At 47.1% G+C, this 51,894-nt stretch carries 44 protein-coding genes; 13 read left to right on the top strand and 31 right to left on the bottom strand.

Annotation, left to right across the window (positions count from 1 at the left end; translation table 11 throughout):
* Positions 1-438: 438 nt before the first annotated feature.
* From ACESLK_RS22410 to ACESLK_RS22395, 4 genes are all read right to left on the bottom strand, one after another.
* Complete coding sequence (locus ACESLK_RS22410) at positions 439-822, bottom strand: hypothetical protein (protein WP_373231940.1); 384 nt, start codon at positions 820-822, stop codon at positions 439-441.
* A gap of 281 nt (positions 823-1,103) precedes the next feature.
* The gene (locus ACESLK_RS22405; protein WP_373231939.1) at positions 1,104-1,529 is read right to left on the bottom strand and encodes a VOC family protein; all 426 of its coding nucleotides are present in this window, start codon (positions 1,527-1,529) and stop codon (positions 1,104-1,106) included.
* 148 nt (positions 1,530-1,677) lie between these two features.
* Complete coding sequence (locus ACESLK_RS22400; RefSeq protein ID WP_373231938.1) at positions 1,678-2,103, bottom strand: SRPBCC family protein; 426 nt, start codon at positions 2,101-2,103, stop codon at positions 1,678-1,680.
* A gap of 76 nt (positions 2,104-2,179) precedes the next feature.
* Complete coding sequence (locus ACESLK_RS22395) at positions 2,180-3,157, bottom strand: sigma-70 family RNA polymerase sigma factor (RefSeq protein ID WP_373231937.1); 978 nt, start codon at positions 3,155-3,157, stop codon at positions 2,180-2,182.
* Between the two features lie 408 nt (positions 3,158-3,565).
* Between ACESLK_RS22395 and ACESLK_RS22390 the strand changes: the two genes are divergently transcribed.
* From ACESLK_RS22390 to ACESLK_RS22370, 5 genes are all read left to right on the top strand, one after another.
* A complete protein-coding gene (locus ACESLK_RS22390; RefSeq protein ID WP_373231936.1) occupies positions 3,566-4,507 on the top strand; it encodes an ABC transporter permease in 942 nt (313 codons plus the stop codon).
* Positions 4,508-4,518: 11 nt separating this feature from the next.
* Positions 4,519-5,397 carry a carbohydrate ABC transporter permease gene (locus ACESLK_RS22385; protein WP_373231935.1) on the top strand — a complete coding sequence of 293 codons (879 nt, stop codon included), beginning with the start codon at positions 4,519-4,521 and terminating at the stop codon, positions 5,395-5,397.
* Positions 5,398-5,484: 87 nt separating this feature from the next.
* Positions 5,485-7,086, top strand: a complete 1,602-nt coding sequence (locus tag ACESLK_RS22380) for an extracellular solute-binding protein (protein ID WP_373231934.1) — start codon at positions 5,485-5,487, stop codon at positions 7,084-7,086.
* A gap of 79 nt (positions 7,087-7,165) precedes the next feature.
* Positions 7,166-8,875 (top strand): cache domain-containing sensor histidine kinase, encoded by a 1,710-nt coding sequence (locus ACESLK_RS22375; protein ID WP_373231933.1) that lies wholly within the window; start codon positions 7,166-7,168, stop codon positions 8,873-8,875.
* Between the two features lie 23 nt (positions 8,876-8,898).
* Entirely contained in the window at positions 8,899-10,503 is a 1,605-nt protein-coding gene (locus ACESLK_RS22370; RefSeq protein ID WP_373231932.1) for a response regulator transcription factor, read from the top strand.
* Here the strand turns inward: ACESLK_RS22370 and nikE are convergent.
* The 7 genes from nikE to ACESLK_RS22335 all read right to left on the bottom strand — a co-directional run bounded on the left by nikE (position 10,487) and on the right by ACESLK_RS22335 (position 16,910).
* The gene (gene nikE / locus ACESLK_RS22365) at positions 10,487-11,320 is read right to left on the bottom strand and encodes a nickel import ATP-binding protein NikE (protein ID WP_373231931.1); all 834 of its coding nucleotides are present in this window, start codon (positions 11,318-11,320) and stop codon (positions 10,487-10,489) included. The genes ACESLK_RS22370 and nikE overlap by 17 nt on opposite strands.
* Positions 11,321-11,333: 13 nt before the next feature.
* The gene (locus tag ACESLK_RS22360; RefSeq protein ID WP_373231930.1) at positions 11,334-12,167 is read right to left on the bottom strand and encodes an ABC transporter ATP-binding protein; all 834 of its coding nucleotides are present in this window, start codon (positions 12,165-12,167) and stop codon (positions 11,334-11,336) included.
* A gap of 15 nt (positions 12,168-12,182) precedes the next feature.
* A complete protein-coding gene (gene nikC, locus ACESLK_RS22355) occupies positions 12,183-13,016 on the bottom strand; it encodes a nickel ABC transporter permease subunit NikC (protein WP_373231929.1) in 834 nt (277 codons plus the stop codon).
* Entirely contained in the window at positions 13,013-13,957 is a 945-nt protein-coding gene (gene nikB, locus ACESLK_RS22350) for a nickel ABC transporter permease subunit NikB (protein ID WP_373231928.1), read from the bottom strand. Before nikB ends, nikC begins: the two co-directional genes overlap by 4 nt.
* A gap of 18 nt (positions 13,958-13,975) precedes the next feature.
* Positions 13,976-15,592: a nickel ABC transporter substrate-binding protein gene (gene nikA, locus ACESLK_RS22345; RefSeq protein ID WP_373231927.1), complete on the bottom strand. Its 1,617-nt coding sequence runs from the start codon at positions 15,590-15,592 to the stop codon at positions 13,976-13,978.
* Positions 15,593-15,710: 118 nt separating this feature from the next.
* Positions 15,711-16,676 (bottom strand): staphylopine family metallophore export MFS transporter CntE, encoded by a 966-nt coding sequence (gene cntE / locus ACESLK_RS22340; protein WP_373231926.1) that lies wholly within the window; start codon positions 16,674-16,676, stop codon positions 15,711-15,713.
* Positions 16,677-16,910, bottom strand: a complete 234-nt coding sequence (locus ACESLK_RS22335; RefSeq protein ID WP_373231925.1) for a hypothetical protein — start codon at positions 16,908-16,910, stop codon at positions 16,677-16,679.
* 188 nt (positions 16,911-17,098) lie between these two features.
* Here ACESLK_RS22335 and ACESLK_RS22330 point away from each other — a divergent pair, with 188 nt between their 5' ends.
* Positions 17,099-17,260, top strand: coding sequence for a hypothetical protein (locus tag ACESLK_RS22330; RefSeq protein ID WP_373231924.1), 162 nt, complete (start codon positions 17,099-17,101; stop codon positions 17,258-17,260).
* Positions 17,261-17,346: 86 nt separating this feature from the next.
* Here ACESLK_RS22330 and ACESLK_RS22325 read toward each other — a convergent pair whose 3' ends face one another.
* Positions 17,347-19,908 (bottom strand): LamG-like jellyroll fold domain-containing protein, encoded by a 2,562-nt coding sequence (locus ACESLK_RS22325; protein ID WP_373231923.1) that lies wholly within the window; start codon positions 19,906-19,908, stop codon positions 17,347-17,349.
* Between the two features lie 698 nt (positions 19,909-20,606).
* Positions 20,607-21,242 (bottom strand): hypothetical protein, encoded by a 636-nt coding sequence (locus ACESLK_RS22320; protein ID WP_373231922.1) that lies wholly within the window; start codon positions 21,240-21,242, stop codon positions 20,607-20,609.
* A 397-nt stretch (positions 21,243-21,639) separates the two neighbouring features.
* Between ACESLK_RS22320 and ACESLK_RS22315 the strand changes: the two genes are divergently transcribed.
* Together ACESLK_RS22315 and ACESLK_RS22310 are read left to right on the top strand one after the other, a co-directional pair.
* Positions 21,640-21,888 carry a diguanylate cyclase domain-containing protein gene (locus tag ACESLK_RS22315; protein WP_373231944.1) on the top strand — a complete coding sequence of 83 codons (249 nt, stop codon included), beginning with the start codon at positions 21,640-21,642 and terminating at the stop codon, positions 21,886-21,888.
* Positions 21,843-22,190, top strand: coding sequence for an EAL domain-containing protein (locus ACESLK_RS22310; protein ID WP_373231921.1), 348 nt, complete (start codon positions 21,843-21,845; stop codon positions 22,188-22,190). The genes ACESLK_RS22315 and ACESLK_RS22310 overlap by 46 nt, the downstream gene beginning before the upstream one ends.
* A 52-nt stretch (positions 22,191-22,242) precedes the next feature.
* Here ACESLK_RS22310 and ACESLK_RS22305 read toward each other — a convergent pair whose 3' ends face one another.
* The 12 genes from ACESLK_RS22305 to ACESLK_RS22250 form a co-directional block, all read right to left on the bottom strand.
* Positions 22,243-22,866 carry a HutD/Ves family protein gene (locus tag ACESLK_RS22305; protein WP_373231920.1) on the bottom strand — a complete coding sequence of 208 codons (624 nt, stop codon included), beginning with the start codon at positions 22,864-22,866 and terminating at the stop codon, positions 22,243-22,245.
* Positions 22,867-22,974: 108 nt separating this feature from the next.
* Positions 22,975-24,288: an amidohydrolase family protein gene (locus ACESLK_RS22300; RefSeq protein WP_373231919.1), complete on the bottom strand. Its 1,314-nt coding sequence runs from the start codon at positions 24,286-24,288 to the stop codon at positions 22,975-22,977.
* Positions 24,289-24,301: 13 nt separating this feature from the next.
* A complete protein-coding gene (locus tag ACESLK_RS22295; RefSeq protein WP_373231918.1) occupies positions 24,302-25,567 on the bottom strand; it encodes a Zn-dependent hydrolase in 1,266 nt (421 codons plus the stop codon).
* Complete coding sequence (gene hutI, locus ACESLK_RS22290) at positions 25,539-26,837, bottom strand: imidazolonepropionase (RefSeq protein WP_373231943.1); 1,299 nt, start codon at positions 26,835-26,837, stop codon at positions 25,539-25,541. Before hutI ends, ACESLK_RS22295 begins: the two co-directional genes overlap by 29 nt.
* Positions 26,838-26,842: 5 nt before the next feature.
* Positions 26,843-28,513, bottom strand: a complete 1,671-nt coding sequence (hutU, locus tag ACESLK_RS22285) for a urocanate hydratase (protein WP_373231942.1) — start codon at positions 28,511-28,513, stop codon at positions 26,843-26,845.
* Between the two features lie 30 nt (positions 28,514-28,543).
* Positions 28,544-30,055, bottom strand: coding sequence for a histidine ammonia-lyase (gene hutH / locus ACESLK_RS22280; RefSeq protein WP_373231941.1), 1,512 nt, complete (start codon positions 30,053-30,055; stop codon positions 28,544-28,546).
* A gap of 5 nt (positions 30,056-30,060) precedes the next feature.
* Complete coding sequence (locus tag ACESLK_RS22275; RefSeq protein ID WP_373231917.1) at positions 30,061-31,053, bottom strand: ABC transporter ATP-binding protein; 993 nt, start codon at positions 31,051-31,053, stop codon at positions 30,061-30,063.
* Positions 31,054-31,078: 25 nt separating this feature from the next.
* Positions 31,079-31,999 (bottom strand): ABC transporter substrate-binding protein, encoded by a 921-nt coding sequence (locus ACESLK_RS22270; RefSeq protein ID WP_373231916.1) that lies wholly within the window; start codon positions 31,997-31,999, stop codon positions 31,079-31,081.
* Between the two features lie 35 nt (positions 32,000-32,034).
* Positions 32,035-32,679: an ABC transporter permease gene (locus tag ACESLK_RS22265; protein ID WP_373231915.1), complete on the bottom strand. Its 645-nt coding sequence runs from the start codon at positions 32,677-32,679 to the stop codon at positions 32,035-32,037.
* Between the two features lie 13 nt (positions 32,680-32,692).
* Complete coding sequence (locus tag ACESLK_RS22260; RefSeq protein ID WP_373231913.1) at positions 32,693-33,307, bottom strand: ABC transporter permease; 615 nt, start codon at positions 33,305-33,307, stop codon at positions 32,693-32,695.
* Positions 33,308-33,414: 107 nt separating this feature from the next.
* A complete protein-coding gene (locus ACESLK_RS22255; RefSeq protein WP_373231912.1) occupies positions 33,415-34,608 on the bottom strand; it encodes a helix-turn-helix domain-containing protein in 1,194 nt (397 codons plus the stop codon).
* A gap of 44 nt (positions 34,609-34,652) precedes the next feature.
* Complete coding sequence (locus ACESLK_RS22250) at positions 34,653-35,975, bottom strand: MFS transporter (protein WP_373231911.1); 1,323 nt, start codon at positions 35,973-35,975, stop codon at positions 34,653-34,655.
* Between the two features lie 501 nt (positions 35,976-36,476).
* Here ACESLK_RS22250 and ACESLK_RS22245 point away from each other — a divergent pair.
* Positions 36,477-37,394, top strand: a complete 918-nt coding sequence (locus tag ACESLK_RS22245) for an aldo/keto reductase (RefSeq protein ID WP_373231910.1) — start codon at positions 36,477-36,479, stop codon at positions 37,392-37,394.
* 395 nt (positions 37,395-37,789) lie between these two features.
* On the opposite strand, the gene ACESLK_RS22240 is transcribed toward ACESLK_RS22245, so the two are convergent.
* The 3 genes from ACESLK_RS22240 to ACESLK_RS22230 are packed head-to-tail and all read right to left on the bottom strand — an operon-like array spanning position 37,790 to position 40,960.
* The gene (locus ACESLK_RS22240; protein ID WP_373231909.1) at positions 37,790-39,520 is read right to left on the bottom strand and encodes a carbohydrate-binding domain-containing protein; all 1,731 of its coding nucleotides are present in this window, start codon (positions 39,518-39,520) and stop codon (positions 37,790-37,792) included.
* Positions 39,521-39,542: 22 nt separating this feature from the next.
* Positions 39,543-40,223, bottom strand: coding sequence for a DUF4956 domain-containing protein (locus tag ACESLK_RS22235; protein ID WP_373231907.1), 681 nt, complete (start codon positions 40,221-40,223; stop codon positions 39,543-39,545).
* A complete protein-coding gene (locus ACESLK_RS22230) occupies positions 40,220-40,960 on the bottom strand; it encodes a polyphosphate polymerase domain-containing protein (RefSeq protein ID WP_373231906.1) in 741 nt (246 codons plus the stop codon). The genes ACESLK_RS22235 and ACESLK_RS22230 overlap by 4 nt, the downstream gene beginning before the upstream one ends.
* A gap of 232 nt (positions 40,961-41,192) precedes the next feature.
* Here ACESLK_RS22230 and ACESLK_RS22225 point away from each other — a divergent pair, with 232 nt between their 5' ends.
* Positions 41,193-41,870: a response regulator transcription factor gene (locus ACESLK_RS22225; RefSeq protein ID WP_373231905.1), complete on the top strand. Its 678-nt coding sequence runs from the start codon at positions 41,193-41,195 to the stop codon at positions 41,868-41,870.
* Positions 41,870-43,135, top strand: coding sequence for a sensor histidine kinase (locus ACESLK_RS22220; protein WP_373231904.1), 1,266 nt, complete (start codon positions 41,870-41,872; stop codon positions 43,133-43,135). The genes ACESLK_RS22225 and ACESLK_RS22220 overlap by 1 nt, the downstream gene beginning before the upstream one ends.
* Here the strand turns inward: ACESLK_RS22220 and ACESLK_RS22215 are convergent.
* The 3 genes from ACESLK_RS22215 to ACESLK_RS22205 form a co-directional block, all read right to left on the bottom strand.
* The gene (locus ACESLK_RS22215; RefSeq protein WP_373231903.1) at positions 43,121-45,283 is read right to left on the bottom strand and encodes an ATP-binding cassette domain-containing protein; all 2,163 of its coding nucleotides are present in this window, start codon (positions 45,281-45,283) and stop codon (positions 43,121-43,123) included. The two genes, ACESLK_RS22220 and ACESLK_RS22215, sit on opposite strands and share 15 nt — an antisense overlap.
* A gap of 195 nt (positions 45,284-45,478) precedes the next feature.
* Positions 45,479-47,671 (bottom strand): S8 family serine peptidase, encoded by a 2,193-nt coding sequence (locus tag ACESLK_RS22210; protein WP_373231902.1) that lies wholly within the window; start codon positions 47,669-47,671, stop codon positions 45,479-45,481.
* A 368-nt stretch (positions 47,672-48,039) separates the two neighbouring features.
* Positions 48,040-49,818 carry a DUF5050 domain-containing protein gene (locus ACESLK_RS22205; protein ID WP_373231901.1) on the bottom strand — a complete coding sequence of 593 codons (1,779 nt, stop codon included), beginning with the start codon at positions 49,816-49,818 and terminating at the stop codon, positions 48,040-48,042.
* Between the two features lie 173 nt (positions 49,819-49,991).
* Here ACESLK_RS22205 and ACESLK_RS22200 point away from each other — a divergent pair, with 173 nt between their 5' ends.
* Together ACESLK_RS22200 and ACESLK_RS22195 are read left to right on the top strand one after the other, a co-directional pair.
* Complete coding sequence (locus ACESLK_RS22200; protein WP_373231900.1) at positions 49,992-50,435, top strand: carboxymuconolactone decarboxylase family protein; 444 nt, start codon at positions 49,992-49,994, stop codon at positions 50,433-50,435.
* Between the two features lie 102 nt (positions 50,436-50,537).
* Positions 50,538-51,458, top strand: coding sequence for a sigma-70 family RNA polymerase sigma factor (locus ACESLK_RS22195; RefSeq protein ID WP_373231899.1), 921 nt, complete (start codon positions 50,538-50,540; stop codon positions 51,456-51,458).
* The last annotated feature ends 436 nt before the right edge of the window (positions 51,459-51,894 follow it).

Here is a 51,894-nt window from a genome sequence, read left to right as displayed (position 1 = left end):
TGTTATCGGGTATATTAGTCATTGAGTAGGGCTCCTTCTTGGTGGTGTCGCAATCCCGAGAATACCCTACTTTTTTGTTACCTGAAAAGGCTCCAAATCTTGGTACACAAACAATTTTACGTCATCTGATTTTTCGCATACATTTACAGAATCCGGGCACAAATCGTATTTTTTGTATGAAATTTCGTATAGAATCGACTGATTCGATGTGTGTGACGCTCATTTTTTATGATTTTCCGCATACATTTTGTGGTCTCCCGCAGATTACCGAAGTTATGAACTGTTAATCGACAGCCTCGAATCTGTACCTAGCGGGTAACCACAGAAGTAGAAAAGCAGCATTAGCAGTTATAAAAGAGGGTGCTGTCCTTGAAGCCATTGGCTTCAAGGACAGCACCCTCACTTCCGATAACATGATTATTCGATTGAACCGAATTTTTATGAGGCCACATCTCTTCGGGTAAACACCAGCCAAGCAGTCAGATTGAAAATGATAAAATGGACGGTAAGCACCATAATGGAGAATGAAAAAGTCATCCCTTCCTGGTACGGACGGCCGCTAAGATGCTGCGACAAATCGATGTTGGCGAACAACATGTATTTGCTCCACGCATAAGGCTGCAAGAGCTCCAGGAAGATGGCACCAGCAAACAAAACAAAGATGGAAAATCCAATAGCCATTGCACTGCTGCGGAATGCAGAGGAAATCATAAAGGCCATCGTAACGAAAATAATCGTGGATACACCGTTGAGCAAATACGTTTGCCAAAGGTTGGCGACCATGTTCCTCTCGACAATATGACCCTCAGCATCAACGTTCACTAGGGGCAAGTCCATAAACCCAAACGTATATAGCAATCCGTATAGTGCTGATTGATATTGTGATACGGTTCAGAGAATTTTGGGGTAAGCAATTAAGTCAAGATTTATCTGCTACTAAAAAAGTAAGCCCGCCAAATTGCAGCGGGCTTGTTATTAAAGTATTTTCATTCATAGGAGTACAGTGCCATATAAGCACCTGCTGGATCTTGGATAACGTTAGGGAACCCCTGTCAATATCAAAAAAGGAGTCGTCACCTCAGAGGGACGACTCCTTATTCATTCTATTCTTGTCCAATCTCCGTATAAATTTGGAACGTCACGCCGAATTTGTCCGTGACATCGCCGAATCCAGGGCTGAATGGTTCTTCTTTAAACGGCATATTGACTTGGCCGTCTTGCCGCAAGGCTTCATAAATTTTTCTGGAATGCTCGACATCATTCGTTGTGATACAAATGGTTACCCGTTTCCCGTTCCCAAGCGGCGAACCGATTGGCGTATCCGACAACATGAGCTCCGTGTCACCGACTTTTAACTTGGCGTGCGCCACATGACGCTTCAATTCGTCAGTGAATGTATTGGGCATGTCTGGCATTTCACCGTAAGTAATCATGGAGAGGATTTCTGCACCGATAACATCTACGTAGAACTGAATGGCTTCCTTCGCGCGTCCCTCTAAAGTGATATAAGGGGTAAGCTTAACCGACATTGATTGTTCCTCCTCGAATTGGGACCGATTTATTTTTGACTCATAGATATAGACGATCCAGCCGCCGTAAATTCATCGGTCTGTCGCAGCATTAGGATTGGCGCGCTATCCGTTTTAAGTAAAAGACGCCCGAGCGGGCGCCTTTGGCTCAGGCTTGTTCCGTATAGCGCTTGAAATTGTCCATAATGGCTTGCCAGCCCGCCTGTTGGAAGTCAACGGGGTGGATGCTTTCGGCGTCGAAAGTTTCCACGACCTTGGTCTCGTTGCCCTGACTCACGAAGATGATTTTGACCTTCCTCCCGTCCTCCATGGTGTACGAAATCTCCTCATGCAGTTTCACCGTGTCGTAAACGCCGCCAAAATCAAACCCCATACTGCCGTCCTTCGCTTCCATCCTGGTAAGGAATTTGCCGCCCACCCGCAGATCATTCTCCGCTTTTGGTGCGTGCCACTCCTCCGAAGCTTGATTCCAATTCATAATGTGAACCGGCTCGGTCCAACATTTCCATACCTTCTCGATTGGGGCTTGAACGATTGCCTCTACGGTTACTTTCGTTGTTTGATTTGTTTCCATGTTGATGGACACCTCTCTCATGATTTTCGTCTTTTTTTTGTTTCTCACTTATTAAGACGAAAGACACATGAGAAATTCATCGGTGTAATCGCGCAGGAAGCCCGAATCGGGAAAATAATTTTGTGTTGATGTAATTTTGGACGTGGTAGATCTGTCCATCTCGTACTTCGATCATGTGGATGCCCCAAGGAATTAAAGTATCATCCTCACCGCTTGGCACGTACTGCGCGAATGCAGGATACCCGCCATTAGCCGTTACCGGCACGAAACGGGACCCCTCACAATGCCAACGCGTAAGCGAGAAGAACTTGGACAGATTCTCCTTGCCGCGTATCCACATAGCGAATGGCGGCATCGACATACGTCCTTCCTCATGGAACAACGCGACCAGTGCGTCGAGATCGAATTGTTCGAAAGCTTCCACATACCGTGCTAACAGCTCCCGGTCCGGTTCAACACCGATCATCGAGAATTCGTCAGAACGAAGCTTCTCACGATCCAGTGTTTCTCTTGCCCTCTGCAGGGCGCTATTCACTGCTGCTGGCGACATGTCTAACGTCTCTGCAATCTGCTTGGAAGGCCATTCAAATACATCCTTCAGAATAAGCACCGCACGTTGACGGGGAGGCAAGGATTGCAGAAGCGTAATGAAACAGATCTGAAGCGTATCCCTGCGGACAATAATATCCTCCGGATTCTCCGAGAAATCCGGGGCTGGCCAGACCCAAGAAGAGTCCGGCAGCATTTCGCGGGGTTCGACGATGGATGCCGCCGGGTCGAAGTGATCAACGGGACGTATGCGGCGTTTGGCTTGTCTTAGCTTATCCAGGCATAGGTTGGATGCGATCCGATAGACCCATGTTCTGAAGGAGGAATCCTGCCTGAATGCTTTCAAACTCCGCCACACACGAATATAAGTTTCTTGAACGGCATCGTCTGCGTCGTCGATGGACCCTAGCATTCTATAACAAAAGGAAGTTAACTCCGGCTTGATGTTCTCGAATAACTGAAGCTCTACTGCAGTCTCATTCATTTTGGCCTCCTGCCTGTGCATCGTCCGAAGATCAATATTTTTTATTTTTGAAATATTAAACTCATCCACTCTATATTTTATATCACCTTCTCTTACTACAACAATATTTGTTACGCTATCTCTCACTAATGGACATCTATTGCTGTGTTTCATTGCCTCAATGCCTGCAATCAAACCTCAACAACAAATTTGGGTATTTAAGAGTGATTTGCACCCCTCCTATCAAGGGCTATAAAATGGCTCCCCGTGATGGGGAGTCATTTTCGTTTGCTATCTAATCGAGCTAGATCTGATTCCGTCCCTGTAACGGGATTTGTTATTCCAAAAAAGTCACAAAACCCATACTTCATGTAATCAGAGCAAAAGACGGCAGCAACCGGGATATGGAATACTTGTTGTACAAACAAATCGGAAGGAGGCTCGCCCTCGATGAAATCAGAGCCGTCAATACAACTCAGAAATAATCGGAATCTATGGACCAGGCTGCTCCGTCAGAAAGAACTTCAGCTGATGGTCCTTCCGGGAATTGCCCTTCTGATTCTATTTAAGATTGTTCCGATATACGGATTGCAGCTTGCCTTCAAGGAACTGTCGGTCACGAGCGGAATATGGCAAAGTCCCTGGGTAGGCCTTCAGCATTTCCGAGATTTCCTCGACTCACCTACGTTCACGAATGTTATGTACAACACGATTATGATCAGCTTCATGAAGATCGTACTGTTGACGCCGCTTCCGATTCTATTTGCCCTGCTGATGAATGAAATTCGATCTGCCCGATTGAAAACGGTGTTTCAGGGCATCTCCTATCTCCCTCATTTTCTTTCCTGGGTCATCGTCGGCGGATTAGTATTAACGATTCTGGGAAAAGACGACGGAACCTTGAACCAATTTTTAATGAGGTCAGGGTTAATAGAGGAACCGGTCTTCTTTATGGGAACAAATGAATATTTCTGGCCGATCCTGCTGATTACGGAAAATTGGAAAGAGATGGGCTGGGGGGCAATCATTTATTTGGCGGCCATTGCGGGGATCGACCCGGAAATCTATGAGGCTTCCAAGATCGATGGAGCAAGCCGATTCAAGCAAATCATCTATATTACTCTGCCTTCCATCATGACGACAATCATCATTCTGTTGATCCTTCGGGTTGGTTACGTGCTTGATGCCGGATTTGACCAAATTCTTGTGCTTCGAAACCCCGTTATTCAAGAGGTATCCAATATTATCGATATCCACGTCCTGGAGACTGGACTGCAAGAAGGAAGATACGGATATGCAACGGCAATTGGACTGTTCAAAAGCGTAATCGGATTCGCGATGGTTTGGGGATGCAATCGGATCGCCCGGAAATTCAATATGGGAATTTGGTAGGAGGGCTTAGGTTGAAAAAGTCATTTGGCGAACGATCGTTTGATGTATTCAATATAACCCTGATGATCTTGCTAAGCCTGACAACGTTATATCCTTTCATCAATACGGCTGCTATATCTTTCAGCGATGGATTGGACGCGCAGCGCGGGGGTATTTTCCTTTGGCCCAGAGTATTTTCCCTAAGCAGCTACGAGGTTGTGTTCAATGATGAGACAATCATTCAAGCTTATATGATAACTCTGGCCAGAACGGGCCTTGGACTAATAGCGACGGTTTTTTGTTCCGGAATATTTGCATACGGATTGTCGAAGAAAAACCTGATTGGACGAAACGGTTATTTGCTCATTTGCGTCTTTTCTATGATCTTCTATGGCGGGTTAATACCGACTTATTTGCTCTATAAGGAGCTTGGGCTCATTAGCCATTTCTTGGTATACATCATCCCCGGAATGATCAACGTCTGGTACATGATCCTTATGAAGACATTCTTCGAGCAATTGCCCAAGGAGCTGGAAGAGTCGGCGATCATTGATGGAAGCGGATACTTCAGCACGTTTTACCGCATTATTATTCCTGTATCGATGCCGATCATAGCGACGATTTGCATATTCGTGGGCGTGGATCAATGGAACTCCTGGTTCGACGCTTATATATTCAACAATAAGCAAAGTCTGCAGCCGATTCAAACCTATCTTTTCAAAATTATCGCTTTATCGCAGACGCCTGAAACGAGTGCGATTCAATCGCAATTAATGAACCGCTTAAAGGTTAACCAAATGACAATAAAGTCCGCGGCGGTCATGATTACCGCAGTTCCGATTTCACTTATCTACCTTATGTTTCAGAAGTACTTTACGAAAGGCCTGATGGTAGGTGCCGTCAAAGGCTAAGAAGCAATATTATTGTTTGTAAATCTTTGGTGATATCAGAGAGATTGCAAACATTAGTATAATAACGATAGGCGAGGTGCTATTATCATGAGTTGGGTCAAAAAAAGTCCAAAGTTTTTAATTATTCTTTCACTCGCAATGGCGGTGTCGGCATGCTCTGGCTCGAATTCAAGTTCGCCAAGCGGGGCGGCAAGCAACTCGTCCGAGAATTCGGCTCCATCTGAGAGCGGGAACGAAGTCGTAACGGTTCAGGCTTCCTGGATGTACGAGTGGTGGAAACCGAAAGAGTGGGGCATTGAGCCGGTAACGAAGAAATTAACGGAGAAAACGGGTGTTCAATTCCAATTTAACGGCATTTCCGGTGACGGGAACGAAAAGGCAAGCGTAATGCTGCTAGCAAAGGATTATCCCGAAGTCATGTGGATGGATAGAGGGCCTATTCTGGACAAGTACATTGCCGCCGGCGCATTATATTCGATCGATGAGCTCGCAGAGAAGTATGGATTCACTGAAATACTGAACAGTTATATCCCTCAGAGCGCGATCAACGCTTTGAAGAAGCCTGACGGCCATCTGTATGGCATACCTAACTGGTTTAATGAGAAGGGTGAATTCGCAGTCGGCGGCGCATTTAACATCCGCAACGACATTTACAGCCAACTCGGCTCTCCCGAGATCAAGACGATTGACGAATTCACGGATTTCTTGAGAAAAGTGAAAGAAAGCAAGCTGACGTATGATGGGAAAGCGATGTACCCCATCGGATTCCAAGGCATTACAGGAAACGTAGAGCGGCTTGCCAATCTATGGGGAAGCCAAAATATGAGCGGCCGTTATTACGATGAAAAAGAAGGTAAAGTGAAGTTCTACCTGAGGAATGAAACGGCGCTAAGCGCATTGAAATGGTTAAATACGTTGTACAAGGAGAAACTGCTCGATCCGGAGAACTTTACTTATAAATCCGAGCAATTCGATGAAGCGGCAGCTAAAGGCAAGTTTGCCATTATATTGGCCAACTTCTGGGATTTGTGGAAAGCAAGCGAGACTCTGAAGTTGTCTAACCCGGACGCCTATTATAAGGCCATTCCTCATCCAGCAGGTACAAGCGGCGTAGAGCCTAACGGAGACGGATACAATACGGCGGGTTGGAACGTTGCCGTCATTACCAAAAATGCGAAAGATCCTGAGAAAATCATGAGATTCTTCAACTATTATTTGAGCCCCGAAGGGCAAATCCTATCCTTCTATGGTATCGAGGGAGAAACGTGGGAGATGGTAGACGGCAATCCGATGCTGAAGCCCGGCGTTTACGATGAAATTAGGAAGGATGCGGAAGGCTACGGCAAGAAAACAGGCGTACGCTACCTGGATTTGAACCAATACCAGAAATACAATTGGGAGCGCGATGTTGAGTCCGAGGATCGCAAAGCGGACCGGGCGATCATCGATTCGGTTAATTTCGACGGCACGCAATTAAGTATATTGACGCTGGACGGCGAATCGAAAGAAGGAATCGCTTATGCGAACATCAATGCAAGCATGGAAAATGAGTTGACGAAAATTATTATGTCCGCTAATGAGAGCGAAGTAGAGTCCAAGTACAACGACCTCATCAAAAGGTTAGAAAAGCAAGGGCTTAATTCGATTGAGGATGCCTGGACGGCCATGTATAAAGAGAAGAATCCGTAAGTTCAACGGTTGAACAACAAATCTGTCCGGATGAATTCACCGGACAGATTTGTTTACATTGACGGCAGGATGTGCAGCGATGAGAAGAAAATATTCCTTGCAAATGAAGATGGTCACCGCTTTCTCGCTCATTATTGCACCTCTTATCGTTTTTTTATATTACATCACGCTGTATTCCATGGATGTCGTTCGGGTTCAGGTTGCGCAGTCCAATCAAAATCTTCTGTTCACCTATACGAAGCAAATGGACCAATCGATCTCCAATATAACAAGTTATCTGTATAAACAAATATTGAATGACACCGATCTTAAAACACTTGGCACATACGAATTCGGAAGCGAGTCCTATGATCTTTCGCAAGTGGCCACAATCAAGAAAATGAATCTGGAGCTGGCAAATCATCCAGTAGCGGGTGCATTATTTGCCTATCACAAGGATTCGGATAAATTTCTTGTCAGCTATCGGGATAGAGCAGTTTTTGAATCCTTAGATCGATTAAAGAAGTACATCGATTTCAATGAGTTCTCCACCCCGTGGATCGTGACCGCGCATGATGCGGATTTCGCGTTAACGAAGATAGTATCCTTTGATTCCAAGGTTTTCATTGGCGCATGGATCCCTCTGCGCAGCTTAACGGAAGTGATTCAGCCATTCCGCTTCGGAATGGAAGGTGACATCTTCCTCGTCTCAAGCGATGGAACGACGCTGACCCCCCACTCGTTGTCCGAAGCTGAATTGACACGATTGCGGCAGGCGCTTCCGGGAAACGTTCAGCCCTACAAAATCGTGGAAGATACCGGCGATGGCGGCGGCCGTCTGACCATGTGGAAGAAGCTCGAGAAAAGCGATCTGCAGCTCGTCATCTCCATCCCGGAGAAAGAGATTCTTCTCCAGCTTCCGTTCTATCAGAAAGCGATCTACATCATTCCGCTCGTGTGTCTCATTATTCTTGGCCTGTTTATCGTCATTATGAGAAAAATGCTGCTCGTGCCGATGAATCATTTGTTATCCGGGATGAGGAAAATGGTTCGCGGCGATCTTCAGGTTCAATTGAAAGAAAACCATTCCAGCGAGTTTTCATTTCTAATCCGGACATTTAATTACATGGTCGAGGAAATACGAGATTTGAAAATTAATATGTATGAGGAGCACATCAAGGTTCAAGAAGCGGAATTCAAGCATTTGCAAGCCCAGATTAACCCGCACTTTTATCTCAATACCTTAAATATTATTTATAATTCTGCCGTTCTTAACGATACGGAAACGGTCAAAACGATTTCTTTGCACTTAGCCGACTATTTTCGATTCCGTATTCGCACCAATCGGGAAGCAGTGAGCTTGCACGAAGAAATCGCATTTGTCGAAGGATATCTGACTATTCAAAAGTTAAGATTCATGGAAATGCTGAGTTATTCCATTGAGATCGATTCCGCGTTAACGGATTTCCTTATTCCGCCACTAACCTTACAGCCTTTTGTCGAGAACTGTATTATTCACGGGTTTAAAGGGGACATCGAACAGCTCCATATCCATATTCAAGCGAAACCGTTAGAGAGCGATCCGATGCACTATTTCGAAATCATCGTGACGGATAATGGGGCGGGCTTCTCTGAAGATCAGTTGGAGTCCTTAAATCAAATCAGCTATTTCACCGACTCAACCCATTCCCATATCGGCTTGTGGAACGTGTACCACCGTTTACAGATGATATTCAGCAACCGCGCATCGATTCATTTTCACAATGAAGAGCCGCAAGGTGCTGCCGTCAGAATGAAAATTCCTTTATAATATCGAACGAAATGGGGATCAGGATGTATACCTTGTTAATCGTAGATGACGAGAGGATTGCCGTGAGAGGATTGAAGCAAGGAGTTGTGTGGTCTGATCTCGCGATTACTGAAATTGTTGAGGCTTACAATGTAAAGCAAGCCAAACTGCACTTTGCCAGTCAACAGATCGATATCATGATATGCGATATTGAAATGCCGGGCAAGAACGGGATCGAGCTGCTGGAGTGGGTCAAGGAGCATTATTCCGATACCGTCACGCTGTTTCTAACCGGACATGCCGACTTTGATTATGTTCAGAAGGCGCTTCAGCTCGGGAGCTTCGATTATATATTAAAACCGGTAAAGCATGATTATATCAAGAAGATTACCGAGCAGGCTTTGATCCAACGGAAGCAAAATGAAGAGAATAAAGTTTCTAGCATGCTGTATAAGCAATATGCGAAACAATGGGAAGAACAAATTCCTCATATAATAGAACGATTCTGGCAGGAGCTGCTTAGCGAGCGTACCCTGCCCAAGCCGCAGCATCTCGCTTCGACTCTGCAGCAGCTGGGTATCCCGCTCACTCCGGATGGCCAGATTCTCCCTATTCTGATCAGCATAGAGATGTGGAAGGAAGAGTTCACAGCCAGGGACGAACAGATTATGGAATACGCGCTTCGCAAAGCCGCATCGGAGCTCATGCTGGCTTCTTGGCCGGGAATAGTCGTTCAAGATCGAAACGGGATCAATTTGGTACTCATCTACTTGAATGCAAATAATCCATTGAAATCAAGCGACGTCAGAGATATCTGCGGTGAGTATATTCGGTATTGCAATCATTATTTCAAGTGCAGCCTTTCTTGTTATATTGGCGAAAGCACGAAGATAGCAGGAATCCCCCAAATGTATAGAGATTTACTTGCAATGGAACGAAACAATGTAACAGCGTCCAATAAAGTCCTATCAGCTGACGAATATTCGATGCCATTCACTGATTTCTCTGCCGAGAGTTACCCGATCATGGACTGGATTATGCAGTTTGAGTTAGGCCGAATAGGGGAATTGCTCGAACAAATAATGGAGCGCTGTGCATATATGGAGCAAAAAGACGGCCTATACAAAGAGGAATTGGAATCCTTGCGTACCAGCGTTCTCTTCCTTCTATTCAGCGTGTTTCATAAGAAGGGCTTGTCTGTCTATGATGCTTTTCCGTCGAAGCAGCTTGTCGACGGATCGGTTACCCTACGCACTCTCACGCAATTTAGGACTTGGATGGATAAAGTGATATCACAAAGTTTCGAGCATTATAAGCAATATGCGAAGGAAGACTCCGAAGTCGTCACAAGAACAAAAATATATATTTCGGAAAATCTTCACCAGGAAATTCCTCGGGAGGACATTGCAGCGAATGTTTTTCTAAATCCATCCTACTTATCGAGACTGTTTAAGAAAGAAACCGGGGTATCTCTATCGGATTATATATTGAAAGAGAAAATGACAGAAGCGAAGCGGCTATTGGCTCAGACCGAGATGCAAATTACTCAAATCGCCGAAGCGTTAGGCTATATGAACCTATCTCACTTTATTACCATGTTCAAGAAGTTCAACGGGACTACTCCGATGAACTTTAGAAAGAAGATTTAGGTTTAGAGCCTATTCTATCGACGGAACGGTTGCGCGGGTGATCCGAAAGCATCGATTCCATTAATGCTTTCACAGAAGGATGTTGTGATGATAACAGCTGAGCAGCATCATCGCAACGTTCAATGACTTCCCCTCTATCCATGACAGCAAGAGCATCGGATATCGAATGAGCAGCCTTAATATCATGGGTTATGAACAAATAGGACAAGCCGAGTGTCAGCTTTAACTCCTCTAACAGGCGCAAGATGTGCGTCTGATTCACCATGTCTAAACTGCTCACCGCTTCATCGAGTACGATCAGCTTCGGATTAAGTGCAATCGCTCTCGCGATATTGATTCTTTGTAATTGTCCTCCGCTGAATTGATGAGGATACTTGCCCCTATCTTCCGGGCTCAGGCCGACTTGCGTAAGCAGCTTCTCAACTTTACGCCGAAGCTCGAACTGAGATAGGCGCTCGTAGTTTCGCAGCGGCTCGCCGATAATTTGCTCCGCCGTCATTCGTGGATTGACTGAAGAGTAGCAATCTTGAAATACGACCTGGAGATCTCGGCGAAGCAGCTTTCGTGTGCTTGCATCCGCATCGTAAAGGTCGTGTCCTTGGAATAGAATCTGGCCTTTCAATGGCTTCTCCAATCCAAGAATAACTTTACCCAACGTGCTCTTCCCCGCGCCGCTCGAGCCGAGAAGACCGAGGCATATGCCTGGCCCGATAGACAAGGAAACATTGGACAGCACCGTCGTTCGACGCTTTGGTCGCCACAACGAGTTGGATGTGGCGTAGGCATGGGTGACATCATTCACTTGGAGCAAACTCATGGGCGCATCCTCCTCATGACACTATTAGCTCCTTGACCTGTTTATCCATCATCAAAGCCGGTCTCGTAGCGAGGAGCTGCTTAGAATAATCATGCTTCGGTTCATCAAACAGCCGGTAGACATCCGAGTGCTCGACAATACGTCCATGCTGTAGGACGGAAACCTCGTTGGCCATCTCCGCTATAACACTCAGATCGTGGGAAATCAACAGAATCGATGTGCCGTATTCCGAACGGATACGGTTCAATTGGCGCAGCACCTGCAGTTGATTCGTCATGTCCAGCGCCGTGGTCGGCTCATCCGCAATAATTAGCGAAGGCCGCAGACTGATCGTAATCGCAATCATGACCCGCTGCAGCATGCCGCCGCTTAGCTGAAACGGATATCGCTTCATTAGCTCGGCCGGTTCGGGTAAATTCACATCTTGCATAGAGGTGATTGCCAGCTCTATCGCTTGTTTTCTGGTGAGAGCGGTATGCGTACGGATCGTTTCGACGAATTGATGGCCGATCGTGAATACAGCAGAGAAAGCGCTCATCGGATTTTGCATAATAAGGGCAATCTCTTTCCCGCGAATGGAGCGCATCTCTTTGTGACAAAGTCCGTTCAGCTCGCGGCCATTCAATCGGATGCTGCCTTCTATTGAAGTTGCTTTCGGATTTAGCAGCTGAAGCAACGACATGGATGTAACGGTCTTGCCGCTTCCGCTCTCGCCGACAAGCCCATGCACGGTACCGGATTTAATCGTGAGATCGACGTCGTGAACGAGGGGTACCATTCCTTGATCCGTCTTCACCTTAACGCACAGACCTTTTACCTGCAGAACATTTCTCAGCGTTTCTATCAATGGTTTCACCCCTTATCAATAACGTCTTTTTACGTTTAATCGGTCGGACAAAGCTTCTCCTAACAAATTAAAGGAAACAACGACAATCAAAATCAACATACCCGGATAAATCATAAGCTCCGGATTGCTGCGTATATACGCTTTCCCGTCGTGAATCATCGCACCCCACTCCGGAGCAGGCGGCTGAATACCGAGTCCCAGGAACGAAAGCGCGGAGATGTCCATAATCGCCCATCCTATCTCCAGTGTTCCCATCACGATAATCGGCGGAAGAACGTTAGGAATGATATGCCGTCTGATGATTTGCCATTGCGAAGACCCGCTGATGCGGGCGGCGGCAATAAAATTCCGCTCTTTCAAGCTAAGCACCATTCCCCGAAACATATGAGCGTAATAAACCCACTGCACCAGCATCAACGCCAGTACAACCTGCATCAATCCGGGCCCTAGAATGCCGACGATTCCGATAATGAGCACTAGATTCGGAAATGCCATGACCCCTTCGCAGAACCGCATTAGTACGGCATCTACTAAGCCGCCTTTTAAGCCGGAGAACGTTCCAACGAGCAGACCGATTCCCAGGGAAGAGACAAAAATCAAAGACGCGAAGCCTAACGATATTCGAGCGCCGTGGAGCAGACGGGACAAGTTGCAGCGTCCCAATTGATCAGTGCCGAGCGGATAGTCCCACGACGGCGGCTGCAGCTTAAGCGCCAAGTTCACTTGTATCGGATCGTGCGGAGAGATCCATGGAGCCAATAATGTAACCAAGAAGAAGAGCGACAAAATGACCGAGCATACCAGCACAGTCTTCTGATTTCGGAGTCCGTTCCGTATACGCAAGATCATGCTTCGGATTTTCCTTTCCACGAGATACGGGGATCCATATACATTTGAAGAAGATCCACGATCAGATTACACACAATGAATAGACCGGCTGTCAGCAATACATAGGCTTGGATGACCGGTATATCCCGATTAAAGATCGCTTCGATAAAATACCGCCCGAATCCCGGCCACGAGAAAACGACCTCCACGATAATCGTTCCCGAGAGAAGTTTGCCCAAATTCATTCCGAGACCGGTAATCATTGGCGATAGGGCGATTTTCAGCACGTGCTTGCCCATGATAACCTTCTCTTTGATGCCCCTAGTTCTGGCATATAACACGTAAGGCTCCTGCATTTGCTCCAGAACGCTCGCGCGAAGCAGACGGGTATAGATGGCGATCAATCCCAAAGCAAGCGTTAAAGACGGCAGGACAAGATGCATCCAACCGCCTCTGCCCTGCACGGGAAACAGATCAAGCTTAACGGAGAAGAAAAAGATTAATAAGTACCCCAGCCAGAATTGCGGAATGGATGCTCCGAAATAAGCGAGCAGCCGGCTTAAATGATCGATTCCCTTGTTTTTGTATAGCGCCGATAAGAAGCCGATCGGTACGCTGATAAGTACAGCTAAACAAATGCTGCTGAAGGCGAGCTGGAGCGTTGCCGGCATCCGGATTGAGACTTCCTGCCAAACCGATTCATTCGAAACATAAGATGTGCCGAAATCGAGCCGGCACATCTTCATAAGGAACTGGGCATATTGAGCGGGCAACGGCTGGTCCAAACCGAATTCATGTCTTTTCTGGGCAAGCAGCTCGTCGGTCGGTTGGATGTGGGCCGCGACCAGATACGCTTCGGCGGGGTCGACCGGCGAGAGCTTGATCAGTAGAAAAGTGAGCAGCGTGGCAAAGAGAAAAAGGGGGATAATGGCTAAAAGCCGTTTCCCGATAAAGCTGCCCATATCGTGCCTCCCTGCAGATTACGGTTGGATGTCGAGACTGGCGAATGGACTATCTTCTCTATTCGCCGGAAATGCAAAGCCGCTTACGTTTTTATTATAAACAGCTGTTTTCTTAATATAAGAAATCGGCATTAATGACGCTTGATCTTGCAGCGTTGACAAGATGGAGCTGTACAGCTCTTGACGCTTATTCTCATCCGTCGAGGCAAGAGCGTCCTTGATTTGCTTAATGAGCTCTTGTTTTTCCGGTAAGTTCGACAGCGCCGCCGAGAAGCCGAAGTCTTCCTCTGCTACAACATGAATGAACGAGTGCGGATCGTATGGCGCGCCGTAGTTGCTCGCGAAGTTCAAATCGAATTGTTTAGCGCGGAACCGTTTAATTTGCTCCGTCAGCTCTAGGCCGTTAATGTTTAATTTGACTCCGATTGCCGCCCATTCGGCTTGCAGCGTTTCCGCCATAGGTTTTAGAATTTGGTCCGATTTCTCGAAGTTCAATTCCAGCTCCAACGGTTTGCCGTCTTTCTCGCGTACCGTCTTTCCGTCCGGCAGCTTCCAGCCGGCTTCATCCAGATAAGCATTCGCTTTCTCCACGTCATAGCCGATTGGCGTGATGCTAATATCGGTATAAGGGAAGTTTGTAGACAAAATATTGTCCGCTTTCTCTTCCAAACCTGAGGTAACGCCATCCACCATCGCCTGTTTGTTAAAGCCGTGCTGCAGTGCCAGACGAACGCGCAAGTCCGATAGCGTTTTGTTTGCCGTATTCATGACCATCAGCCTTGTTCCAACAGGCTCGGAAAGGCTTGTTTCGTATTCGTCGGACGCTTCCAACTGCTTGAAGGCATCCATACTGATGACGCCTTCACCGTAGATCAGGTCCAGCTCGCCTTTCTCAAAAGCGAGGACACGCGTTTCGCCGTCCGGAATGATCTTGATGACAATTTTATCGGCCTTCGGTTGTTCTCCCCAGTAATTCGGATTACGGGTGAACTCCGCGTATTCGTCGGTTTTGTAATCCGTCAGCATCCACGGTCCGGTGCCGACAGGCTCCTTCACGCCATTGCCCGTATCGCCGTCATCCGGGAAACCGGCTTCGCCGAGAAAACGAACCGGACGGACGACGGCCAGCTCCTGAATAGTCGGGTAGTAAGGCTCTTTCAATGTTATTTTGAACGTATACTCGTCCACGGCTTCTGTCTTATCGAGAACACCGATAACGCCAAGCCAGCTGTGATTGTCGGCATGCAACATGATCGCGTCGAAGTTCTTCTTGACGATGGCGGCGTTGAAAGCTGACCCGTCTGAAAATTTGATGTTTTGGCGGAGCTTGAACGTGTATTCTTTGCCGTCCGGCGAAATCGTCCACGATTCCGCCAAATGCGGCTCCAGCTTGCCCCCGTCGTTGTAACTGACTAATGGTTCGTAAATCATGGATTGCGCAATCAATTGCGAAGGATTATATACATGCGGGTTCATCGTCCCAATATCTCTCGGCCATGATAGAGTAATGGTTTTTTCCGTGTTCCCCGCGCCTGCTTCGGAGTTATGTGCTGAATTTTGATTGGAACAACCTATAACAGCAATGGATAGGATAAGCAACATAAGGAATGGTATCTTACTTTTTAATGCAAACATCTAAATATGTATCCCCTCTCGGACAATTAAAGTGATAATGATTATCAATACCATTTGAATGGTACCTCATCGTTTCTGACCTGTCAATAAAAATCGATGGATCGCTTAAAGGAATATTTCACCTTCCGTTTTGCGCTTGTTCCATGGTCATCATCCGGTTCCTATTGCAAATTACGATAACGAGAGCAATGATGCTGAGAATGGCACAGACTTCATATAGTGTCGAATAGGAGAAACGGTCTGCCAAGGCTCCCATCAGAAGCCCGCCAAGAGAGCTGCCAAGATCGTATGCCGAGATGAAAAGACCGATCAACATATGACGAGAGCCCGTTGGCAAAACAAATGTCAAATAGGTCACTAACGTCGGGTACAGCAAGGCGATGGCAATTCCGTTACAAATAGCGGATAGAAAAAGGACGAAGTTTGAAATATGAAGCATAGCCAGGAATAGCGAACCTACGGCGCAGAGCAGAAGCAGCCCTGCAATAAGCGTCGTATTCCAACGCCCGTCAGACGGGATTTTCTTGCGGAAAGTGAAACGGCAGCATACGACAACCGCAGTCTGGATCATAAAGTAAAGCCCGGCGTTGCCTTTACCTTCCGTTTCCAAATAAAGAGGCAGGAAGATCATAACCGAAGCGAAAACGGCGGATGCGAGCAGCATGACTGATGAACAAACCCTCAGAACGGGATTGGTCCATAATTGACTTGTCGACTTCACCATATCCGTGAAAGAGAGCGGAATTCCTTTCGAAGCTGAAGAAGGAAGCGGAACAGAAAGCCCGCATGACCATACGAGAAGTCCAAGGGCAACCATTACAGCACCGAAGATTGGAAACTGGGCATGATCCCACATATACAAAGCCGCCAAAGGGCCAAATAGCTGGGGCAGCATCGTGGATAATGTATAGAGCGTTACCCCCTGCGCCCGGTCTTTCTCTGGAAGTGATTCAACGACCCCCATTTGCATCGCCATCGAGAAAAACGCGGTAACGGCTCCCTGAAGCGCACGAAGCGGTAAATAGCCTTCAACACTCGTTATGGCATATAAGACAAGTACAGCAGCATGGATAATTAGGAGCACTCACATCGTTTGCAGCGCCCCGTATTTGGCGACAGCCTGTCCAGCCCACGGACGAAGCAGCATGCAGGTAAGCATATAAGCTCCCATCATAAACCCTATTTCCGTTTTACCGACGCCATGTGCATCACTTTGTAACGGAATAATGACCGTAAGAATAGAGTTAGCGCAGAAGAAAAAGAAGGCAAGCATATATAAACGGATAAAGGATAGCGATAACGGCCCTTGTATTTTCATAAGTATGATATCTTTCTGTTCATGTGATTTCTCTCAGTTGTGGTTTCAATAGAGGATAATCCATAGAGCATACTGCGGAACAAAGAACCTCAAGATCGTCGGATAGATAAATCTTAATCTCAAAGGGATAAGATAACCCTCAAGAGGAAACCTAACTTGTGTGACTTTATATGGAAGGAGCCCCCCACATGGCCAACAATCGGAATCAAGCAACTAAAGCGGAAGTGCAGAGGTCTTCTGCAAACAAATTACCTATCCCGGGCGAGGACGAAACGGAATTTTCCGCAGAGGAAGCGGCAGAAGTATTTGAGCAAAACCAATCCTTAAATCGTGCTTCTGAAGAGGAATAAGGAATACGATTGGAAATGCTCAAAATGTATTAAACAGAAAAAAATCGTACGGATGCCCGTACGATTTTTTTCGCTTCTATAAGTTGTTACTCGTTTGCCTTTGCTAAATTTGAAATTTCTATGGGTGAAAGCGCTCCTTCGTAAATGCGCAATTCATCGATAAAGCCCTTGTATGGAGTATCCCACCAGTTAACGCCTAAGCTGAAGCTGGCATCGGCAGTCGTAAATATATTGTTGAAGTTCGTTCCTATAAACTTCTCTACACCATTTACATAAACACGAATATTACCGTTATCAACGGAGAAAGCCAAATGAGCCCATTCCCCAGTAGGGATAGTCATACCCGTGATAGCATCATACCATCTAGCACCGGCAGACCAGACCATTGTGTTTTCGCCTACTGGACCTTTCGGAACGAGGCTTACCCAGTTACTACTGGTTCTAGCACCGAAGAAAGTTGTTGTATACATCGTTAACTCCTCAGGCTTTAACCACAGCGACACGGAGTATGTGTTGCTTGAAATCAGCCCGTTCGGCAAGCGTACGCCAGATGCTCCATCGAACGCTGCAGCTTTACCGTTAATACCGTCAGCATAACTAATGGTACCGCCGGTATTATCGATTCGATTACCGGTTAAAGTACCTGTGCCGAAATTGTCCGTACTATCAATCAGGTTATCTTCAAATGCATAGTGTGCCGCTAAACCGGCTCCTTTGTGTGGCAGTACGGTAATTGTAAAGCTTTTTGTTGCAGCTGTTTCACCTTTTGTAATCTTTGCAGTTAGTGTAGCCGTAACAGGGTCGGAACCAGCCTCTGGCCGATTGATTACTCCTGTTTCCGTCACAACGTTGGAATCCGAAGTGAGCCACGTAATCTCCGAATGTCTAGTCCCTTCTGTAGGAAGTGTTAAATTGAAAATAACGTTCGCTGTATCGCCAAGATTCAGATCATTCTTAACATCCGCAACAATTTCCTCATCTGTTTTATCGAGCAGCTTACTTCCCCAGATGGATACACCTTCTCCAGACATCGCTGTGAATGTCATAACATATCGTTTCGATGTTGGGTCCCATAGACGTACGAACACTCCATCATAAGTAACCCCATCCACCGTGATTTCCGCTTGGTTATGGCCCGTTTTTTTCCAGCTGCCATTAACATCGCCTGACAGAGTTAGGTCTTGATTTAAACGAATGAATACAGAGTTTCTGATCGTTGCGGAATTGTCCTTTCCATGGTTTATGAATTTATATTCCCCAACCAAATTAGTCAGGTTCACTTTGCCAAGCGTTTCCCCCGTGTAGCGGTAGGGAGCTGCCACTGGCCAGCTATCTTTATTCATAAACATCTGGTGAACCCGAACCTCGTGCATCTCGCCTGTTTGCGGGAAACGAGTATGGAATACCAAGAACTGCTTGCCTGTCTCAGCATCATAATACACAGAATTATGTCCTGGAGAAACATAGCCGACACCAATTCCTGTTCCAGGGTCCCCCACTTTTCTTTCAAATAAGAAGTTGGCCATAAGTTTGTTACCGAAGGCAGAATTGTCTGTATTGCCTGGCAAAACTGCATTCAGCCCTTGGGCATCTACATAAGGACCATCGGGGCTTGTCGATCTGAATGTTCTCATGTTGTAGCCGCCGTCTGCACCTAACCACGCATAAGTTACATACAAGTAGTAATAGCCCGTATTATTGTCATAGACAATGTAGGGACCTTCTCCGGATTTGGTATATCCGCCGGCAATTTTTGTTCCGAAATATCGATCCACATGCCTGCCGTCAGCAGTCATTCCATCCTCACCCGGATAGATTGCTTCTCCTGTGGTCGCATCGACTTCAAGGAGGAATATCCCGCCGGACCATGAACCATAGCTCATCCACAGTTTCCCATCTGCGTCATAAAACAAATTAGCATCAATGGCATTGGGGAACATACCATTGGCATACGATCCGTTACTATTAAACCAGCGGGAGCTTGGACCGGTTAATGTGCCGTTATCAATGAGCGCTTGTATATTTGTGTTCGTCCATTTCTTATTAATCACGCTATTGTTATCGCGCGCATCATCTTGGGTAAAACCGGAATAAACGACAGTATCTTTATACGTATACGGTCCCTCTATATTTTTAGATACCGCATAACCTATCGCAGAACGTATATAAGTAGAGGATGCGCTGTAATACATCATATAAGCACCGGTTGTTCCATCATCGTTCTTGTAGTTATCATTCCAGAATACATCAGGAGCCCATACGGCATACCCGCCTTTGCTGTCGGAATCATTCTCTCCAGCCCATGCGAAGGATCCTGCCAGATTTTCTGACAAATTTCCATATAAAACATTACCAGGCGTCGTATATCCGTTTGTGAATCTAGTCCAATTCATCAAATCTGTTGACTTGGCGGCTTCAATATGAGAACCGAACACATAATACGTATCACCGTCTTTTATAATCGAAGGGTCGTGAACAGAAACATCTTGAAATATGGGGGCTGCTCCTTGGTAATCAAGTTGAGGTTTATTACTATTATCGGAAGGCTGACTATCTGGATTGTTTTCCATACCCATAACCATATTAGGGATCAGTAACATAAGCATTAGGAATAAAAGTGTAAGTACTCGTATCAAACGTTTGTTCATTTAATGCTCTCCTCTCTTCTTCTAGCTAAGAATATCTTTCATAAACATTCGGATTCTCTTTCACCTCCTGTTTTTAGGGTGTTTAATTCTAATTAAGCGCTTACAAAAACATATTGTTAATATATTTGTTACTACATTAACAATACTATAAACATATCAATTTCTCAATTAACATGTTCTAATAATTTTATCTTTTTTCCACAGTCGAAGAACTTTTAACAGCAACTATGTAAGCACATATCATTCGGTTTCCGTTAATCTATCGAGTGCGACCCTTCCTCCTCACTTCTTTATGACGATATCCCCTTTGCTCAGACCTGATCTGCCCAAACCCTTTATGACGATATCCCCTTTGCTCAGCTGAAGAATAAGTCGACAATTCGGTCGAAGGGATATCGACATTAAGGCCGAATTATCGTGATAACAGCTCATGCAAAACAGATTTTGGAGTTTTCTAATTCGATGCCACCAGCCTGTTTCGGGACATATAGATCATTAGAGCAGCCCCACCCCTCGGACCTTTCCTATATGGCGACAAAAACCTCCGAACCATTATTTAAATGGAGCCGGAGGTTCTTACGCATCCTTCTTCACTCCGTCGCCTTGCGCATTGACGGTTAAATATCCACCATAAAATCGTAAGCTTGTTGATTGAAGCAGCGGCGGACTCATCAGTGCCCCCTGCGATATTCACTCCATCACGTATTTGTGATCCTGCTCCTGTTTTCCAATTCGCTGAATACAGCCATCATCATCGAAGACCAAATCGATAGAATGGCCCCTGCTTCCAATAGTTCTTCTGCTGCCGCAAGCCCATCTCCGCCCGGAATCGTGTCGATTCCAACAGCAACTATTCCCACACCGATGCCGACCAATAAAAAGCTTCGCGACCATCGATAAGAGGATAGCTCACGGTATAAATAAAATGTCACGGCTAATCCGCACAGCGCATAAACCGGCATCAGCAGGTCACCCTCCACCATCCAGGGAAGAAGCTTGATGCCCGTCTGCTCCAGAAATCGCTCGCGGATCTGTTCGTGCAGCATCAACCTTTCATCCAACATCAGGAATGCAAATCCAGCTGACGTTACTAGCCATATCCACAAGCGAAGCCCTTTAACTTCATCGCTGTAAGTAATCGAAGCCAATAACGCAGCCGTGAAAGCGCAAGCAAACAACAGGACGCTTTCCAGCCACCCCATAACCGATTTTTCCGATGATATATGAATCCAATATTCTGGCCAATCAACAGCTATCAGGAGCAACGTGAAGATCACTGTGCCACCCCAAGCCGTAACCATCCATACCCTACTTATCAAGTGCCAACGGGACATTATTAATCAACCTCCAATTCTTCAACCTCCAGATTGACGGTATACTTCTCAATCAATGTAGGTGAGTAAAAAGAGTTCTTTTCTTTATTAATTATTAAAACATAATCATGTTATTTACTGAAATGGACCAAATTGCCCTATTTCGATCGAAACAATTTATCAGGGGGAATAAGAAAAAGAACAATGCTGTGGTGTTTGCGCAGGAGTTTACTGATGGGAAAACCATTTGATTCTATGTCACTCTAAAAATATATTTTATAATTGGGGGGTTTAATTGTTAATGAGTAACAATCTTATGGAAACTTACTAAAAAGGGATCAGCAGCTCGGAAATTAATAAGATCATACACCAAGTTTACAAATTCGATTTAGAATTGTAGGACTTCCTAACAGACGTTATTTCATGGACCGGATTACGCCCGAGCATCGGTATTTGCATCTCTTCCGAATACGATACCGATATTCAGTCGTTAATGAAAAGAGCGGACATGGCCATGTATAATGCCAAAGTAAAGGGAGGAAACGGCTTCCAAATTTATAATCCCGCTATGGAGAAAGGGGTTAACAATTATTTTCAGTCGCACCGGGTCGGCTCGAAAGCGTGGAGGCTCTCGTCCGGTGGAATCATCCGGAGCGAGGGCTCCTGATGCCAGGGGAGTTTATTGGCATCGCGGAAGAGAGCGGTTTTATTATTCTGCTTGGCGAATGGATTCTTAAAGAAGCGTGCCGTCAGAACAAAGCCTGGCAAGATCTGGGCTTACCATCGATTCGAGTTGCGGTTAACGTATCTGTAAAGCAGCTCCAGCAACCCCATTTCGTGAACAAGCTAAGAGAAATTATAGTTGAGACGGGGATCGATCCGGAGCTGCTTGAAATCGAAATGACGGAGAGCACACTCATGAAGGATACCAATCAAATGGTACTTACGGAGGGTGTCTATATCAGCTAAGACGTCTTCGAATAATTATAGATTCTGTAATCCTTCTCATTTCGCATATCATCTAATGAATAGTGATCCGAATCAATAGGACTGGTTCATTTCTATCCGTGTTCGGATTAACATATTGAAAGTGCACGTTAGGCTCATGCCCTTCTTTTTTATAAATAAGCAACTCTCCTTGAGGAAGCAGAACGGGTACATCTTCACTAACTTTTACAAGAATATCACCATCGATCGGGTGAATGCACTCAAAACTCGTGCAATGCTTCCGGTCTACGGCATCTTGTAATCTATCACTGGCGGAATCGAGGAGGGAAATACATTCTATTTCCGCTGTCCAACCTGAAGCAAGCATGACGTTCAAATCGTCACCCCTTCCGTAACAACGCGTTGTCCACCCTCCGTCAAAGCTGTCCTGGTCGAAAGGCCTCAGTATAGCCCGATGCCGGTTTTCGTGCTGTAGAGTAAATTGTCCTCCTGTGGCCATCAGCAATCTCCAGTAGCCGGGTAGCCTTGTAAACTCGGTCTCCTCTACATTTATCACGGCCGTACTGATTCTCCAGCTAAAATTCCGCTTGGCATACTCCGCGCTTTCCGGGAATATGGCCATTTGCGTCGTCGTCCCTCCCAACCATGCTGTCGTTTGAAAGTCCTCTTTACGGATAATTTTGTAATATGCGCTCATTGGAAAAGTCCCCCGTTTCTGTTCATTAAGTAAAACGGTTTCGCCGTCCCTGGGGAAGCGGCTCGATATAGTCAAAAAAGACACCGAAGCGGTGTCTTTCTACGAGCATTACCTCCATTTATCAAAAAGCCGATCGACTTTATCGACAATCGATTTTTGCGATACCGACTGAAGCGTTCCCTCTTCAACAATTGTTTTCCCATTCACCACGACATCCTGAATGGCATTAGGCTGAAGTGAGTAGACAACGTTCGCGAAGAGCTCCTGCTTCGGGGACAAGGAGAGATCGTTCAAATCAAGCGTAACAAAATCTGCTTTATAGCCCTCTTGGATGACGCCCACAGGCAGACGAAGAAGCTCCCCGCCGACCTTCGTGCCCATATCGAAAACTTGCTTGGCATTGATACACGTACCGTCCAGACGGGTCACCTTTTGCAATAAAGAGCACATTCTCATCTCTTCAAAAATACTAATTCGGTTATTGCTGCAGGCGCCGTCCGAACCTAGAGAGATTCGCACGCCCGATTGAAGCAAGTCGGGAATCCGCGTTACGCCGTCCGACAAGAACATATTGCTTGAAGGGCAATAAGCCAATGCGGCCTTCCGCTCACCAAGCAGCCTAATTTCCGAGTCTTCCAACCAGACCAGATGAATCGCGATCATTCTCTCGTCGATCACGCCGAGTTGGTCCAAATAATGAACAGGCCTTAAGCGATACTTTTCCAGCGTCTCTTCTACCTCAAACATTTCCTCGGCGACATGGATGTGGAAAGGAGTATTCAGCTCCTGGGCCAAGCGGTGACCGGCCTTGATCATTTCCGGAGAGGCGGCGTGCGGGCTGTGCGGCGCAGGATGGATGTCAACCATCGGATCGCCTTGGTATTTGATCGCAAGACTTCGCGTTCTTTGCACCGCGTCCTGTACCGTCTCTTGGAAACCGATCGGCGCGCCGTTCCAATCGTACATCGTACGGGCAAGCACGAGGCGAATTCCCAAGTCTTTCGCAGCCTGGATGACGGCCTCGTCGGTATCGTTGCCGCCGTTATGGACGTAGAAGAAGTCGCTCACCGTCGTAACGCCGTATTTCAGCATTTCACCGAATGCGAACAGCGCCCCGGTGTATATGGCGTCTTCATCTAAGAGGGGACTAAATTTATAGAGAGCCTGATCGCGCCATTCTAGAAAAGGCCGATCCACTGCGATTCCTCTGAGCAGGCTTTGAAACGAATGATTGTGGGCGTTAACGGTTCCCGGAACAATCGCTTTCCCGCTCCAGTCCTTCTGTTCAACACCGGCATATTTCGCCTCTAACGCCTTTGCGTCCCCTACCTCTTGAATAACTCCGTTATCCACCAGAATAGCCAAGCCCTTCTGGAATGTTTCTTTATAATAAATGGAATCAGCCTTGTATAGTATTGCCATAGGGTCTCCTCCCTTAACGGTCTATGAGTCGATCAAGCTCCAAGATAGTATGAAGCAGTACGTTCGATACCTTCTCGATGTCATCCATCCGGCTAAACTCTTCCGGGCAATGACTTTTGCCGCCGATGCTTGGAACAAACAACATCCCGCTTCTCGTAATGGACGCCATGTGCGTCGCGTCGTGGCCCGCCATGCTTCCAAGCCTATAAAACGGATATCCAAGCGCTTTGGATTGTTCTTGGCTGACTTGAACGATCACATCGTCCATCGGAGCAGGATCTTGATCGAGCATCACTTTCCGTTTCACTTTTGCAGAACGCTCCCGCTCGATATCGTGTATCCGAGGCTCCCACGACGTAAGGACCTCGCGGATTTCATCCGGGCTTTTCCCGCGAATCTCCACAACAAACGCGGCTTCCTCGGGAATAATATTAGCGGCATTCGGCTTTACGTTAATTCGTCCGACTGTGCCGACTACCTCGCTCGCCGGATGACTTCGACATACGTCCTCTAACGCAAGAATGATTTCGGAGGTTGCCGTCAATGCGTCGTTACGATCTTCCATTAGCGTCGTACCCGCATGATTGGCTTCTCCGCAAACAACAACTTCCTCTCGGTAAATACCCGTAATCGCGGTAACGATGCCGACCGGAATATTACGGTCCAACAACCGTTTGCCTTGTTCGATATGGACTTCGAGAAAAGCGCCGATTTGCTGTGCGCTGCGGACGGCATCCTCCACTCGATCAGGATCTCCTCCCGCATTGCTCAACGCTTCCGCAAGCAGCTGCCCTTCCGGATTCGCCACACCGGCGATATGCTCTCTCTTAAGCTTGCCGGAAATAATTCTGCTGCCAAACGTGGATAATCCGAATGGATTCGGCTCCTCCGCACTGAACGAGACGAGCTCTAACGGATGCCTTGTCTGTATGCCCTGTTCATTGAGCAAGGTCATCACTTCAAGGGCGATCAACACACCCAGCGCACCGTCATACTTTCCTCCATTCGGAACCGTGTCGATGTGCGAACCGAAAGCTATGGCCGGCAACGACGGCTCCGTACCGGGACGCTTACCCCAAATATTAGCAGCCTGATCAACACGGACCTCCAAGATCAGCTCATTAAGCCGGTCTTTCAGCCAATCTCTTGCTTCTAGCTCAGGCGGAGTAAACGTGGTGCGATCCATGCCGCCCTGCTCATTCTGACCGTATTCGGCTAATGCATGAATGCTGGTTTCCAGCCGTGCCGCGTTAATTCGAAGCTTTTTTTCTGTTTGCAATGAATACACCGCCCTCAACCACGATTTTTCCGTTTTTAATGACCGTATCGACAAGATTAACGGCAAAGTGATATTGAAGCGTCTGGTAATTTGGAGCGTGAAACAGAACCAAATCCGCTTTTTTACCGACCTCTATACTTCCGATTTGATCCGCTCTATCAATGGCATGCGCCGCATTGATCGTGGCCGCCGTCAGTACTTCGGCAGGCGTCATTAGCATCGATAAGCAGGCGATATTCATGACGAAAGGCATGGATTGCGTTGGGGAAGACCCCGGATTGCAGTCTGTAGAGAGTGCAATTGCCACTCCCTCCTCAATCATCCTTCTGGCCCGAGCCGGTTTCTCCATAAGGAATAAGGCGGTTGCCGGCAACAGGACTGCAATCGTATGGCTATTGGCCAACGCTTGAATACCGGCATCGGACGTCTGAAGCAAATGCTCGGCGGAAGCGGCGTCAACCTCTACCGCAAGCTCAGCACCGCCGGTTTGAACAATTTCATCGGCATGGATCTTCGCCTTTAATCCGAATGCTTTGCCCGCTTCTAGAATTTTTCTGGACTGCTCCACCGTAAACACGCCTTCCTCGCAAAACACGTCGCAGAACTCTGCCAGCTTTTTTTCCGCTACAAGCGGGATCATCTGCTCTATGATGACATTCACGAAGGCGTCCGGATTACCTTTGTATTCGACGGGAATGGCATGGGCCCCCATAAAGGTGGAAACCACGTCGATCGGATGAATCTCCTGCAGCTTGCGGGACGCTTCAAGCTGTTTGATCTCATCTTGAACCGTTAAGCCGTATCCGCTTTTTGCCTCAACGGTGGTTACGCCGTGCTGCAGGAAACGATCTAACCTTGCGTACCCTTGTTCCACCAGTTGCTCCAATGTGGCTTCCCTGGTGCTCCGGGTGGAGCTCAGTATTCCGCCGCCTTGCTTCAATATATCAATGTACTTGATGCCTTGAAGTCTCATTTCGAACTCTTTCTCACGGCTTCCTGCGTACACCAAATGAGTATGCGGATCGACGAGCCCCGGCGTGACCACTTTACCCGAGGCGTCGATGATACGAACATCACCCTCCACGGACTCTAGAAATGCCGCGGCATCGTCGTCGGAACCGACAAAAGCGATCCGATCGCCAATAAGAACCACACTTCCGTTTTCAATCAGGCCGATTTCGGACATTGCCTTACCCTTTTTGGGCGCATAGCTTGCCCCTTTCATCGTCACGATCTGCGCAGCCGATTTCACATGGGTAATAATTGTCATCGTACTCATTTCTTCAAATCCAAGCTGGGAACTCGAATGCCTTTAGCCTTCGCCGTCTGGATTGCCAGGTCATAGCCGGCGTCAACGTGACGCACGACACCCATTCCCGGATCGGTCGTCAACACGCGTTCAAGCCGTTTGGCTGCATCCTCCGTTCCGTCCGCAACGACAACCATCCCGGCATGAAGGGAGTACCCCATGCCTACGCCTCCGCCATGGTGAACCGATACCCAGCTCGCTCCCGCAGCCGTATTCACCAGCGCATTTAATATCGGCCAGTCCGCCACAGCATCGCTCCCGTCCTTCATCGCTTCCGTCTCCCGATTCGGAGAAGCGACCGAGCCGGCGTCCAGATGATCACGTCCGATGACGATAGGGGCTTTCAGCTCACCGGAAGCGACCATATCGTTAATCATTTTGCCGAATTTGGCGCGTTCCCCGTAACCGAGCCAGCAGATTCGGGCGGGTAAGCCTTGGAAGGCAATCTTCTCCCGTGCCATCTTAATCCACTTACACAGATGCTCATTGTGCGCGAATTCTCTAAGAATGACTTCATCTGTCTTATAAATATCCTCCGGATCTCCGGAGAGGGCTACCCATCGGAAAGGCCCTTTGCCTTCGCAAAACTGCGGACGAATATAAGCCGGAACAAAGCCTGGAAAATGAAATGCGTCTTGAACCCCTTGGTCAAGCGCCACTTGACGGATGTTATTGCCGTAGTCGAACGCGATGGCGCCTTTGCTTTGCATCATAAGCATCGCCTGTACATGTACGGCCATGCTGGCCTTCGATTTGGCAACGTATGCTTGCGGGTCCTGCTTCCGCAGCCGCTCGCCCTCCTCCAACGTAAGCCTCATCGGGAGGTAGCCGTTTAGCGGATCGTGCGCCGAGGTTTGATCGGTAATAATATCCGGGATGAAATTTCGTTCGATCATTCGGGGTAAAACTTCCGCAGCATTTCCCAGCAGACCGATCGACAGCGGTTTACCGGCTTTCTTCGCCTCCACGGCCAAGTAAATCGCTTCATCCAGCGACTCGACAATCTGGTCGCAATAACGAGTATCTATGCGCTTCTCAATTCTGGACCGGTCAACGTCGATGGCGATGACAACCCCCTCGTTCATCGTAACGGCGAGCGTCTGCGCGCCGCCCATGCCGCCGAGACCGGCTGTCACTGTGATCGTTCCCTTCAACGACCCGTTGAAATGCTGCCTCGCACACTCCGCGAACGTTTCGTAGGTGCCTTGCACGATCCCTTGGCTTCCGATATAAATCCAGCTGCCCGCCGTCATTTGACCGTACATCATCAGCCCTTTTTGATCCAGCTCATGGAAAGTGTCCCAATTCGCCCAAGCCGGAACGAGATTCGAATTCGCAAGAAGCACCCTGGGCGCGTCTTTATGCGTTCTGAAGATGGCAACCGGCTTTCCGGACTGAACGAGCAGCGTCTCGTCCTCGTTAAGCTCCTTTAGAGAAGAAACGATACGTTCATAAGCGTCCCAATTTCTTGCCGCTTTACCAATGCCCCCGTATACAACCAGTTTCTCGGGATGCTCTGCCACTTCAGGGTCCAGATTGTTCATCAGCATGCGAAGCACGGCTTCCTGTACCCAGCCCTTCGTATGCAATTCCGTGCCTCTTGGGGCTTTTATTTGTGCACGATCTGTTGTGTTCATCATCCAACGCCTCCACCTATATAACGGAGCTCATAGAGCTCCGATCTTTTTTTCAATCGTCTCCAACCCCTCGTTCCTCTCCACCAAAGCAGCCATGAGCTGCAGATCCGGATAAAAAACGCGATCCTCGGTCCATTCGGGAACTTTGCTCCGGATCAAATCATAGGCCGCCGATGTGCCGTGACCGAACGTGGTCGGCTTATGAAACTCCAATGCCTGGGCGGCTGCGAGCAGCTCGATCGCGATCACCTTAAATGCATTTCTGATCGCCTGCACCGTTTTCAGCGCCGCGGGCGTCCCCATGCTCACATGATCCTCCTGATAGGCGGAGGTAGGAATGGAATCGACGGAGATCGGATGAGACAACACTTTGTTCTCCGCCACTAACGATGCTGCTACATACTGAGCAATCATAAATCCGGAGTTCAAGCCTCCGTTGTTAACCAGGAAAGCGGGCAATCCGCTTGTATGGGGATTTACCAGCCGATCAATGCGCCGTTCCGCAATATTCGCCAGCTCCGCGACGGCCATCGTAACCATATCCATCGTTAACGCAAGCGGCTCCCCATGGGCATTGCATGCGGAGATCGGCGTGCCGATGCCTCCATCGTCGAAGATGAGAGGATTATCCGTAGCCGAGTTTAATTCGATTTCCAACGTCTCCAAGGCATGTGTGATTTTGTCTCTGCACGCACCGTGTACCTGAGGCATGGCGCGTATGCTAAGCGCGTCCTGAACGCGCAGATCCTTGGATTTCTCGCTGATTTCGCTCCCCGCGATAAGTCGGCGCAGGTTATCGGCCACCTGCAGCTGTCCTTTGTGCGGACGCATCCGATGTACCCTCTCATCGAACGCGTAATAGGTTCCTTGCAGAGCCTCGAAACTCATAGCGCCTGCAATATCGGCCCATTTCGACAGCTGGATGCTGTCATAGATCGCGAGAGCGCTGATGCCGGTCATGCAAACCGTACCGTTGACCAGGCTGAGGCCTTCTTTTTCCTTCAGCGTCATCGGAGCAATACCGGCAGCCCGCATCGCGTCGGCCCCGGACATCAAACTGCCCTTGTAACGGGCCTCTCCCATACCGATTAAGACCAGCGCGATATGAGCCATATGGGTAAGATAACCGACCGAGCCTTGGGAGAAGACCACAGGAACGACGTCTTCGTTCAGCATACGTACCAATGTTTCCACCGTTTCTAACCGAATGCCGGAATGACCATGCGAGAAGTTCACGATCGCCGCGAACAGGATAGCTCTCACTTGATCGGCCTGTAACGGTTCACCTACGCCGCAAGCGTGACTCATAATAACGTTTCTAGAAAGCTTCTCCGCTTCCCCCGGCGTCAGGCGAACCTTGCATAGCTCCCCCAAGCCGGTCGTAATCCCATAAACAACCTTCTGCTCCGCAACTAATCCGTCCACCCATTCCCGGCTACGGCGAATCTTATTTTTAACATTGTCCGACAGCTCCACCTTGCACCGTTTTCTCGCAACATCTACCACGGTATGGATATGCAGCACACCACCGTCGATGATCATTGTCGTCAATCGATCGCCCCCTGCTTAACCTCTTCCTTCGCTGCTATCGGTGACCAAAGCTTTTGAATATGGGGCAGGGAAACTATACCAGTCGCATATCCTTCTTCATTCACCACATGAAGCGTTTCTTCACCACGCAGCATCATTGTCAATACCGTTTTCAAGTCACTTTTATCGGAAACGGAGGCGTTAGGCGGCTTCCGGTAAGGCGCGCTCAGCTTATCCATGACGGCCGTAACGTTGATAAGGCTAATTTGACGGAATATATCATCGCCTCCTATCAACTGCCTGACAAAGTCAGCTTTGGGATGGAGAATGATTTCCAGCGGCGTATCATACTGAACGATCTCGCCATCCCTTAAAATAATGATTTTATCCGCGAGCCGAATGGCTTCCTCCACATCATGCGTAACGAACAGAATGGTCTTATGAAGCTGCTTCTGAATGCTGGTTAACTCATCTTGCAATTTAGTCCGGGTGATCGCATCAATCGCTCCGAACGGTTCGTCCATGAGCATGAAGGGAGGATCAGCGGCCAATGCCCGCGCCAAACCTACTCGCTGCTGTTGACCGCCCGACATTTCCCGCGGATACCGCTTGCGGTATACTTTAGGATCCAGATGGACAAGCTCGAGCAGCTTATCAATTCTGGCACTTGTTCTTTCTTTGTCCCAACCGAGCATATCCGGTACCACAGCGATATTTTGCTCGACCGACATATGGGGGAATAAACCGCTTTGCTGAATGACATAACCGATCGTTCTTCTTAGCTCGTTAACGGGAACCGCCATCGTATCTTTGCCGTCGATCAATATATGGCCTTCAGATTGCTCATAGAGTCGATTCACCATCTTTAACAAGGTCGTCTTCCCGCAGCCGGAGCTCCCGAGCAGCACAATGAATTCCCCAGACTCTACCTTGAAGCTCACGTTGCGTATCGCGGGCTCGCTTGTACCCGGATAACTTTTCGACACATTCCGGAACTCGATAGCGCTCATGCTTCCTCTCCCTTCATACCTCGCGTTAGTCGATCAATCCTTGTTCCTTAAGAAAATCCTTCGCGACATCCGCCGGCTCTTCCTTGTCGGGACCGTCTACCTTCCAGTTCAAGGAAGCCATCATTTCATCCGTCAGAAGGGTATTCACTTTGTTTATAATCTCACCGATTTCGGGGTGGCTTTCGAGCAGCTCTCCGCGAATTTGAGGAACTGCATGATACGGCGGCCACAATCCTTTGTCATCCTGCAAGGAGACAAGTTCGAAGCCTGCAATTTGTCCGTCCGTGCCAAAGCCGATCGTCACATCTACCTGTTTGTCGGTTAACGCTTTATATTTCAAACCGATATCGAACAGTTTAGCGGATTTGAACTCAAAGCCGCCATACACCCTTCGCAGCCCGGGCAATCCGTCGGGACGATCTTCAAACTCCGGAATGAGCGCAAATTCCAATTCCGGCGCTTTCGTTGACAGATCGGAAAGGGTTTTGAGTCCGTGCTTGTCGGCAATTTCTTTCGTCGTGACGAGCACGTAGGTATTGTTAAACGGCGTTTGATTCAGAAGCTCAATATTCCAGTTTTTCTTGTAGCCCGTTTTCACCGCATCATAAACGGCCTGAGCATCATTCGCCGCTTCTTCCTTTAACACGTCGTATAGCGCCGTTCCCGTATATTCCGGGTAAAGGTCAATATCACCATTCTTTAATGCTTCGAAAGCGACATTGGTGCCGCCAAGATTTAATTTTCTTTCAACGGGATATTTATTCGCCTCCAAAGCTTGAGCGTAAAGCTCTCCCAGGATGAATTGTTCTGTGAAGTTTTTGGAGCCGATCTTCACCTTCGGCTTGCTTCCGTCCGAAGTGCTTCCGGAACTTCCGCATGCCGCTGTAAAAACCATCAAGCATAAAACAATCACGGGCAGCGCCAATTTTCTAATCGTCGTTTTCATCTCGAATCACCATTCCCTTTGTCGGATTATATTGATTAATAACCTGTTCTTTTTCTAGCCGCTTTTTCAACTATGCCAAAAACGATATCCCCGCCAAAGGCGATCATACTGATGGGTATGGCGCCTGCAAGCAGCATTGGCGTTTGGGCAAGCGCGATTCCGTTAATAATGAAATCTCCCAAACCGCCTCCCCCGATGAAAGAGGCTAAAGCCGCAGCCGCGATGACTTCCACAACAGCCGTTCTTACCCCGGTCAGTACGACTGGCAACGCGAGAGGCGTTTCGATTTTAAGTAAAATTCTCAGCGGATCCATTCCCATTCCCCTTGCCGCTTCGAGTACGCTTTTGTCCACTCCTTTAAACGCAATCACGGTATTAATCAGCATGGTCGGAATGGCAAATATGATAAGTGCTATTAGCGCGGGCGTAAATCCGACACCCACATACGGCATCAGGAATGCAAGGACCGCCAAACCGGGAATGATTTTTCCAAGGTACAGCACATTTAAGACGGCCATGGAGAGCCGGTTTCGCTTCGACAAATAAACACCTAGTGGATAGCTGACTAAAAAACTGATGAATAAAGCTACAAAACAGAGCTGCAAGTGGATACCTACGGCTTCCCAGAACTGATCTGGCTTGTCCTGAATGACCCTAAGCGTATCGGTGAAAAGGCTCATGCCCACACCTCCTTTATTTCAGTGCAGTTTTCCTTTCTAACAGGCGGAGAGCCGTTTCCGTACCAATGGCCAGGACCACAACAGCGATAGAGCCCGCGATAATTTTGCCGGGGTGATCCTGATAAATCCCTTCGAATATCAGCTTCCCTAATCCCCCCGCATTGACAAATGCAGCGATCGTGGCAATGCCGATCATGGAAATCGCAGCAATGCGTATGCCGGCTATAAAGACCGGAAGAGCAAGCGGAACGGTAATTTTCAGGAAAATGCGCCATTTATTCATTCCCATCCCTTTGGCCGCTTCATTAATTGATGGGTCGATCCCCTTAATGCCCGCGACCATATTGCGTACCAGAATCATTTGCGAATATAAAATAAGGGAAACCATTGCTGTTTTCATGCCTAACCCGAAGAAAGGAACCAGAAAAGCTAATAACGCAAGACTCGGAATCGTATATATAATGCTGAACGTACCGATTACCGGGACTTGTGCTCTCGTGAATTTCGATATGAGCATAGCAATCGGAAATGCAATGCATAACGAAATCGCCAACGAAAGGACAACTAACGAAACATGTTCCACAAGCAGCTCCAGCACCTTATCTGCATTTTTAAATAAGTAGTCCATTATCACCCTCCCCCTAACTTTTTATGTCACGTTTCCTTACGTGTTCGGCATTACATTAATCATAATGTAGAAAGCGCTTACATACAATGGGGCAAAATTGTTCAGATCTAGCACAATTTTGCTTCTCTATAGCCGCTTGGACTGCAATCCATGATGATTTTGAATTTTCGGGAAAAGTAATTTGCATCGGGAAACCCAACCTGAACAGCAATGTTTTGTACAGTCATATCCGTATTATCCAACAAATACAATGACTTTTCTATTCGCAGCTTGGTGAGGAATTCAAAGCAGCTCATCCCAGTTTCTCTTTTAAATAGATGCGCAAGATAGTACGGGTTGACATGACAATATTCTGCAATTCCCTTTAAGGAAACTTTTTCCTGATGATGGTTTTTCATGTATTTAATCGCAGTTCCGATGATAGGGGATCCCTCAAACTGATTCACTTGACCGGCATGACGTGCAATATTTCTCCAATAGTCACACAGTTTGTTAACAAAGTTATCATATCTAACCGTGCCGATGAGAGATTGGATCATCCGCGCATTTTCCGATAAAATCACCGCTCCATCGCCGCCCATATCGAGAACCATTCGAGACAAGGACATGATCAAGTCAATCACTTCCGACTTAAACATATCGACGTGAAACTTATACGTTGTTGCGATTCGTTCCAATATTACCTTCAAGTAGCTGACGGAACCTTCCACATCGCCGATTCGTACACGCGCAAGCAACTCTATCTTTTCTTCCGCAGCAACCGGCTTTTTCAATTCCCTTACCTGCCTTTTTTCTTGTTCGTATTGATAGATGATACGGTTGCCTTGAAAGAAACGGTCCTCCATTGATTGCTTGGCTTCCTCATAGGAACGGTATAGCAAGTAAGGACTTTCGTAACCAGGGCCAATTCCTGCAGAAACGGAGAAGCCTTGCGCGTCGGTCAGTTCTTGTATTTTCTTCACAATCGATAACGGACGTTTATACAATTGCGGTTCATGGCTGCCGCTGTTCGGCAGTTCGATCAATACCGCTAGTATCCCTTGCTCCGTCCATATCCAAAGAAACGGCTCCGAAATCGCTTTGTGTACCGCCTCTACTAATTTTTGACCAATGTCGATTCTCCAATCCACCGTCATCCCTGCAGCCAATTCCGGATAACGATCGATCGAGACGATGAATACCAGGTTAGGGTTAATTTGTACCTCAAGCATCTCACACATCGCCTCGAATGTTCCCTCGTGCACGAGCGCACCAGAAATCAGAAGTTGAGCAAACACCGCATGCTCCGTTCGCAAAAGCATATGAACTACACCCTTTATGGATTATTTGCAAGATCGGCAAGGAGTTAGTTTATCATATTTTTGGGTATCTCCATTTTTCGACTGCTGCGAGACCAGATAACGACTGGTATCAGTAACAGTGAAAGGATGCCCCCGGCAAGTGAGAGTGTAGCATAACTGGAATGGGCTACAACCATGCCAGAAAGTCCGCCGCCCGATGCCCCCGCTAAAGCAATCAAGACATCAACATTTCCTTGAGTTCTGGCACGAGTGGCTGGATGAGTCGCATCCACGATAAGCGCTGTGCCGCTAATTAAGCCAAAGTTCCAACCAAGACCTAGCAGCGCCAGAACAGTAATGAGTAATAACATGGAATCGGCAGGTACAAGAGCAGCAAGAATGCAAGCAGTTAATAGAATAATTCCTGAAGCAAACGACATTGCAGTACGTCCGACCTTATCAACGAGTACACCCGACACAAGGGAGGGAAGGAACATCGCGCCGATATGAATACTGATGACTAGCCCTACCTCAGCCAAGCCATATCCATGGTGAATCATGTGAATTGGCGTCATTGTCATAATGGCGACCATAACGATCTGGGTTAATATCATTACTGTGACCCCAACAATGATCCCTCGGTTGTTTGTCGCTTGTATATTCGATTTCGTGTCTGAGACGTGCCCTTGATCCTTTTCCTGCGCTTCGGCGATTGCTTTGGCAACGATGAATGGGTCTGGGCGGAGAAAAGCCAGTAGTACCAGACCAGCAAGGATAAAGGCTGCTCCAGCCAGTATGAAAGGACCGGCTAGGGCTGGGACATCAAGCGAAGCGGCGAACCTGCCCATTACATCAACCAAGTTCGGACCCCCAACAGCACCGAATGTAGTTGAAACCAATGCAATACTGACTGCAGTTCCACGTTGTTTAGGCTTTGCTAAGTCTGTACCCGCATAGCGTGCTTGTAAGTTTGTAGAAGTGCCTGCCCCATAGAGAAGTAACGAAGCAAAAAGAAGTGGAATATTGTCACCTACAGCTGCAATGACTACCCCGATCGCACCAATGCCTCCAGCCAAGAATCCTGTCGCGAGTCCAATGCGGCGTCCTAAACGTTGAGAAAGTCGCCCAACAATCAGTGCGGCCGCAGCAGAACCAAGAGTAATCAACGCCGAAGGAATACCTGCAAAACTGTCGGCACCCAACATATCCTGAGCTAGGAGTGCTCCGACAGTTACTCCTGCCGCAAGCCCTGCACCGCCGAAAATTTGCGACATGACAACAATAAGCAAAGTCCGTTTATATAACCGCTCCTGCATTTCTAAGGAATCGATGTATGCTCGTAAATTGGATGTTGGGCTTTCTATTGTACCATCGGGTTCATGCGACATCCCTCAGAACCGCCTCTCTAATTTATATTCTTCACTGATAGGTTACCAATCTGTTCTTATTGTATATGAATTTTCATACAGAATTAAGCAGAATATCGTTGCCGAGTCTAATGTGTATGATTTTTCAAATAGAATTAAGCAGAATGTCGTAGCAGGGATTATTGTGTATGAAATTTCATACACAATTTAGTAGAATGTTGGTTATTGAAAAACACAATTTCACTACCAGAAGTACGAAAATTAGTTGGTTTACGTGGTCTATTACTGTAGAGGGTGGCTTGCTACTTATGACTGAGTTGGGCGTTCCAACTCGTGTGCGCATAGATTGCTTCTCAACGAGCTGAGTTAGTTGTTGATTATGAGGGAGAAGTGTAAGAGGTTACTTTGCATTTACTTACTATATAAAATTTCAGCTCTTATGAAAGACTATTCCTTCGGTTATACTTTTCCTGCGACAAGCCAATCAATCACATTACCCAATCACTAAGGAGGACATAAATCATGAGGACAATGAAACTAGGAAACAGCACATTAGAGGTGCCGGTCGTTGCAGTCGGCTGCATGCGTATTAATTCCCTTGGGAAAACCGAATCCGAACGTTTTGTCCAAACTGCGCTGGAAGAAGGAGCGAATTTCTTCGACCATGCGGATATATACGGCGGTGGAACCTGTGAGGAAATATTCGCGGATGCCATTCATATGAATGCGAATATTCGCGAGAAGATCATCCTGCAATCCAAGTGCGGCATTCGTAAGGGAATGTTCGACTTTTCCAAAGAACATATTTTAGAATCGGTGGACGGGATTTTGAAGCGGCTAAAAACCGATTATCTGGACATTCTGCTTCTGCACCGTCCGGATACGCTGGTAGAACCGGAAGAAGTGGCGGAGGCTTTTAATCTTCTTGAAAGCTCGGGCAAAGTACGCCATTTCGGTGTATCCAATCAGACTCCAATGCAGATCCAGCTGCTGAAGAAGTCGGTGAAGCAGCCGCTTGTTGCCAACCAACTGCAATTAAGTATCACGAACGCCACGATGATCACTCAAGGCTTTAATGTGAATATGGAGAATGATGCCGCCGTTAACCGTGATGGCCTCATACTGGATTATTGCAGACTGAACGATATCACTATACAGCCTTGGTCGCCTTTCCAGTATGGATTCTTTGAGGGCGTATTCCTCGATAACGACAAGTTCCCGGAATTGAATCAAAAGATCGATGAAATCGCAAATAAATACGAAGTTAGCAACACGACGATTGCCATCGCATGGCTTTTACGCCATCCCGCACACATGCAACCAGTCATTGGCACAATGAATATCGACCGGTTAAAAGATTGCTGTAAGGCAAGCGAAGTTCAACTGACGCGCGAAGAGTGGTACGGTATATATCGTGCGGCAGGTAATGTGCTTCCGTAAATGCGCATTATAGAACAAAGTTTTTTTATGTTCAAGTGAGTGTTTCATTCAGTTAGTGTTTCATTCAATTGTGCCATTTTGATGGAGGATTCTTTTCGGTGTTTTCTCACTTCTTTATGACGATATCCCGTTCGCCCGATCTTCTCGAACCCCTATATGGAAATATCCCCCTTTGCTCAGAAGCTGAATAATAATCGAACAAGTCATCCCCTCCCTGAGTCGAAGGGATATCGTCATTAAGCACCGAATTATACGTGATCACAGCTCGTGCTTTCAATCGTTTTTTGAATCAATTAGCGGTAGAAATATAACTAATCTCTGAAACCTATATGGCTAGAAAAAACCTCCGAATCCATTATTTAAAATGGAGCCGGAGGTTCTTTATGGATTGTTAATTACTGCGCCATATTCGGCTGTTCCCCGTTAGGCGGCATTCTCCCTCCGCCTCCACCCTGCCTTGGACCGCCCATTCCGGCATTGCCGCCGGGTCCTCCCATCCCGCTTCTGGCTTCGGTCACTCCCGACTCGTTCAACCAGGTAACAATGGTTGATGCCTCAAACTCGACTACCTTCGTCCCGTCCTTATATTCGCCGCCGTCGTAAAGACCGTTCGCTTCACTGCCAGTCGACGTTCCTCCCGAGTAAAGGATGTAAGAAGCATCCTTCTTCAAGCTCGGCGAGCTGATAAACACGGACTGATAATTTTTCGATGGCGCGAAGGTGATGATGTCATTTCCTTCGCTATCTTCCAAATGAGCAATCGTGCCTGCTTGCTGGTTCTGAGGATAAGTCATCAGAATACCATATTGCGTCGATTGCTCGGACATAGCTTGAGCCATACCGGAGCTTCCAGCGGCAACGAGGAATCCGCCCGTCATTACAAAGGTGCCATCGTAATCTAAGGCGCCATTGCCACTATTAGTCGGACCATTAACAATAGCTGTACCGCCAGTCATCTCAATCGAACCGTTCGCATCCAATCCGTCGCCTTGCGAATTAACGGTTAAATATCCTCCGCTAATCGTAAGCTTGTTGCTTGATGCGGAACCATCAACTCCACCTGCTACATTCACCCCATCATCGCTGGCAACAAGACTGATCTTACCCTCCGAAATAACGATCGTAGAAGCTTCGATCCCTTCATTGCTCTTGGTAATATCGATCGTTCCTCCCGCGATAGCGATTGAGACATCCGCATGAATCCCATCATCGTCCGCAGCGATTTCGATATCGCCGCCAAAGATTTGAATGCCGCCGCTGCTGTGCATGGCATCTTCAACTGAACGAATGTTAAACGAACCGCCCTCTATGGCTATGATGCCCAGGGAATCTACCTCATCGTTTGATGTTTTGATGCCGTGTCCTCCCGCTTCAATCGTAACATTACCTTCTTGGACTGCGACCAGATCACGTCCCAACAGCCCATCGTCAACAGCGTGGATCTCAATGGCTCCTCCCGTTATTCTCAGCTCATCCTTACTCACGATCCCGTTATTATAATTACCTTGAACGATCAGCCTTCCAGTGCCGTTGAATGTCAGACCGTCATGGCTGAATATTGCTGCATTCGGTTCATCCGTGGTTGCATCCGGGTATACGTAGGTTGCTCCATCCGAGACCAGGTTTTCTGTTCCCTCCTGCAAAGTAATGATCGTCTTGCCCGCTTCCTTCACGTAGATCGGCGAGGTGCTGCTATTATGAAGCTCCGTTCCGTTTAACACCAAGCGAACGGTCCCCTTATCCTGCACATCTACAACGATTTGACCGTCATCAAGCTTTCCGCTCAACACATAGGTTCCAGCCGACGTAATCGTAATCGTACTGTCTTTCGCCTCTGCCCCTGAACCATCTATGCTTGCACCGGTACCATTCAGCTTGATTTCGGTCGGATTCGCCGAAGTCCAGTCCGTGTAAGCATCATCGGCAGCAAACTCGACCTTATCGTTCAGATCGATGCTGGCTACCTGCTCACCAGAGGTGGATTCATTCATCTGAACCTCTGTTACTTCGGATGAAGCCTCTGCACTTGACGTAGTAGTAGTTGTGAAATTATCGCTGCATGCCGATATCAGAGCGGCGCATAAAAGAATAACCCCTAATTTTTTACTCATCCATAGCTTTTTCATTGTTCATCTTTCCTCTCTCATTTTAGTATTCTGAAGCGGTGGGACTCATCGTTAAGGTGATATCCAGATTCCCGTTCCTGCACCTGATGGCATCGAGAAATTCTTTCTGGTTCGTGAGATGGTCGATCGTAACCGCATATACCAGCTCATACAGACTGCCCAGCTCGGTCGTTCTAACTTTTCTCAACTCGTAATCGATCTTGAATAGCTTGAAGATCTCGTCGAAGGCTTCCTCGTACCCCAGATTTTCCGGGATCGTGATTTTAAGTAATTTCTGTGCCGCTTTTTTGGCCCCGAAGTTAATAACTTTCAGGAAGAACATCAGCATGCAGAGGGATACTGTGAACAATACGGCGTAACCGAACGATCCGACGCCGCATGCGAGTCCGGCTGCCATTGTAAACAATACGAACGCGATATCCTTCGGATCTCCCGGCGCGCTTCTGAACCGAATAATGGAAAAGGCTCCTGCAAGACTAAAGGCTCTTGCAATGTTGTTGCCGATCAGCAGGATAATGATGGCCACAATCATGGGCAGCACGATCATCGTCAAAACGAAATTCTGTGTATACCCGACCTGCGTTTTCATATAAGTAAAGCTAATGATCGCGCCTAAAGCGATAGAAATGAAGATGGTTAACAAAGCATGGGTTAATGTTAATTCCGAACCTGTTGTCGTCGAAGCGAAAATGGATTCAATCATAAAAGAATTCTCTCCCTCTCTATTTTTCCGTTCGCAAGCATTTTTTTGTATTCGTTGCCGTACTTGGAGAAGCTCGTCCTAAATATTCCGAGCTCCGACAGCATCCTGGAAAGCCAGATCGGTATCGTTTTCTCCGCCTTCACTTCCATCAGCCACTGACCGCGGCTCAGCAACTCTTCCCCGTAGTCGCCGCTTTCAAGCTTAACGTCATACCGTCTGGATCTGATATTCGTATCGAACGTAATCCGTAAATCCCGGTTATTCTTGCAGAACAGCGCGATTCGGTCATAAGCCAGATACAATTTCGGCTGTAAGTCGTACCGCTGCAGGAAGTACTGGATTTCCTGGATTACTTGCTTGTTCATACCCTCCCTGAATTCCGGCTCCGCTCCCGTTCGGACGAAATCATAAGCCTCGCTAAGCTTCAGTGCCGTCCTTCTTTTGTTCACTAAGCCGAACACCTTCTTCTTAAGCTCCAAGTACACCTTTGCGTCTTTCTCCGGAATACTGTAAGCTCTTATTCGGAGCTTCTCCCTGTACTTCGGCTTCGCCAGGCTATTTCGGATCAAGGAATCATGCTCGGTATCGTAATAAATGTTGCTGATGGAATAGAACTTATCGTGCTTGTTATATTCATCCAGCTCCATATATTCGAGCAATCCGTTATAAATGATGTAAAATGTCTTGCTGTCCATTAGATACTTGCTTTCATATCGGTTGAACACCTCGATCGCCATCGTTCTCGCGCTCCTTTCATGTGGGCGAATGTTCGCCGTTCCATGACTGTATCTTAGAGCCGGAACCTTTAATGAATCTTAAATATCCGATAACAATCCGATAACTTTCTGAAAACAATTCGTTTTTTCTTCATGGCGCGAACTCATGCTAATATTAAGGTTGATTAAAGGTTCGATTAATATAATGGTCTTGAAAGAGGCTTTACCATGATTACGCGAAGGGGAAGCGACCATGAGAATATTAATTGTAGAAGATGAGGTTCATCTAGCGGAGGCGTTAACCCAAATCTTAAAGAAGCATAATTACTCCGTCGATGCCGTTCATGATGGACAATCGGGGCTGGATAACGCGCTAAGCGGCATATATGATTGTCTACTGCTCGATATCATGCTGCCTGAAATGGATGGCATCACACTATTGAAGACGATTCGGGGCAAAGGGATCTCAACGCCCGTTATTCTGCTTACCGCCAAAGGGGAAATTTCCGACAAAATCTCCGGGCTCGATTACGGCGCGGACGATTATATAGCCAAACCGTTCTCGACAGAGGAACTATTGGCAAGAATAAGGGCGGCTTTAAGGCGCAGGGGCGAGGTAGTACCGGAGGATGCGTTAAAGCTTGGAGATATTGATTTAAACACGGGGAATCTTAAGCTCACATGCAAAGGAAAGGAGCTCAAGCTGATCTTAAAGGAAAGCGAGCTGCTTGAGCTGCTGATGTCGAGGAAAAATGCGGTGACCTCCAAGGAGCAGATTATCGAGAAGCTATGGGGCTTCGATTCAGAGGTTGAACATAATAACGTAGAGGTTTATATCTCTTTCATAAGAAAAAAACTCACCTTCCTGAATTCATCGGTCCGAATAAATACTATCAGAGGCGTAGGTTATGTATTGGAGGTGGCCTCGTAATGTTCAATAAACTCCGGAATCGGTTTCTTATCGTTAACTTGGTTATCATCTCATTCATGATGCTCTTGTCTTTCGCTTCTATTTACACGATTACCTATCAGAACGTTCGCAGAGATATCGATATGGAGCTGCACAAGGTATCGGATTTCTCCCGCAAGTCTGACGGGAATTTCGGAGAGCAGCGACAGGGAGGAGGCCATCCCCCGCAGGAGTCGACGGGTAGTACGAACCCGCAGCAAGAACGCTCGATCTCCTTCTCCTTGCAAACAGACGAGGAGTGGAATATTACGGTCACAAACTCCCGATTCAATATGGACAGCGATTTCTATGAACTTGCAATTAATAAAGCCTCCTCCAATCATTCGGATAATGGCCAATTTAACCTGGACGGAAATAGATGGGCTTATCTCACACAAAAGAATGAAGCAGGGTATTTCATCACATTCCTTGACGTCACCGCCCAGCAGAAAATCGTTACGAATCTCGTGTATACGTTCCTTGTTGTCGGATTGGTTATGCTTATCGTCATCTACTTTACGAGCCGATTTTTCGCCAACCGCTCCATTGCTCCAGTGAAGGAAGCATTCAATAAGCAGAAGCAGTTTATCGCCGATGCTTCCCATGAATTGAAAACGCCGTTAGCCGTCATTAACACCAATGCAGACGTCCTCTTGTCCAACAGCGAAGACACGATACACAATCAATCGAAATGGCTGCATCGGATTAAATCGGAAACAGATAGAATGAAGACGCTGACTAACGATCTCCTGTACCTGACCGAAATGGACGATTCCAGAGCCCGCATGATCTTTACTAACTTTAATGTGAGCGAAGCCGTCGAAAGCGTCGTTCTGACTATGGAAGCCGTTATTTTCGAAAAAAGTATTTCACTCAGCTATGAGATTGAACCTGACTTAACCGTACGCGGCAACAGCGAGCAAATCAAGCAGGTGGTCATGATCCTATTGGATAATAGCATCAAGTACACCAGCCCTAAGGGTTCTATAGCTGTCGCGCTCAGAAAGCGACATAACGATATTCTGCTATCGGTGACCAATTCCGGCGAAGGTATCCCGCCCGAGCATCTGGAAAGAATCTTCGATCGCTTCTACCGCGTTGATCAATCCCGATCACGTAAGCATGGCGGGTATGGCCTCGGTCTAGCGATAGCTAAATCCATTGTTGAGCAGCATAAAGGGAAAATTTACGCAAAAAGCGTGCTGAACGAGGCTACGACGTTTTATGTTCAATTATCGATGAATTAAGATCCGTTCCGCATAGCTGTTCTCTAGCCGCAGTTTTAACTGTGGAGAATGTTCAATGGCCTCCTGGAACCATTCTCGATGCATCGTCAATAACACGCAAGGAGTCAAGGTTCGGATCGTCGCCGTCCTCGGAATTTGCTTCAACAGAGCCATTTCTCCGAAATGATCCCCGTCCTCCAACACGGCAAGCGAACGATCTTCTTCAAATCCGCTATGCTGCAGCACCTCAACCTGCCCTCTGACAATGATGTAGAATCGGTTACCTTCTTCCCCTTGCTTCATGATCGTGACACCGGCTTCCACTTTTTCCGTTACAAGTCTCTTTTGGATTTCCGCAAGCTCTATTTCATCAAGGCTTTGGAACAATGGAATTAGCTTCAGCCGCTCCGGCAAAATGTCGGCGCTTGTCCCGTCATCGCTAATGACAAACCCGCTTTGCTTGGACCATAAATTCTGATATACGCTGCAGTTCTTTAACAATTCAGAGTGGGTACCGACTCCTGCCAGCTCACCCTTATGCATGACAAAAATACGATTCGTATGCTCTATCGTCTGTAAGCGGTGGGTAACGGAGATGATCGTTGCTGAATCGCTGATCCTGCCTAGTGAATCGTTAATCGCTTGTTCCGTTCCGGGGTCAAGCGCAGACGAGGCTTCGTCCAGCAGGAGGATGGACGAATTTCGTACGAACGCTCGGGCTAGAGCAATCCGCTGCTTCTGACCTCCCGAGAGAAACCGTCCCCGCTCGCCTACCATAGCCTCATAACCTCCTGGCTGTGAGGCGATCCATTCATGAATGTCCGCCGATTTCGCAGCTGCCTCGACTTCCTCATCCGTAGCCGTAAGTCTGCCGACCCGAATATTTTCGCGTAAGCTGCTATTAAACAACACGATTTCCTGAGGAACGTAGGCGATCATCCTGCGATAAGCATCTAGAGGCAGGTCTCGCACATCGATTCCGTCCATGAGGATAGAGCCTTCATTCGGTTCATAGTATCTCATCAACAGGTTGACGATCGAGGTTTTGCCCGAGCCACTGGAGCCGACAACCGAACAATGCATTCCATGGGGGAAGGTCAGGTTAATATTATTTAATGATTTGGAAAACTCCGTATATCCGAAGGAGACATGGGACAACTCCAGCTCACTAGATAGCATCGGTATCGGACTTATCGTTTCCGTTAGCTCCGCGGGATTAGTCTGCTGGCTTAATATCACTCTGCTAAGCCGTCCCCAACTAAGAGTCGCCTGCACAAACTGCGGAAAATACCGGGTCAGGGAGGAGGCGTAGCTGCTGATGCGCAGATAAAAGCTCTGAAAGGATACCAGTATGCCGATGGTCATTAAGTCGTACCTGCTCAGATAAGCTCCGACAGCTATGAGGGTTACGTTGAGCATTAGCAGCGCAATGGCTACTGATTTACCCATCATCGTTCTTAACAACTGCGCTTTAAAGCCCATTGGAGCCACTTCGTCCGTCATTTCGACCAATCGCTTATGTTCCCAAGCTTGCAGCCCAAAGCCGCGTATGATTTGGTGAAAGGTCAAGCGGTCCAAGATAATCTCGTTGAAATTTTCTCTTGTCTTATACAAATCGCTTGCGTCCATAACACTTCGGTTCATTAACTTCGGAATAATAAAGCATATGGGAAGGCCGACAATCAGCAAGAGGAAAAACCATTTGTTCATCACATACAACAGGGTTAGGGAGAAAAGAAGTCCAAGTCCAGCATTTATAACCGATATAAGCGCCAGGAATGTCGCATGCATCGTATTCAAATCCGTGGACAGCCTGGCTACGACCGAGCTGGGACTTTGCCGTCTGTAGTAAGATTCCGGCAGCATCTGCATGTGTCTGAAAATGCGGTACCGCAGCTCATCCTGCATTCGCAAACCTGTCTTCAGCAAGATGGTGTCTGCAGCTAGATCCGCACCAGATGAGAGGATGGCCCCTGCGACTAAATAAGATAGGAATAAAATAAGCTTGTCGAATTGTCGAGGAATGAGAATATCGTCAATGAGGGTTTTGAAGCTATAGGAGAACGTTACCTGATAGGCAAGCGTGATGATCATGAGCAAGAATAACGTCGCCGACTGCCAAGGATATCGTGCGAATTGAACAAAAAGAAACTTTAGCATATCTTTCATTGCGACGGGCTCCTCGCAACCTATATATTGCTAGCTTCTTCTCTATTTCGACACGATGAGCATATTCCCTTTTTCTTCCGGTACCGGAACCGACGTCCCCACATTACTTGGGGACGCCCGGGTCCAGTCTCGGTCAATCATTTTGACCAAATTAATCGCATCGACAATTTCAGCCTTCTATAAAAATCCTCAACTTTAGCGGTTATAATCTATTACATATAGGTAAGGGATTCGAATATTTCCTTTAGCAGAGCTTATGGTAATGTACCCGCGCTCGAATTCAGGAGTACCCTGTTGGCCGCCTGAATGGACGCCCCGGTTAAGCACGGCAACGGTAATTTCTGTGCTTCCTTTCGAAGGCACGGTTACCTCAGTTTCACTTAGACTTAAGTCATTGTCGCTACTTATTGTATAACTCAGCTCACTATCAGATGGGTTTACTAGAGTAAATGTCATCTGATAGTTTTGGTTCCCGACAGGACGAACGAGTCCGAAGCTTAAGGAGGAAGGGAATGCCATACCCGGAGAGTTCATCGCTCGGCCAAGATCAATAATACCCGCACCTACCTTAAGAGGATCTAATACATCCGTATTCGGTATAACACTGCCATCCAATCCAAATGCTGTCCCCATCAAGGCAGACTTGACTTCAGCCGGTCCCCATCCTAGTTGGTTAGCTCTACTGTAAGCCAGAAGAACGGCTGATGCACCTGCCACATGAGGAGCAGCCATCGAAGTGCCTTGATAAAGCTCATAGCCGCCGCCTACAACAGAGGAGTAGATGTTCACTCCAGGAGCAGCTATGTCAGGTTTTAATACGTAGTTTGGCGTTGGTCCCCAAGAACTAAAGTTCGCAAGTAGATTTGGGGTTGACCCAATCTCAGTTGGAGGATAGGTAATGGTAACATTCCGATCCCCTCCCCAATTGGCTAGCTCGATTCCTGCCTCATTCCCGATCATTACCGCAGGAATTAAGGCCCCGTCAGAAGACATGGGGATAGGTTCAGATACACCATCAAGCTGATAGATAATGACACCTGTGGCACCCGCGGCAGCCGCGTTGTTTATTTTTGTTGCAAAAGTACACGCCCCTCGCTGGATGACTGCAAGCTTTCCTTGCAATGGCGTTCCGCTGATTGGTGAACAAGCCAGCTTATCTCCTCCGGCAGAATCCGCCCATAGCGCATACTCACCTGACAACTCTTCTTTTACCTCTCCTCCTTGAGTGCCGGTAGCGGCAGCCGTTTTTCCATCTGATAAAGCCACGGATTTTAAGTACATAGCAAACGAATGACTATTGGTAGTCGCGGCTACCGTAATGACCTTGTCCGCAGTTCCTGGTGACCCTACAGTATAGTCTCCCGGTCCCTCATTGCCAGCTGCAATGGCGACAACTACTCCAGCATCAACGGCAGAGTTTACGGTCATGTCCAACAAATCTGCACCTTTATGAGGCGTTCCTCCAAGGCTAAGATTTAATACATCCATGCCATCGATAACAGCCTCTTCCACCGCCTTCGCAATAAATAGACTTTTTGCATCCTCCACTGTACCTGGGAATACATTATAATTTCCTAAATAGGCACCGGGTGCCACTCCACTAAGAGGTTTGCTCCCCATGGCAGGCATTGTTCCCGCTTTTCCCGCAATCGTACCCGCAACATGTGTGCCGTGGCTCTCTACCGCTTGTGCAGTTTGCCATGGCTGCTGATGGAATACTTTCGCTACGATTACCTTCGGACTGGTGAAGTTTGTATCTCCTTTAGGGAAGCCTTCGGGATATGCCATATTATCATTGGGTTGAAGGAAAGGATGGGACTGATCCACTCCGGAATCGATTACCCCGACTCTAATGTCAGCACCCGCATTACCTTGACCGCCAATCGCAGTCCATGCTTGGTTAGCATGGATTAAAGACGTACTCTCGCTCATTGCTTTACGATAGGTTGCACTATTACCCGTATTCACCGCACCTGGTCCATGGCTTATTTCTTTCAACGAAGCTCCGTTAAGCTTCAGACCAAGACCGTTAAACGTTACGGCGTATTCAGTTATTACCGTGACATGAGGAAGCTGTTTCGCTAACCATTTTTTGTAGTTTTCCCGTTGGGCTTCAAGTCTTTTCCCATACTTCGCAGACTCTTGGGAGTTCAAATTTAATTTTTGCCCCTTAGATGGTTTCGTAGATTCAAACCCTGCAATCGATCCCTCATAAGAAGCAATCGCTGCATCACCAAATTGAACAAACGCGTAATCGTTATTCTGATCAACTATTGTTGTCCGATCATCGTTGTATACCCTCGCCTGAATTGGCATGGCTGCGGTAAATAGCAAGAATAGGGTTAATAAAGCCCCGGCAATGCTCTTAATGCTCCTACTAATATTCAATATAATTCCTCCTCAAATGGTTAAAAATGTATACTAAATATTTCTAGTAAACTATTCTTTATTCCTCCGATAGATTTTGTAACATTCTGAAAAAGATTTTGCTGAAAGATATGATAAATTTTCTATAATATGTAATATATTCTGATGCCAGAAATGGTTATATAAGTATATTAAACATAATCGCGGGAATTAATCATGCCGATAATGCACACATCTGCATCTTTTTCTAAATAATTACGTCTTATAGTTCAACGACACGGTTTGGAGGAATTTCACTATGAACATTGAGCCTATATGGAAAGAGTTTTATGCACCATTAAAAAAAGGGAACAGCATAATGGCTGTTCCCTTTTTCTGTAAATACTCTGTTACTTCACTGAGTATATCCCTTCCTTATACGTCATCGTATAGACCATCCCGGCATCGGTTAATATTCCCCGATCTATGCTGTCTTTAACAAAGCGAACATTGTGACCGCCTGCATCGATCTTATATAATCCTAAATCATAGCCATTAGACACATAATAAACACCAGCTTTACCCACAAAAAATGAACTGACCGGTTTATCACTTAACTTTACTTCCTTCTCATCCTCTATATCATAGCGATATAACTCTCCTGGATCGAAAAAGCCGCCACTCAAGTTATCATTATAGTAGATGCTTCCATTAAAGAACTGCACATGCCCTGCTTTTCTTTCGACTAGAATCTGATTGTTGTTTCCATCTAGATCAACTCTCCCCAGATACCCTGTCTTTGAGTCGATATAATAAATTTTGTTGTCTTCTATCCAGAATTGTTTAGCCGCTGAGGTAAGCTTGACCTGTGTTTGATCTGCCAGATTGATTTTGTAAACGGAGCCTTCGTCTTTAGGATCGCTATCCTTATATCCTAATGTATACAGGTAGTCGTCCTTGATATATAATGCACCGTTGCCTGAAAATCTAATCCCTCCCTGGTCCTCTATAGTCCGGTAGATTCCATAGGCATATCCTGGTTGACCTATTGAGGTAACTTCTCCCGTTTTCATGTCGACCCGATTTAAATTATCATCCCCGACGGACATGTGATGAATGTCCGTATGATATATATATTCTCCTGCTTTTATATAATTAATGAAGTTTTTTGCATATACAACGTTTTTCAATGTACCATTAACAACCTTGTATAAAGTTTCACCACCCATAGTCCCATCCCCATAATGCAGGATGATATACAATTCGTTATCGATATACTTGATATCTTCCAGCCATCCGTCTCTTGGGACCCATTGATCAAGTTCAACCATTTTTCTAGACTTATTATTGGCGAAATTGAACACATCTAACTCCCATTTGTTATTCACCATAGAAACGTAATAGAGCTCGTCATTAATGAATCTCCTATTTTCTAAATCTAGGGTTCCCGGTAATTGAACTTGGACCTCCTTCTGTCCGTCTGCTTTTTTGTACATTTTGTCTATCGTACCGTTATGATTATAATCGCGCTTGAAATAGTACATGATATTACCGTATTTCGTAATAGGGAATGCGGTTTTTTGGTAATCCACCCGTTTGCGAGTATCGCTCAGTTCAGCTTTAATTTGATCCTTTATCGCTAGCGTCTGCGGATGCTGCAAATCTACGTATTCGTCACTGATTAGGATCAGTCCGTCCAGCCATTCGATTTTTTTGTCCAAAGCCTCGGATGCACTCCTTAAGGGCAGTACGATTCGGCCATTTATTCTTTGCGGTGCGATATCCAAGGTTTGCGGTTTGTTATTTACCATCATCGTTTTACTGTTTACCGTAAACTTAATGGTCTTATTTAATTTGGAGTTAGTTAAGAGCACTTCATCGGGCTTTTGAGGCTGCCAGATCGTTGCCCACATACTATTATTATGCGGATTAGATTGATCGGCGAGATAACCCATCAATCGAATCGGGACCAATACGCGTCCATTTCTCTGAACCATTTGATAATCTTCAAAAACGTCGGTTTTTTGCCCATTGATAAAGGCTTTACCTTGATAATCGTAAGGAACAATCACCATGTGGTCGAAAACTTCGTTTAATGGTTTTTTATCCGATTCTCCCGCCGCATAAGCAGATAGGGTTCCGCAAACAATACCTACACAAATGAACATAATTATCACAAAATTTTTCATTATCAATTCTCCTATTTTCACGATTATTGTATCCTCCCTCCTTACAAAACATTAGACGTCACCAAGCCCTTATAAGTTTTCCCTTTTATCATAAATCAGGGCTTACCGCCTGTCACAAATCGGATGTTTCAATTGTCTATATAGGAGAACGTGAAATTAATGGAGGAATGAATATGAAATTGCGAATGAACCACCGCGCAGCCAATCCCGCAGGCTTTCAGGCGTTGCTTAAGTTAGAAGATGCGGTGAAAAAAATGGGCCTCGATCCCGTGCTATATGAGTTAATCAAAATCAGGGCTTCGCAAATCAACGGATGCTCTTATTGCCTCGATATGCACTCAAGCGACTTGCGCAACATGGGCGAAACCGAGCAACGGTTGAACCTGATCATCGTTTGGCGCGAAGCGCCTATGTTCACTGAGAAGGAACGCGCTGTGCTCGCGCTGACCGAAGCGGTCACGCTCATTTCCGAGGCGGGCGTGCCGCAAGACATCTATGACGAGGTACGCATGCATTTCAGCGAAAGTGAGTTCGTCGCGCTGATCATGGCGATCAACGCCATCAACTGCTGGAATCGCATCGCGATCGCGACTGGCATGTTCCCAGGCTGCTTCTAAACCTGATTAACCACGCAACAAAGCCACTCTATATGGAGTGGCTTTGTTGTTGATGACACATCAATAAGATAAACTTATGTACGGATAGGAGGTCGATACGCCATGACGTCGAACCGAACGACGTTAGAAGTTGAACAATTATACCGTGAATACAAGCCGCTTCTTGCTTCCATCGCCTATCGGATGCTCGGTTCGATGAGCGAAGCCGAGGATGCGGTACAGGACGTGTTCGTCGCCGTCAGCAATCTCGGTGGGATCGACATCAAGCATCCGAAAGCCTACCTCGTCAAAATGGTCACTAACCGCATACTCAATATGATGAAAGCCGCGCCGCGTAAACGGGAAAATTATCCCGGACAATGGCTTCCGGAGCCTGTCATCGAGTTCGATTCGGAGGACGAACCGCAAGGACGTGTGCTTCGCCGCGAACGGCTCGGCTATGCCCTGCTCGTATTACTGCAAACATGCACGCCCCCGGAGCGCGCCGTGTTCGTGCTGCGTGAGTCGCTCGGGTACGATTACGCCGACATCGCCGTGATGCTGGATAAGTCCGAAGCCGCCTGCCGTAAAATCTATAGCCGCGCCGCCGCGAAGATCGGCCAACGTCCGCGCTCCGAGAACGAAGCCGCGCTCGACGCTTCGATCGACCGCTTCGTGCAATCGTTCGCTCAAGCGATCGACACTGGTCGCTTCGAGACATTCATCCAGCTGCTCACCGAAGACGCGGTGATGCTCAGCGATGGCGGCGGCATCGTGCGCGCGGCGCTTAATCCAATCGAAGGCCGCGATCGGATCGCCGCTTTCTTCGAAGGAATTGCCGGCAAAGGCTCGCTCACGGGACAGTTGCATCATGTATGGATCAGCGGACAGCGAGGACTGCTCCTTCTACGCAAAGATAAGCCCCCAGTTGCTTTCGCACTCGAGCCGGACGATAATTTCGACTCGATTCGCGCCGTTTATCTTGTCTCCAACCCGGAGAAACTTACCCGGATCAAAGGTGAAAAGGAGCTGTCTCGAAAGTAAGTAAGCTCACTTCAGGGACAGATCGCTTTTAGTTAAATGGAATTGACGAAAACGGTACGGAGCAGATCTGCATTCTTCTCCGTCCCGTTTCTTATTTGGTTACTGGTGGCCAAACGCCGAACCTCTCTATCGTTCCCCATTTGTCCTAACAAACTCTCTTCAGAACCGTGAACTGTAAAACATACCGTTAATTCAGTTATATATGTTGAACAAAATCATCTACCTGCACAACCTACATCCAATTTAACTGTTTCTGTCCTCATACCGGGAAATAAGCCATTTTACCTGTACCTTTTGCAGTAAAACTGGAAATGGCATGCGATTGATTGATAATTACTGTTTGTTTTACAGTTATTTTCTCCACATCGACTCCAATCCCCCTCTCGTCAACTCATACTGGACGATTCGCTCTCCCGCTCCTCTCGCAACGGGGGCC

It is taken from the genome of Cohnella sp., assembly GCF_041640265.1.
GTDB lineage: Bacteria > Bacillota > Bacilli > Paenibacillales > Paenibacillaceae > Cohnella.
Note: the sequence above shows the minus strand (reverse complement) of the source record. Positions and strands in the feature narration are given on the sequence as shown.

Bases quoted from the DNA above. Each gene is read 5' to 3' on its own strand.
- nikB (WP_373231928.1), bottom strand. From the start codon at position 13,957: ATGGGCAGCTTTATCGGGAAACGGCTTTTAGCCATTATCCCCCTTTTT.
- ACESLK_RS22370 (WP_373231932.1), top strand. From the start codon at position 8,899: ATGTATACCTTGTTAATCGTAGATGACGAGAGGATTGCCGTGAGAGGA.
- ACESLK_RS22215 (WP_373231903.1), bottom strand. From the start codon at position 45,283: ATGAAAGATATGCTAAAGTTTCTTTTTGTTCAATTCGCACGATATCCT.
- ACESLK_RS22250 (WP_373231911.1), bottom strand. From the start codon at position 35,975: ATGTCGCATGAACCCGATGGTACAATAGAAAGCCCAACATCCAATTTA.
- ACESLK_RS22270 (WP_373231916.1), bottom strand. From the start codon at position 31,999: ATGAAAACGACGATTAGAAAATTGGCGCTGCCCGTGATTGTTTTATGC.
- ACESLK_RS22395 (WP_373231937.1), bottom strand. From the start codon at position 3,157: ATGCACAGGCAGGAGGCCAAAATGAATGAGACTGCAGTAGAGCTTCAG.
- ACESLK_RS22405 (WP_373231939.1), bottom strand. From the start codon at position 1,529: ATGTCGGTTAAGCTTACCCCTTATATCACTTTAGAGGGACGCGCGAAG.
- ACESLK_RS22380 (WP_373231934.1), top strand. From the start codon at position 5,485: ATGAGTTGGGTCAAAAAAAGTCCAAAGTTTTTAATTATTCTTTCACTC.
- ACESLK_RS22205 (WP_373231901.1), bottom strand. From the start codon at position 49,818: ATGAAAAATTTTGTGATAATTATGTTCATTTGTGTAGGTATTGTTTGC.
- ACESLK_RS22200 (WP_373231900.1), top strand. From the start codon at position 49,992: ATGAAATTGCGAATGAACCACCGCGCAGCCAATCCCGCAGGCTTTCAG.
- ACESLK_RS22275 (WP_373231917.1), bottom strand. From the start codon at position 31,053: ATGAGCGCTATCGAGTTCCGGAATGTGTCGAAAAGTTATCCGGGTACA.
- ACESLK_RS22335 (WP_373231925.1), bottom strand. From the start codon at position 16,910: ATGAAAATACAAGGGCCGTTATCGCTATCCTTTATCCGTTTATATATG.
- nikC (WP_373231929.1), bottom strand. From the start codon at position 13,016: ATGATCTTGCGTATACGGAACGGACTCCGAAATCAGAAGACTGTGCTG.
- ACESLK_RS22305 (WP_373231920.1), bottom strand. From the start codon at position 22,866: ATGAGCGCATATTACAAAATTATCCGTAAAGAGGACTTTCAAACGACA.
- ACESLK_RS22255 (WP_373231912.1), bottom strand. From the start codon at position 34,608: ATGCTTTTGCGAACGGAGCATGCGGTGTTTGCTCAACTTCTGATTTCT.
- ACESLK_RS22300 (WP_373231919.1), bottom strand. From the start codon at position 24,288: ATGGCAATACTATACAAGGCTGATTCCATTTATTATAAAGAAACATTC.
- ACESLK_RS22400 (WP_373231938.1), bottom strand. From the start codon at position 2,103: ATGGAAACAAATCAAACAACGAAAGTAACCGTAGAGGCAATCGTTCAA.
- ACESLK_RS22240 (WP_373231909.1), bottom strand. From the start codon at position 39,520: ATGAAAAAGCTATGGATGAGTAAAAAATTAGGGGTTATTCTTTTATGC.
- ACESLK_RS22235 (WP_373231907.1), bottom strand. From the start codon at position 40,223: ATGATTGAATCCATTTTCGCTTCGACGACAACAGGTTCGGAATTAACA.
- ACESLK_RS22225 (WP_373231905.1), top strand. From the start codon at position 41,193: ATGAGAATATTAATTGTAGAAGATGAGGTTCATCTAGCGGAGGCGTTA.
- ACESLK_RS22265 (WP_373231915.1), bottom strand. From the start codon at position 32,679: ATGAGCCTTTTCACCGATACGCTTAGGGTCATTCAGGACAAGCCAGAT.
- ACESLK_RS22320 (WP_373231922.1), bottom strand. From the start codon at position 21,242: ATGTCCCGTTGGCACTTGATAAGTAGGGTATGGATGGTTACGGCTTGG.
- hutU (WP_373231942.1), bottom strand. From the start codon at position 28,513: ATGAACACAACAGATCGTGCACAAATAAAAGCCCCAAGAGGCACGGAA.
- ACESLK_RS22220 (WP_373231904.1), top strand. From the start codon at position 41,870: ATGTTCAATAAACTCCGGAATCGGTTTCTTATCGTTAACTTGGTTATC.
- ACESLK_RS22260 (WP_373231913.1), bottom strand. From the start codon at position 33,307: ATGGACTACTTATTTAAAAATGCAGATAAGGTGCTGGAGCTGCTTGTG.
- hutH (WP_373231941.1), bottom strand. From the start codon at position 30,055: ATGATCATCGACGGTGGTGTGCTGCATATCCATACCGTGGTAGATGTT.
- ACESLK_RS22330 (WP_373231924.1), top strand. From the start codon at position 17,099: ATGGCCAACAATCGGAATCAAGCAACTAAAGCGGAAGTGCAGAGGTCT.
- ACESLK_RS22195 (WP_373231899.1), top strand. From the start codon at position 50,538: ATGACGTCGAACCGAACGACGTTAGAAGTTGAACAATTATACCGTGAA.
- ACESLK_RS22325 (WP_373231923.1), bottom strand. From the start codon at position 19,908: ATGAACAAACGTTTGATACGAGTACTTACACTTTTATTCCTAATGCTT.
- hutI (WP_373231943.1), bottom strand. From the start codon at position 26,837: ATGACAATTATTACCCATGTGAAATCGGCTGCGCAGATCGTGACGATG.
- ACESLK_RS22375 (WP_373231933.1), top strand. From the start codon at position 7,166: ATGAGAAGAAAATATTCCTTGCAAATGAAGATGGTCACCGCTTTCTCG.
- nikE (WP_373231931.1), bottom strand. From the start codon at position 11,320: ATGAGTTTGCTCCAAGTGAATGATGTCACCCATGCCTACGCCACATCC.
- ACESLK_RS22245 (WP_373231910.1), top strand. From the start codon at position 36,477: ATGAGGACAATGAAACTAGGAAACAGCACATTAGAGGTGCCGGTCGTT.
- nikA (WP_373231927.1), bottom strand. From the start codon at position 15,592: ATGTTTGCATTAAAAAGTAAGATACCATTCCTTATGTTGCTTATCCTA.
- ACESLK_RS22390 (WP_373231936.1), top strand. From the start codon at position 3,566: ATGAAATCAGAGCCGTCAATACAACTCAGAAATAATCGGAATCTATGG.
- ACESLK_RS22230 (WP_373231906.1), bottom strand. From the start codon at position 40,960: ATGGCGATCGAGGTGTTCAACCGATATGAAAGCAAGTATCTAATGGAC.